Consider the following 56,216-nt stretch of genomic DNA (forward strand, 5'->3'; position numbering starts at 1 on the left):
GGAGAGAGCGCGGGCGAGCCCCGGCGCGTGGCCTCCCCCGACATCAACACCGAGGACTTCTGCGCGGCGGTCGACTACCTCAGCTGCCGCGACGACGTGGACCCGGCACGCATTGGCATCATCGGCATCTGCGGCTTTGGCGGCATGGCGATAAACGCCGCCGCGCTCGACCCGCGCATAAGGGCGACCGCCGCCATGACCATGTACGACATGTCGCGCGTGACCCGCGAGGGCTACTTTGGCTCCAGCGACAACAAGCAGGCCCGCGACGAGCAGCGCCGCGCCTGGGCCGCCCAGCGCACGGCAGACTACAGGGCCGGCGAGTACACGCGTGCCGGCGGCGTGGTGGACCCGCTGCCCGACGACGCGCCGCAGTTCGTGCGCGACTACCACGACTACTACAAGACGCCGCGCGGCTACCACGAGCGCTCGGGCAACTCGACCGACGGGTGGAACGTCACGGGCACCATGTCGTTCATGAACCAGCCGCTTTTGGCAATGGCCGGAGAGATAGACACCCCCGTACTTCTCGTCCACGGGGAGAAAGCCCACTCGCGCTACTTCAGCGAGGGCGCGTTTGCGCAGCTCAAGGGTGACAACAAGGAGCTCGTGATCATTCCGGGCGCCAACCACGTGGACCTCTACGACAATCGCGACGCCATCCCGTTCGACAGGCTCGAGGCGTTCTTCGACAACAACCTCCGATAAGAAGTCCCTGCCGAGAGGACCATACATGTACCAAGATGAGGGAGAACTCACGCTCGAGCAAATCGAAGCGTTTCTCGCCGAGATGGACGCCGGCAACGAGGTGGTCGCAGGCTCGAAAATCCATCGGATTATGGTGGCCGCCTCTGAGCGAGCCATGCGCATCACTTCGCGTATGAACGCTGAGTTCAACAGCCTGTCGGACACACGCGCTCAGATGGAGAGGCTGTTTGGAAGGCCGCTTCCCAAAGGGGTTGGGCTCTTCCCGCCCTTCACCACGGACTGTGGTCTCAACACGCACCTTGGCGAGGGAGTCTTCATCAACTCCGGCTGCCGCTTCCAAGACCAGGGCGGCATCTACATTGGCGACCGCACGCTCGTTGGCCACAACTGTGTCATTGCCACGCTTAACCACAACATGGACCCTTCGCGGCGCGGCAACGTCACCCCCTCCCCGGTGCACATTGGCGCGGATGTCTGGCTTGGAGCGAATGTGACGGTACTGCCTGGGGTGACCATCGGAGACGGAGCCGTGGTGGGGGCAGGAGCCGTCGTCACGAAGGACGTTCCAGCACGGACGCTCGCAGCCGGCGTGCCCGCGCGAAAGGTCAGGACGCTGTAGAGCCAACCGGCTCCACGTCAGAAAGGAAACCGCAATGAAGACCCTAAGCAGAAGGTCGTTTTTGTCCCTCGCGGGCACCGGCATCGCCGCCGTCGCCCTAGCGGGCTGCTCCAACAAGTAGTCCGCAGGAAAGTCCTCGTCGCTCGCGTCCGCGGACACAGACGACTCGGCCAGCGACACGGACGTCAAGGCGTTCGTCGAGAAGAACGGCTAGCCATCCATGGAACACACCGCCAAACGCAGGCGCCTCACGAGGCGTACGGTGGACGTCGCGCTGCTCCTGGCAATGGTGACGCTCATGTCGCACCAAGTCGCGGGCGGAGCGCTCCACGAGTGGCTCGGCCTGGGGACGCTTGCGCTCATCGTGGCGCACCTCGTCCCTCTCGCCCTGGGCGTCGCCGTGGCGGGCTTTGGCCTCGCGACGTTCCTGTGCAACGACATCGTGGGGTACATGGCCATGTCGACGCCGTTCGCGAGCTACGACCTCTCGAATCCGCCGGCGCTCGTGCTGGTCGAGAACGCCTCTGTCATCGCGCTGTTTGCCTTCGCGTCGTACCACGTGACGCGTATCAGGTATCAAGTCTCAAACCAAAGGAGAAGAGCGTGTACAACAAGACCGTAACCCTTTCCAACGGTGTCGTCGTTCCGCAGCTTGCGCTGGGAACCTAGTTCATCGACGACAACGAGGCCGCCGAGGCCGTGCGCCAGGCCGCAAGTCTGGGATACCGCCACGTGGACACCGCCGAGGCCTATGCAAACGAGCGCGGGGTCGGCGAAGGCGTCCACACCTGCGGAGTCCACCGCGCGGAGCTGTTCGTGACCACGAAGCTCGCAGCCGAGCACAAGGACTACCAGTCCGCCGCGCAGGCGATCGACGGCTCCCTCGAGGCGCTCGGGCTGGACTACATCGACCTGATGATCATCCATAGCCCGCAGCCCTGGATCGAGGTCAACCAGTCCGAGGACAGGCACCTCGAGGGCAACCTCGAGGCGTGGCGCGCGCTGACCGACGCGTACAAGGCGGGCAAGCTCCGCGCAATCGGCGTGTCGAACTTCCTCAAGGAGGACATCGACAACCTCTGGGACAACGCCGAGGTCAAGCCCATGGTCAACCAGGTGCTGTGCCACATCTCGAACACGCCGCTCGACATCATCGAGTACTGCCAGTCCAAGGGCATCGTGATGGAGGCCTACAGCCCCGTCGCCCACGGCGAGGCGCTCAAGAACCCCGCCATCGCCAAGATGGCCGAGAAGTACGGCGTCACCGTGCCGCAGCTCTGCATCCGCTACGACCTGCAGCTGAACATGATCGCGCTGCCCAAGACCGCGAACCCCGAGCACATGAGGACGAACGCCGACGTCAACTTCCAGATCTCTGCACAGGACATGGAGGTCCTGAAGCACGTCGAGAAGATCGAGAGCTATGGAGACTCCAGCTACTTCCCCGTTTACGGCGGAAAGCTGAAGGGATACTCCGGCAAGCCCGGCACCGAGGAGATCTAGGCAGATCGCAAATCAGAAAGAGGGACCACATGAAAGTCCTGATGCTAGAGAGCAGCGGCACCGTTGCCATGACGAAGGGCAGTGTCTATCCCCAGCAGGCCTACGAACTGGGAAGGTCCCTGCATTAGCGAGTCGCATTACCGCGGCACGCGACAACACGACAAGCGCGCACCAGCAAGGCGGCGTCCCCAACCCGGGGCGCCGCCTTGGCAAAAAACAGTAAAGAACAGTAAAATGTAGCAAAACAGTAAAGAACAGTAAAAATCGCAGGTAGATTGGTGTGATGTGATGAATCGTAACCCTTACACCCTCCTTTTTGGAAAGGCGCCATCGCAGCTCATCTCCCGCGTCGTCCAGCAGGACGAAGTGATTCAGAACTTCACTGCCGAAGAGCCCTCTCAGCAGATCTATGTGATTACGGGAGTGCGAGGCTCCGGAAAGACCGTTTTTCTCACAAAGGCAGCCGATGATTTCCGCAAGATGAAAGACTGGATCGTAGTGGAGCTGAACCCAAACCGAGACCTGCTGTCTTCGCTTGCCGCAAAACTGGCAAGCGAAGACACCCTGGCCACCATTTTCCAACGCTCGAGAATCAACCTCTCATTTTTTGGAATCGGTCTTGAGGTCGATGGAGTGGCCCCCATTACGGACATCGAGACCGCCCTCTCGAAGATGATCAAGAGTCTGAGCGACCGGGGAAAACGCATTCTGATCGAAATCGACGAGGTGTCGAACACGCGCACCATGCACGAGTTCGCGGGAGCGTTCCAGATTCTCGTCCGGCAGAACCTTCCCGTCTTTCTGCTCGCGACCGGTCTGTACGAGAACGTTCGCGAACTCCAGAACACGAAGAACCTGACGTTCCTTTACCGGGCGCCCAAGATCGAGCTTGGTCCGCTCAACCTAGCCGCGATGGCAACAAATTATGGTGAGACCTTTGATATCGATAGAGATGCTTCCCTGGAGATGGCGCAGCTTACCAAGGGGTACTCGTTCGCGTTCCAAGTGCTTGGCTACCTAACTTGGAATGCGGGAGGCGACTACCAAAGCGTTCTGGGCGACTACCGCCAGTATCTCGAGGAGTACGTCTACGAGAAGATGTGGTCCGAGCTTTCCGAGAAAGACAGGCTGGTAGCTCGCGCGATTGCGGAGTCTCCGGACGGCAGGATTCTTGGGATCCGAGAACAGCTCGGCATGTCGACAAACCAGTTCAACCCGTACAGAAAGCGCCTTATCGACAAGGGCATCGCGGATGGCTCCGCCCACGGGCACATGAGCTTCACCCTTCCGCTGTTTGACGAGTTCGCCCGCGAGCAGATTGAGTAGCTCAGCCGCGCCCCGCCTGGCTCGTCCCCCCACGTCGCACGCTGTCGCTACTCGCCCGCGCGCAGACGTTCCTTGTAGCTCTCGCCCCACGCCTGCAGCGCGTCCAGCACGGGCTCGAGCGTCTGCCCCAGCTCGGTGAGCGAGTACTCCACGCGCGGCGGCACCTCGGCGAACACCTCGCGATGCACGAGCCCCTCCGCCTCCATCGTGCGCAGGTTGGACGTGAGCACCTTCTGCGAGATGCTGCCGATGGAGCGCTGCAGCTCCTTGAAGCGCAGCGTGCCCTTGTCCACAAGGTCGCGCAGGATCAGGACCTGCCACTTGTTGCCAATGAGGGAAAGCGTGGTCTCGACCGGACACGCCGGGAGCGACGCCAGGATCTTCTCGTTATCTTTACTTCCCATTGCAGCTCCATACCAGCAGTTCACACGCATTGGTTACCAATTGGTACTTACAGCACATTATCGTGCCTACTTCTGTCTTGCATGCATAGAGACTAGCATGCTTTTTGTAGGCACGCAACGCGCCCAAAGTAACAAAGCACAGGCCCAAAGGGAGGGAACATGCTCAAGCGTCGGGACAAGAACGACATCGGTCGCCTGAAAGACGCCATCGTGGGGGCCAGCGCCATCGTCGTGGGCGCCGGGGCCGGCCTTTCCACCGCTGCCGGATTCACGTATGCCGGCGAGCGTTTCGATCGGTTGTTTGGCGACTTCGCCGAGAAGTACGGCATCCGCGACATGTATTCCGGCGGGTTCTTTCCGTTTGCCACCCCGGAGGAGCGCTGGGCGTGGTGGAGCCGCTACATCTGGTACAACCGCTACGAGGCAGCACCGAAAGACACGTACGGGAAGCTGCTTGCCCTCTTGCAGGGCAAGGACTTCTTCGTGCTCACCACAAACGTCGACCACCAGTTCCAACTTGCGGGCTTCCCAAAGGAGCGCCTGTTCTACATGCAGGGCGACCTGGGCCTGTGGCAGTGCAGCGAGCCCTGCCACAGCGCCACCTATGACAACTACGACGTCGTAAGGCTAATGGTGCAGGACCAGCGCGACATGCGCGTTCCAAGCGAGCTTGTGCCGCACTGCCCCCGCTGCGGCCGTCCCATGGACATGAACCTACGCGTGGACCAGACGTTCGTGGAGGACGAGGGCTGGCACGAGGCGGCGGAGCGCTACGCCGCGTATCTGGATGCGCACCAACGCGGAAGGGTGCTCTACCTCGAGCTTGGGGTGGGCATGAACACACCCGCCATTATCAAGTTCCCGTTCTGGCGACGCACGCTCGAAAACGGCGAGGCAACGTACGCGTGCGTCAACTACGGCGAGCCGTTTGCACCCGCAGAAATCCGCGACCGCTCCATCGTGCTCGACGCGGACATCGACGTCGTGTTTGACCAGCTACTTGGCAGGTAGCAAGAGGAATGGAGAGCCTCACATGCAGACGGAAAGAAAGACGGAGCTTCTGGAGGATCTCGTGGCCGGCCTCTGCGCGGAGCGCGGACTTGAGGCGCCGCACACGCGCGATGCAGACGAGCTCTGGACGGCGTTTCGCGCCCTCGTGAACACCAGGCCCGCCTGGCCCGCGGACGCCCGCTGGCTCGACATGCAGGACGAGCTGCTGCGGGGTATGATCGCGGACGCCGGTGTGAGCACCGTGGACGACGCCGAGCCCTTCTCGCCCGCGGGGCGTGTGCGCCTGTGGCGCGGGGACATCACGACGCTTGCCGTCGACGCCATCGTGAACGCGGCGAACAGCCAGATGCTGGGCTGCTGGGTGCCCGGCCACCACTGCATCGACAACGCCATCCACACGTTTGCCGGCGTGCAGCTGAGGGCGGAGTGCGCGCGGATCATGGCCGCGCAGGGGCACGAGGAGCCCACGGGGTCGGCCAAGATCACCGGGGCGTACAACCTGCCCGCGCGGCACGTGATCCACACCGTCGGCCCCATCGCGGGCGGGCGACCGACGCGGGAGCACCGCGCGCAGCTCGCTCAGTGCTATCGCAGCTGCCTTGACCTGGCCGCAGAGAACGGCCTGCACAGCATCGCGTTCTGCTGCATCAGCACGGGCATCTTTGGCTTTCCGCAGGACGAGGCGGCACGCATAGCGGTGAGGACCGTTCGCGAGTGGCTCGGCGCGCACGACGCGGGCATGACGGTAGCGTTCGACGTGTTCTCGCAGGCAGACAAGGACATCTATCGCAACATCCTGGGGTAGCGTCGGCTCTTCTCGCCCGGCGCGTCCGTGTGGATGTCGTGAATGCGCCACGTTGTATCTTTAATTGATACAATCTATCGAGACAGACCATCCCGCTGCCGGCGGACACCCGCACGGCCACGCGCAAGGAGGCGAGCGTGGACACCAAGTTCTCCGTGGCGATCCATCTACTGATACTGACGTCCGAGTCCGACGAGCCCATGAGCTCGGAGCAGATTGCGAACAGCGTGGGCACAAACGCAAGCTACGTCCGCAAGGTGGCCACGCGGCTCGGCCGTGCCGGCATCATCGAGGGGCGGCGCGGCGTAAGCGGGTTTTCCCTGCTCAAGGCGCCGGAGCGCATCTCGCTGCTCGACGTGTACCGCGCGGTCGAGCAGACGGAGGACGTCCACGTGTTCGACGTCCACCAGAACCCCAGCGACGAGTGCATCGTGGGGCGCAACATCCGCCCCGTGCTGAACGGGATGTTCCGCGAGGCGGAGCGGGTGGTGGAGCGCGAGCTTGCCGGCGCGACGCTCGCGGACTGCATCGAGCGGATGCGCGAGCAGATAGAGAAGGGCCCCGCAGGCGAGAAGAGCGAGGCCAGCGAGGGCAGTGAGGCGGGCGCCGCGAGCGTCCACGATCAGGAAGGCAAAGACCGATGAAGGCCGCGATACTGGACAGGTACGACAAGAACGGTGCGGCCCTGGCCGTGCGAGACATCCCCACCCCGGAGCCCGGGGCGCACGAGGTCCTGGTGCGCGTGCACACCGCGGCGGTGAACCCGCTGGACAACATGGTGATCCGCGACGATGTTCGCCTGATCGTGCCCTACCGCACGCCACTCGTGATGGGAAACGAGTTTTCCGGCACCGTGGTGCGAGCGGGCGCCGCAGCCGGCAGGTTCAAGCCCGGCGACCGCGTGTACGGACGCATGCCGCTCACGAAGATCGGCGCATTCGCGGAGTACGCCGCCGTGGACGAGTCCGCGCTCGCGCACGTGCCCGGCTACCTCTCCATGGAGGAGGCCGCGTGCGTGCCGCTGACCGCGCTCACGGCGCTGCAGGCGCTCGAGCTCATGGAGGCGCGGCCGGGCCAGAAGCTGTTCATCTCGGGCGGAACGGGCAGCCTCGGCGCCATGGCGATCCCCATCGCCGCGCGCATGGGCCTCACCGTCGCGACCAACGGCAGCGCTCAAAACGAGCAGCGCGTCCGCAGCCTGGAAGCCAGCGTTTTTCTCGACTACAAGACCCAGCGCTACGTCGACGAGCTGCACAACATGGACTGCGTGCTCGACACCCTGGGCGAGCGCGAGCTGCCGGACGAGTTTGCCGTGCTCAAGCCCGGCGGACACCTGGTGTCGCTACGCGGCGTGCCCAACGGGCGCTTCGCCAGGCGAGAAGGGCTGCCGACGCTCAAGCGGGCGCTGTTTGGCCTTGCGGGTCGCAAGCTCGACAAGATGGCCGCGCGCAAGGGCCAGACGTACGACTTCATCTTTGTGCACGAGGATGGCACGCAGCTCGCGCGCGTCGCGGAGCTCTTCCCCGCCGAGCGACCGCTTGCCGTATCGATCGACGGCACGTACGGCCTCGACCAGGTAAACGACGCCCTCGAGCGCGTGAGGTCCGGTCACTCGCAGGGCAAGACGCTGCTGCGCATCGATGAGGCGTAGTGTCGTACCTTAATACGGGCAATTCGTACGTGGACGTAGGCGGCAGGCGCATTGCATACCGTGAGCTTGCCGCCGGACGGTCCGCAGGCTCATCCTTGTTGGCACGGCGCCTCGTGGCGGCATGGGGGTCGATCGCGTGACGTTCGTCACGTTTCGCCACATGCTCCACGCGGTGGCCAGGCGCAAGGACATGAAGCGCTACATCTTCTTCACGGACGACGCGACTGGGGAATCCGCGGCAAACGCCACGTTCGCGCAGCTCTATTCCAGGGCACCGTCCAACCAGGACGCGCCCGTAACGGCGCCTGCCTTTCTCGCCCAGCTCAAGGCAATCAGGCGTTGGGGAAGGGCGGCGCAAGACGACCTGTCGTTCGTTCGCATCCCCACGCTCATCGCAAACGGCGACGACGACGCGATGGTCCCCACGCCCAACTCGAATGCGATGCACGAGAAAATCGACGGCAGCCGACTGGTGCTCTACCCTCATGCCGGCCACGGGTCGCTCTTCCAGTATCCAAATGAGTTTGCCGACGAGGTCGACGAATTCCTGGGCTAACGCCGGCGTCATAGTAGATCTTTACGATGTCGTAGGCCTGCAAGGCCTCCAGCTTGCCGAAAAGCAGGAGGATCAGGTCCTCTTCGTCTTGGAGCCGAGAGCTCCCTCATGCGAAACCTCCCTAGGCAAAGAAAATGCCGGGGGGCTGAATCCCCCGGCATTCGATTACCCCTCGTTTTCAGGTGACTGACTGCCTTTTATCATCGGATGGTTGCCGCACCAAGGCTCTCACGCGTAGCAAGACGCACGAGAAGCGCCCGACGCCCCATTTTTCAGTTACCTAGCCTAGGCCTTTACAAGCGTGACCGCGATGGTATTCAAGAACTCGAGCGCACCCGCCTCAACGGCCACACGGTCGCCTTGAGCGTACTCGTTATCGCAGGTAATCCAGTCAACCCACGCCTCGGACGTGCACGTCATCTGGTGCATATCCTCGATAATTACACCGCTCGTTTGGCCAATCACTTCTCGCCACCAAGCCAAATCGTGCATATAATCAAGCTGCTCTGCGTCCCAGGATGCGAGCAGACATGCCGGCAGCGCGTCATGGCAGTCGCGCACCATGCCGGGGATGGAAAGGCAGATCCTTCCGCCAGACTTCACATACGGAAGAAGCCTCTCCCCCAGATAGTGCGGATCGCGTCCGAAATAGTTATATGAATCGATGCTCACCACGCCGTCGAAGAACTCCGGCTCGAAAGGCAGGCCTTCTGCGGCGTCGGCCTTGACAGGATGAATCCGCTCGTCCGGAACGCTCATCTCGCGAAAGAACGCGCGATTCTCATCGGGGTCGCTCCACAGGTCGACGGCGTACACGTCGAGCCCGTATTCGCGTGCAAGCATCACGCTTGTTATACCAGTGCCGGAGCCGAGGTCGCACACGCGCGACCCCTTCGCGATATTCACGCCGCGAAGAAGTTCCTCGCAGAGCTTAAGCGGATTGGGGCCCATGATCTTTGATCGGACAAGGTTGACGTCAAAGCTATTCGCTTTTGGGAAGTTGTTCATTTTTACTCCTGTTTGCTGAGCTGATGATGAAAACAGGTGCGGAACGGCGCAAAAGCACAAGGCCTTGATGCGGCCTTTTCAAAAGCAATCTGCGATTAACCGTTCCCTAAAGAACAATGACCAAAAAGACATCCCCTAAGATGTGTTTACACGGAGCACGACTGCCCCGTCGTGCGCAGTATACAACCGAGCACAGTCGTACGGCAACTGGTCGCAGGCATCAGGCGCGCGTAACCAACATGGCGCTGAATCTCCGATGGCCGGAACGGTAGGTGACTTCTCACGGTTCCGATAAACGCTGGGGGAGCTTCTCTTGGTTTCATCGTGAGATAATTGTGCATATCGATTCTCGGAGGTGCAGTCACATGACTGCACCAGATGCGTTTTCGTTTGAAGAGGGACCGTGCATCCCCGCCGACCACGCTGGATACGATTTGCTTCCTCGTTGCCGAAGGGAAGGCGGAGATGTTTCCGTCCTATTCTGGCCCACCAGTTGGACGTCGACGCTCTGGACCAGCGCGGTCCAGAGCGCGAAGGAGGCAAGCAGGGCGACGTCCGCCTCTAGACCGTTGTTTCTTTCTATGTTCGATTTACGCTTAGCGCTTCTCTATCGGAAGCCAGACCTGGCTCCTGTAGTAGTCGGCTGTCATGTTCGGGCCGAAGTAGGCCTCCACGTCGGACTTCGATGCCCACTCGTAGCCCGAGCTGGGCAGCCACTCGGCGAGGATACGGTGCTGAAGCCTCTGCATCGCGTCGGGCATCGGGCCTGCGCAGTCGAAGACCGCGTACGTCGCGGCGGGAACGACGCGCTCTTCCATGCCCTCCGGGCAGGGCGCGCCCGTGGCGGCGCCCACGCTCTCGATGAGATTGCCCGCCTCTCGGCATCTTGCATGCTTTCTTGACAGGTAACCGAACGGTAACTATACTTAGTTACCGTTCGGTCACCTAGTATAGAGAGGACTGATATGGAACCGAGCACGAAGGATCGGATCACAGAAGCAGCGCTGCGGTTGTTCTCCGAAAAAGGGTATCTGGGTGCGTCTTTGAGCGATATCGCGAAGCAGGTCGGGATCTCGAAGGCCGCCCTTTATAAGCATTTCGCCAGCAAACAAGAAATCTTGGATCACATCGTCGCGCGGATGGATGAGCTGGACGCTGAGCGGTCGCAGCGGTTCTCCATGCCGGGGAATGAGCTGGGCGGCACTGCTGCCTATAAGGAGATTCCCGCCGAGAAGATCCGCGCATACAGCAAGGCGCAGTTCCTGCATTGGACGGAGGAGGAATTCCCCTCCCGTTTTCGCAAGATGCTGACGTTGGAGCAGTATCGGGATTCGGGCATGGCCGAGCTGTACCAAAAGTATTTGGCAGGCGGCCCCGTTGAATACATGGCGTCGGTGTTCGGTGAGATTACAGGCTCTGAAGACGCGGCTTGGCAGCTTGCACTGGAGTTCTATGGGCCGATATTCCTGTTATACGGCTTGTCCGACGGGGGGATGAGCGAAGCGCGCGCAATGGAGCTGCTGGACGATCATGTGAGCCGATTCATCGACCAGATGGAAGCGGGAAAGGCTCGTTGAGCAGCGGGTAAGGAGGGTTCCCAATGACAAAGCTTTACTTCGGCGATACGACCACCACAGCCACAACGATCATGATTCTTGGTCTTGTCGTCTTCATCGGCTACACGATCGTCAATCGCGGCAGTGTCCAGCACTGGGGAATGCGGGGGCTGCTGCTCCTTGCGTTCGGCCTTGTCGTTTGCTGTTTCGCGGCGGCTCGCGACGGGTTGGACAAGACCATTCAGTCCTCCATCGATGGGAGTTGCGCGGCCGGGTTGTTCCCGTTGGTCAGTATCCCAACCGCTGTAGGGTGCATTGGCGCCCTCGTCATAATCGCGTCTGCAATCGCCATGCTCATCGCGAACTCGCAACAGGCTAAAGAACTCTGCTTTTGGTTTATGGCATCAGGCGTTGCCGTGAAGGTCATGGTCGTGGAAATCGCGAGGGTTATTGCGCTGTAAGCCCGACCGATAACAAAATGCATGGAAAGGAGCGACTATGAACTGCCCTGAATGTGGCGCGAGTATGGAACAAGGTTGGTTGTTTGCCAGCAAAGACGGCGCTTTCGGGTTCGCAAGTCGGGTTCCCGGCGTTTTCGAGAACGCGCGGAACGCCGAGGGCTTCGTGCAAATCACCGAACCGAAACTAGGATGCCGAACTAGCGTGGAAGCTTGGCATTGCGCGGGCTGCAAGGTTGTTGCATTCAAACACTAGCTCCCGCCACGCTCTGCGCCGATACGCTTGCCTCCGCCCTCAATCATGCTCGACCCGCAGACGCCCCTCTCGAGGCCTCGGGGTACGTTGTCGAGTAGTGCGGAGCTTTTCGAGGCAGGGGGTTCCGCACGTATCCAAGCTACTTGGTAGCTGAGCCTCTATACCACCTACCAATGTAGGTCCTCGTCGCCTTTCATGAAGTCGATCATGTTGAGGTGCCTGACGCCCTCGCGCCGCTGCAGGAGCGGGTCCAGCGTGAAAAGGTAGCGTGGATACCCGTCTCTGATGTGACTGAACGGCCTGTACTTGCGCTCCTCCACATCGCGGTCAGAAATCGTCATGGATACCTGTATGTAGGCGTAGAGGTCGTGCTTCCTGGCGATGAAGTCGCATTCCAGCTTGCCGATTCGCCCGACTGAGAGCCTGTACCCCCGGGACCTCAGGTAGACATAGAGCGCGTTCTCCAGGGAGGGGCCAAAGTTCAGCCGTACATCGACGTTCCGGGCAAAGTAGATCCCGGGGTCGGCGAGGTAGTACTTCTCCTCTCCCCTGAGGGACTTCCTCGATTTCAGGTCAAAGCGCTGGCATCTGTAGAGGATCTTTGCGTCGACGAGCATCTGGATGTACGCGGACACGGTCCTTCTCTCGACGGCGATCTTCTCAATGTTTCTCAGGTGGTCGACCAGATTGGTAAGGCTTGTCGGAGCGCCGTAGTTGTTGATGACGTAGGTCATTACGCGCTCGAAGGCTTCGACGTTTCGTATCTTGTTTCGAGACCGGATGTCCTTCTTAATGATTTGCTTCACGACGTCTTCAACGTAATGGGCCTTCGCCTCGACGTCATCATATTCAAGGGAGCGGGGAAAACCGCCGTAGCGAAGATATTCCTCGAATTCAGCCCCGTCGTCCTTCCTCTCGACTCCCAGGAACTTCTTCATGGCAAGGAATTCGCTGAACGACAAGGTGAACATCTCGAATTCGACGTAGCGCCCGGTGAGCTTGGTCATGAGCTCTCCGGAGAGGAGATAGGAGTTTGAGCCCGTTATGAAGATTGAGAAGCCGCCATCGGTGTTGAAGGCATTCATGACCTCTTCGTAGCCGCGGACGTTCTGGACCTCGTCTATGAAGAGGTATTTGAAGTCATCGTCGACAAGCCGCGATTCGATTGCGGCCTCTAGTTGGTCGGGTGTCTTGATGGAACGGTTGCCGCGCTTGTCGAGATCGAGGTAAACGATGTCTTTCTCTGGGACCCCTCGTTCCTTGAGCTCTTCGACGATGGTCGCCATGAGGCACGATTTTCCGCATCTGCGTATTCCCGTGATGACCTTTATCAGATCATCATCGTAGAATGGGCGAATCTTCTTCAGATATCGTTCTCTGCGAAATAGCCTCATGGTAGAGCACCTCCTGGCTGTATTATATGCCAGGAGGTGAAGTTTGGCGTTTAAGGCACCAATATTTTAATATTTTGGATAATTGGTTTCTTAAATTGGGTTTATCGTTATTCCCACTCAATCGTTGCATGACCCGCTTCTGCGTAGTCAGCAGGGCGAGTGACCTGCGGTTCTCGTCACTCTTCGCTCTCGGAAAACGTGTAGTCACCGTGTAGCCGGGGGTGACTACAGGCCGTGTAGTCACTTTCGAAGAGTATTTTCCGCCGACCGAAGAGTGACAGCCTTAATCTGCGGTAGCGCCGTCCGGTTGCGCGCAACTGGCCACACGCCCCGAGACGGCCCGAATGCTGCTGCGCGAGCCCCGGCCCGAGAGTGACGAATCCCGACCGAAAAGTGGCACGCCTGACCTGCGGATGCGTGCGCTCGATGCGGTTCGCGTTCGCCTCCGCTTCGGTGGCCGCGCTGGACTTCCGCGGGTTCGGCCCCTCGGCGCTGACCGACCTGTACTACGCGTTCTCCGGCTGCAAGAGGCTGACCGCGATCTACGCGGACGCGAGTTGGGCCCCGCCTTCGAGCGGCGTCAGCGGGTCGCAGTGCTTCTACAACTGCTCTACCTCGCTCGTGGGAGGCAACGGCACCGTGTGGGCCAGCTCCAAGACGGCGTACACGTACTTCCGGATCGACACGGCGAGCACGCCGGGGTACCTTACGGCGGCCTAGCAGGTTGTGACACGGTTGGACACTGCCTCCTGAGGATGTAACAGCGAGCTCAGGAGGCAGTTCTTTATGGAATCGATCATCGTCGCGTGCATAACCGGGGTCGTAACGCTTGTCGGCGTGATCCTCTCCAATTCCAAGTCGAGGGCCGTCATGGAGGTCAAGCTGGACACCCTCACGGCCAAGGTCGAGAAGCACAACCAGGTCCTGGAGTGCACCTACAAGCTTGAGCAGGACATGGCGGCGGCCAAGCACGACATAGAGGAGATCAAGGGAAAGGTGGCATGAGATGGAGAAGTTCTTGGCTGGAAACGAGTGGCAGTAGCGCCTGGCCCGCACGATCGTGCAGGGTGTGCTCGGCGTCTTCGTCGCCAACATCGACCTGATCATCGGGTTCGGGGTGCTCGACCCGACGATCCGGGCGCTCGTCGTGGCGTTCGTGATGGCGGTGCTCTCGCCGGTCATGGCGGCGCTCGGCAGCGGCGAGGAGATCGTAATCCCGAAGGGTGGCGGCAATGGGGCTCAACGGCATCGACATCAGCTCCTGGTAGGAGGATTTGGTCGTCTCGAAGATGACGACGTGCGACTTCGTGATCGTGAAGGCAACGGGCGGCAAGGGCTACACCAACGCCTGCTTCAAGAGGCACGCGGACGAGACGCTGGCGGCGGGCAAGCTGCTCGGCTGCTACCACTACGCGCGGGACCGAGGGGTACGAGGGCTCGTCGGAGGCCGAGGCGGACCACTTCATCGCGGCGTTCAAGCCCTATGTCGGCAAGGCGATCCCATTCCTGGACTGGGAGGCGGACGCGCTGGCCCTGGGGCCCACATGGGCGAAGAAGTGTCTCGACCGCGTGCGCGAGAAGACCGGCGTGAAGCCCGGCATCTACACGAGCAAGTCAGTTTTGTTCTCCTACGACTGGACCAGCGTGGCCAAGGCTTACCCGCTATGGGTGGCACAGTACCCGAACTACGAGGAGACGGGGTTCAAGTCTGAACCCTGGACGGACGACTGGGACTTCGGTGCGTGGGACTCACTGCTGATCTTCCAATACGCGAGCACGGGGCGCATTCCCGGCTACGCGGGGCACCTGGACCTCGACCTGTTCTATGGCACCAAGGCCGATCGGAAAGCGCGATGCAAGGCTGTCGGCTCAAACACCGCCGAGGCGGTGAAGGAAGTGGCTATATCGCGCGCCAACGTGGCGGAGCAAATCATGGAGCACCTTTGCAACTGCCCTGAGTGCGGCTGCAGCCAGCCAGGGCGTCACGGCACAAGCGGTTACTGCAGCGTGGTCACCGACACTGGAACCATCGAGGTGAAGAAGGGCGACCGGGACTGCTCCAGCGCGGTGTGCGAGGCGTGGGAGCTCGCGCTCGCCGGCACGCCCTACGACGGGCTCATCACGCGCTACAACTGGACCGGCGGCATCGACGGCGCTCCCGGCGACCAGACGGGCCGCGAGAGCCGCATCCAGGACTACTACCGTGGCAGCTGGGACGGCGCGCTCCACTACAACCGCAAGGCCGACACCGGCACGGCCTCGGCCCTACCGGCTCTGGTGCGCCCTCCGGCGACGTGTCAGAGCTTGCGGCGAGGGTCATCGCAGGCGATTTCGGCAATGGCGATGCTCGCAGGGCCGCGCTGGGCAGCCGGTACGACGAGGTGTAGGCGGAGGTCAACCGGATCCTCTCTGGTGGCTCCTCTGCCTCCTACGACGCGGACGCGCTCGCGCGACGCGTCATCGTGGGCGAGTTCGGAAACGGCGACGAGAGGAAGCGGCGCCTGGGAGACAAGTACTCAGCCGTGCAGAAGAGGGTGAACGAGATCCTTGGCGCTGCCGCCACGGCGAAGACGAGCGTTGGCGTGGACGCGATGGCCCGCGCGGTCATCCGTGGCGACTACGGCAACGGAGACGAGCGGAGGCGCAGGCTCGGGTCCTACTACTCGATCGTGCATTCCCGCGTGAACGAGATGCTGTCATGAGGCAGAGGCTCGCCTGGCTCGGCGAGCAGGCGGGTTGGCTCCTCGGGATCGTCGGGTGTCTGCTGCTGATGCTGGTGCTGCTGCCGCTGGTTCCGCTGTTCGAGATGTACGACGAGATACGGCGGCTGCACGAGGAAGGCTAGGGCTGCGGCCTGACGGCCGGGAACCTGTCGAACACGACCAGGGCGGCTTGGGGCACACCGGATTCGATCACCTGATCCGGAGTCGTCTCCGAGCCGTCCTCGTTCGTGTGGGCGAGCACCGACATGATACCGCCGAGCGCGAACTCCAGGGCGATGCGCTGTGGCTCGTCGAGATCGGAGAAGGCGAACCCGCGCGCCGTGGCCCATGCGTCGGCGATGGCTTGCTTCAGCTTGTCCTGAAGCTCGGGCGTGCCCTTGGCGCGCACGATGGTTCGGACCCTTCGAATCCGCTTCGCGAAACCGGGGTCATGGAATCGGGCCTGAACGTGCGCGGCCCCGCCCTGCATCATCGAGAGCAGCTCCAGGAGGAGCGCGGGCTCAAGGACGTCCCTGGTCGCCTGCCGTGCGAGGTCATCCACATCCTCGAAGTGGTAGTAGAACGTGTTCTTGTTCACGCCGCTCTCGCGTACGAGTCCGCGCACACTCACCTTGTCGTAGGGACCGTCCTCCACCATCCGCCAGAAGGCCTCCACAATCTTCTCGCGGGCCGTCTGCTCGTCGCACTGGTACCTCGGCCTCGCCATGGATGAACCCCCTCGTAATTGGCACGTTGGCACTCATGTGGCCGTTTATTTGGCACATGCGGCTAATTATAATGCAGGCAGAGAATATACGAGGGAAAGGCTTCATATGGGTTTCTCGGAGGTCGCGTACCTCGCCTGGCCGTGGGTCGGTCTGGGCGGGGCAATCGTCCTGTTCATCCTCCTGTTCTCGACGGACGTCATGCGCTCGCGCGCGGACGTGGGGCTCTGGCGCGACGCCGCCTGGCTCGCGTGGCTGCCGGTGCCGGTGTACCTGTGTCACGTGTTCGAGGAGTACGGGCTGCACGTGACGGGAGGCCGGTTCGACCTGGTGACCGCCTTCATGGAGCGCGGCCTCTGGGACATGTTCGGGCAGCTGCCGCTCGTCGTGTTCCCCGAGATCAACATCATGATCATCTTCGTGGCGTTCCCCATAGCGGCGGCACTGGGCAGGAAGAGGCCCGTCGTGGGACTCATGAGCTACGGGTTCATGCTGGTGAACGGGCTCACGCACATCGGCGGCACCATCGCGCTTGGCGGAGACTTGCTGGGCAACCCCGGCAACGTGACGGGCTCTTCTGCTTCATCCCGCTGTTCGTATGGTTCGTGTACGCATGTCGCAGGGACGGATTGCTTTCGGGCAGGGGTATGGCAGCCGCCATCGCGAGCGGCGTGGTGCAGCACCTGGGCGTGTTCTCGGTCTACGGCGTGTGCAAGCTCCTCGGCGGGACGGCGGCCATCATGTGGACCCCGTTCATGGCCTTCGTCGGCATCGGGCTCGCTTTTCTGCTCGGAAAGACGACGCGCGTGGAGACCAACGGGTAGGACGGCGGAAGGCCGCCTATCAACGTGATAGACGGCCTTCCTGGCTTCTTATGGGCCCCGTTCTAGCTAAGCGGCTCCAGCTCTCGGCAGAGCGGGTCTCCGTCGCCCACGAGCACATCCCACCACCACTGCGGGCTCTCGACGCCGGAGGCGCAGAGCATGTCGGGGAGCTTGCTGCGAAGCTCGGGTGGCATGCTCTCGAAATCCTCGCGCATGGCGTCGAGCATCGCCTTGCTGGTCTCCATCATTCCGTTGCAGATGTCCTTCTTCTCGTCGAGGCTGTAGCTCTCGGGTGAGTACAGGCAGAGGTCTGCGCGGAAGTATGCCATGTCCTCGTTCTGCTTGAGCTCTTCCCACTTCTCGTCGTTGATTATGACGCTTCTCTTTTCATCAAAACCGGTAGCAAAAGCAAGGCACCCCCGCTGCAATCCATGGACAAATTCATGGACAAAGGATGCAGCAAGGAGTGCCTTGAAGGCTCTGGATGTGCCTGGCAGCGTTTTCACAAATCTGATATTCTACCTGCGGAAACACCGTCTTGTATCGGGGAGTGCCGAGAAGCGTCAGGTTGAGAATTTTATTCCCACTCAGTAATTAAATCGCGCATTTTCGTGGCCTCTCGTCTACGTGGTGTACCGTCGTCGCCCCATTCATCGGAATCGGCCGGTTCTTAAGCACCCGAGTTGAACTCAAAAGTGAACTCAACGTGGCACACCCCAACCTAAATCCCAGCAAGGCTGTTCTCGTCGAGCAGGAAGTCGAACACGCTCATCGTGACCACGCCCCGCTCGTCACGCAGGGGCTTCACCACGTCGCGCACAAGTACAACCTTCTTAAAGCTGTCATTGATGCCGAGCAGGGAGGCCTTCTCCTGTGCGGCCTTCTCGGGAGTCCTCATCTCCAATGCCGATTGGATGTAGACGCGGTCGGAGCCTCTGTTGGCGACAAAGTCGACCTCAAGCTGCTTGCGAACGTCCCTGCCCTCCTCACGGACGCGCTTCTCGACCACGCCAACGTCCACGGAGTACCCGCGCGCCCTGAGCTCGTTGTAGACCACGTTCTCCATGATGTGGCTCTCCTCGACCTGACGGAAGCCGAGCCGCGCGTTTCGGAGCCCCACGTCCTCGAAGTAGTATTTCAGGGGACTGCCGATGTAGCCCCTCCCCTTCACGTCGTAGCGCCGCGCCTCCTCGATGACGAAGGCGTCCTCAAGGTAGCCTATATAGCTGGAAATCGTGTTCGAGGAGATCTTGGAATGAAGCACGCTCCTGAACGTGTTCTCGAGCTTGCTCGGATTCGTAAGCGTTCCGATACCGGAGGCAAGCACGTTCACGAGATCATCGAGCTCTCCTCGCCTCCTGACGCCATATCTGTCCACGACGTCCCTCAGATACGTCTCCTCGAAGAGCCGCTCGAGGTAGCGCGCCTTCTGCTCGTCCGTGCGCATTGATGCCACAAGCGGCATGCCGCCGTACACCGTGTACTCGGCCCAGCCTTGGTAGCGATCGCCATCGAAGCCCTGCATGAACTCGGAGAAGGACAGCGGCCGCACGCGAACCTCGTCCCCGCGCCCCCGGAACTCCGTCATGACGTCATGCGAGAGGAGCTTCGAGTTGCTTCCCGTCACGTACACGTCGACGTTGCGCATGCGCAGAAGCCCGTTAAGCACACCGTAGAGCCGCGGCGAAACGTCCGGGTTCTTAAGCTCCTCGCGCGAAATGGCGTACTGGACCTCGTCGAGAAAAACGTAGTATTGCTCGTGCCTGCTCGCGATCTTTGAGCGTAGGTGGGCGGACAGAGTAGCGGGATCGCGGAGGGCGGCGTTCTCCTCGACGTCGAGCGCAACCTCGATGATGTGCTCGTCGTCGACCCCCTCCGAACGCAGGTAGTCGCCGAAGAGGTTGAAGAGCAGGTATGTCTTCCCGCAGCGACGAATGCCCGTAACCACCTTGACCATGCCGTTGTGCATGCGGTCGATGAGCCTGTTGAGGTATCGGTCCCGCCTGATTTCCATGTGTGCCTCGCCTTGATTCCCGATCGACTTCTATTGAGTAATTTTGCCGCATGCGGCATTTTTTCTCAATAGCAGAGGGTGTGGCTATAAAGACATCAGCGAAAAAATCGAATCAAGAACGCTGAGAAGTCCTTCCTTGCTTTGAATAATTGGAGCCATCGGGCAGCGTATATTGTTTGAGCAAGTCGTCTTTTTCAGATTTCTGCACCGCCCCATATCCCGTCGTGACCGGATTAGCGCTTTCTCCAAAGCAAAGAAAAGCTTCGAGACAGACGGCTGCTTTCTGACGGTCGCCAGTCCCTATTCATCCCATAGAGGAATAGCTTTAGAAAAATCCTTTAAAGTCAAAGTTAGGCAGAGCGGTAAATCGAACGCGCGAGCAGAATCATAGCCCAAAGGTGATGGTGCGGGGCGAGTGCGGGAGAGCGAAGCCTATCTGTCCGCGAAGTGCGATACGAGCGGGAATCCTCGCACGACACATACGGGGACCACCGCCAACACAACGTATCTCAAGCATAAACGGTTTTTAGCACACAGTGTCTAGCGTAGCTTAAATAGCGCTTTGACTTCTTTCTGGATACGCTTGCGCACCTCATTATGTATATAGATTCTTTCGGTTAACAAAGGTGATCCACCAAATGACGATTCACAGTATCCGCCCGTCGGTCTTCCCAAAAGCCTTGCCGCCCGGATATAACCTTGAGCTCGCTCCTTGAATCCAGCTGAGGTGAAGCCCCTTGAGAAGAATTCATCGTCGAATTCAAGCTGAATCTCCTCTTCACTTTCGACCGGAAACCTGGTTACGTGAAGGCATCTGTCAGGAAGGATCTCACTTTCGTCGGCAGGTTCAACGGTTGCCTTCAAGGCATAGGGCCCGCCGGCATAGGCAGGAAGGTATTCTCCAATCCCTTCCATGAAGGTGCGAATGAACTGTCTGTATGATTTCTCGCATTCGGGCAACACGACCTTGCACCAAGATTCGAAAGTATCGTCTGTGTACGCCTCCCAGACCCGACGGCATCCTTCGCCCCTATTATCTGGAGCTGGAGGCAGATATTGCAGATGGTCTTCCGGTGCGATTTCGATCATCCTGACAAGAAAGGGGAGTAATCCTGCCGGAATATCCACCCCGCCGACACTGATGTTATATTCCGGTTTCCCGCCGAGCGTTTGAGCCAATCCTTTAGCAGTGCAATTGCGAAGACTAATATGCTGCCGCCCACCTTTCTCGTCCACACGCCATATACGACTGCGCCAAAGCGCTTCCTCCGTGAAAGCGGTCTTCATTCCTATCGGCTCGCTGAGAATAGGCTCTGCAGAATCGAAGAATCCTTTGAGATCGTCGTTTATCATCGATATCGCCATCTCTCTGGCGCAATCAATCCCTTCGTAAACGGCACCTATTCGATAGATATGGGTTTCGGGCCGATTCGATATCCTCATTGATAATATCGGGGCAACGGAACCGTCAGGGCCCACCATTACTGGTCCCCGACCATCATTAGAAAGTTCGACGGCGACGGAATCCTCTCCAGGATGACGCTCTTTTAGCACGATTCGCATAACTGTGGTCGAAACGCTATAGCTCGCCTCCATACGAATTGGCGCATCGGGAGAAGAGAGCGTTTTCCAAAACGGAATATGAGACTTCGTTTTACCCAAATAACGATTCGTAATATTTAGGTAGGTTACAAAGGCCTGCTTGGCAATTCCATCGATATCGTCTTTACATAGCCGCTCCTCCATTTTGTCAGAGAGGTTCATTCTCTCTCGCAAACATTCCATGAATAGAGCCAAGTTTCTGTTCTCGAGGCAGTCGAGAACCAATGCCTGCTTCTCCGCTTTGGCAGCCACACCACACAGAATCTTGAAGAAGTTTTCCAGCAGGGGGTTTCTCGCATGGCGTTCGCAGAATGATTCGATTTCATCATTTTGCCGGCCGGCAAGGAAGATAGCCGCCAGGTATTCTTGGAGAACTACATGTGAAAACTCGACTGCTCCGTTAACAACGACGAGAAGGCCGGAATCCTTGCCGGCCCCTTCTATCCTCTCAGCTTCTTTGGGTTCACATCTTTCGAGCAAGAAGCTTCTGCACGGAGGGATGTCTTGAGCGACTAAACATTCTAATGCGTAGGATCCCAAGCATTGCTGAAGATAGTCGGCATCCAGATTCCCGTTGGAATCGGTCTTCGACTCGATCATGGAGGCTATACATGCGCCGTAAATTGTCGCGAGATTTCGAGGCGCTGAATCGCCCCCTTCGGTACGGAGATATTCAGCCAGGCATCTAAGATGCAATGGGTTATGCATCAGCTCGCGCCCGGCTTCACTGAACCTTCTCAATACGCTCTGAGGCGAATTTACACCCCTATTGCTAAGATACGAGATGGCCTCTTCTTCGGTGAAGCCCTGCAAGGATGCGCTGCTAATCCCTATTCGCTCACCGTCTTTTTCAAAGCGCGAGGAACAGATGAGCCGGCTTTTCTCAAAGCGCGCATAATGTGCTAGCTCCGAGAGGAGAAGGTCTCTATCGCTCCGGGCTTCGTCGAGACCGTCCACGATGAGACAAAAGAGCGAAGGATTGTCCCTTATGAAACACATTGACGCTTCGGTCGCACAGCCGAATAATGCTCTAGTGACGCCTTCAATCAAACTTGAGTACTGACGCGACCATCCACGCGCTTCGAGGAGCACCGGAACCCTATCGGTCTTTCCATCTATCCAAGACCTTGCAAGACTGGCCGCGGCGAACCTCATCAATTCGCTCTTACCCATACCGGGATTGGCATAGATGAGTACGGATTGTCCATCTTTCGGAAGTGCCGACTGTGGTAGAGACTCAACCGAACCTTTCATTTTGATGTGTCTGGGGATAGCCGCCGTGTTATAGCATTTGATGAGAGAGCTGCAGTAACTTGTTAGTCTCTCTCTTTGGGATTCCCCGTCTTTCTGAGCGATTCCGGAAACCTTGAGCAAAGCATCAAGCTTTCTGTTTGCAGCTTCTGTTCCCTCGACTGCTTTTCTGGCTGCTAGCGATTCCTCTCCCGTCGACGTGACAATGTCTAAAGAATCCCAGAATTCTGCAACGAATTTGTATGCGGAATCGTCGTAACCTTCACCGAGAAACGTGCATATGGCCTCGTCTTTTCCAATATCAATAAGGGCTCGATGGGCTAGCAGCTCCTCTAGAAGATAGGTGTTTTTGAACTTTGCGCCCAGATCAACGCACGAAGGAATCATGGAAGCCCTCGTTGTAGCCTGTTCAATTAATTCAGCCACCTTCTTTCTATTTGCCAGGCCTTTGATTTGCGTCCTGCCCCAATCAATTGACCGGGAAAGTAGTTCCGCTCCAATGGAATCCAGCAAGTTCACGCACACCCCTATTGAGAAGAATGGGAAATGGGTTTACGTATAATTATAGAATTCATTGTTCAGTTTCGGGGAGTACCCCCCATCAACACGAGGCACAACCAGAGGCGTTTAGGATAATTAAGGTGTCGATAAAAGCATGCTCCTATATTTACAATTTGGCGTTGGCAAGGCTTTTGTAGAAATGAAATATGACCCCTTCCCCGAATTATTCTTTCTGTTTGCGTCCCCTGTTTTCCCACATAGCGTGCTAGAAATATGAAGACACCGTCTATCGTCCTCACTCTTCACCAGTTCACTCGCTTGACCCCGCACCTACCCCCACAGTCCCATGTTCGACATCGCGTACAGCGGGACGTTCCTCATCCAGTCCTGCTCGCGATAGCCTGACAGGCTGAAGCGAACGGGCTTAATCTCCGGATGGGACTCCTTGAACGCCCTGAGACTCTTGGCGCGCAGGTTCTCCTCTGCCTTCACCTCGATGGCGTAGACGCTGTTCGCGCCCTGTACCAGGAAGTCAATCTCGCCCGATGAGTTCTCGGCCGACCAGTAGTACGGCGTGAGCCCGCAGTCGGAGACGAGCTGCTGGCAGACGTACTGCTCGGTGAGGGAGCCCTTGAATTCCTCGAAGATCTCGCTACCCCCGACGACCGTCTCCTTGTCCAACTGCGCCATCGCCCCAAGCAGGCCGACATCCACCAGGAAAAGCTTGAACGCAGCGTCGTCGGCGTAGGGCGCCAAGGGGATGCCGGGCTTCGAGATCCTGCGGACGAGGGTCGTGATGCCGGCCTGCGTGAGCCACGTGATGCCCGTCTGATAGTTCCGTGCCCGCGCGCCCTGCGCGATGTGGCTGAACACGAACTTCTTATTCTCGCGACCGAGATGCGACGGGATTGAGCGCCACGCGGCGAGCGCGTACTCGGTCTCGGCCCTGCTCAGGTGCTTCGAGATGTCGCGCTCGTAGCCGCGCAGGATCTCAAGCTGCACCTCGCGCGCATCCTCCAAGAGGCCTCGCTCAAGGAAGACGCTCACCGCCTCCGGCATCCCCCCGACGTAGTAGTACTGGCGAAGGAGCGGAACAAACTTGCTTGAGAAGCCGTTGATGAGACTCGTGTCTCCCGTGTCGATGAGGTCGCAGAGCGGCCGATTCCCCGTCGCGGCGAGGAACTCCCGAAAGCTCAGGGGATGGAGATCGAGCGTGTTCACCTTCCCCACGGGGTACCCGCTCCCCTCGTGCACGGTGATGCCCAGAAGCGAGCCGGCTGCGGCCACCGCGTACCCGGGCGCGTCCTCGCAGAAGTACTTGAGGGAGGTGAGCGCCTTCGGGCACGCCTGGATCTCGTCGAGGACGATGAGGGTGCCTCCCTCGGACACGACCTCCCCTGTCTCGAACTGGATGGCCGAGACGATGCGCGGGATGTCGTAGCCCAGCTCGAACTGCTCGCGCATCCTTGGGTTGTCGTCTAGGTTCACGTACGCGACGTTCTCGAACTGCGTCCTGCCGAACTCCTTGAGCAGCCACGTCTTTCCAACCTGGCGCGTGCCGTTGAGGATGAGCGGCTTGCGGCGGGGCCCGTCCTTCCAGGCAACAAGCTCGTCCATGAGGAATCGTTCCATGCAAGCTCCTCCCCTAAAAAGGTTACGGCCTTATTTTCGCACAAGATGGCGAAAATAAGGCCGTAATAGAGCCAGTTTTGGAGAAAATCAGGCGGAATTTATTCCCACTCGATCGTTGCTGGCGGCTTGGGCGTCACGTCGTACACCACGCGGTTCACGCCGTCGACCTCGTCGACGATGCGGCTGGAGATCTGGCCGATCACGTCGTAGGGCAGCTTCGCCCAGTCCGCGGTCATCGCGTCGGACGACTCGACGGCACGCACGATGACCGGGCGCTGGTACGTGCGCTCGTCGCCCATGACGCCGACGCTCCTGATGTCGGGCAGGACCGCGAAGTACTGCCAACAGCTGTGCTCGCTGTTGCGCTCGCCGGTCTCCTGGAACAGGCGCTCGTTGTAGGCGTCCAGCTCTTCTCGCACGATGGCGTCCGCGTTCTTCAGGATGGCGAGCTTCTCGGGCGTGACCTCGCCGATGATGCGGATGGCAAGGCCAGGACCGGGGAACGGCTGACGGTACACCATCTTGGCGGGAAGGCCCAGGCTGACGCCGAGCTCGCGGACCTCGTCCTTGAAGAAGTGGTCGAGCGGCTCGATGAGGTCGAAGTGCACGCCCTCCGGGAACGGAATCAGGTTGTGGTGGCTCTTGATCGTGGAGGCCTTGCCGCCGGTCTTGCGCGCGCCGGACTCGATGATGTCCGGGTAGATGGTGCCCTGCGCCAGCATCTCGACGTCGCCGATCTTCTGGGCCTCGTCGAAGAACACCTTCCAGAACTCCGTGCCGATGAGGCGGCGCTTCTGCTCCGGGTCCGTCACGCCGGCGAGCAGCTTGGCATAGCGCTCCTCTGCGTGCACGTGGACCAGGGGCACGTTGAACTGCTTGCGGAAGACCTCCTCGACCATTTCCGGCTCGCCCTTGCGGAGCATGCCGTGGTTCACGAACACGCAGGTGAGCTGGTCGCCTATGGCGCGGTGCACGAGCGCGGCCACGACGGAGGAGTCGACGCCGCCGGAGAGCGCGAGGATGACCTTCCTGTCGCCCACCTGCTCGCGGATCGCGGCGACCTTCTCGTCGATGATGTTGTCCATGGTCCAGTCGCGCTTGAGGCCGCAGACGCCAAACAGGAAGTTCTCCAGGATGGTCTTGCCGTATGCGGTGTGGCGCACCTCGGGGTGGAACTGCGTCGCAAAGAGATTGCGGCTGGCGTCCTCCATGGAGGCGACGGGGCAGACGTCGGTGGTCGACGTGACGGTGAAGCCCTCCGGCACGCGCGCCACGGCGTCGCGGTGGCTCATCCACACGGTCTGGGTGTCCGGCGTGCCGTCCAGGATGCGGCTTGTGCCCTGGCGCGTGATGGTCGCGGGACCGTACTCGCCCTTCTCGGTGTGGCCGACCTCGCCGCCCAGCTTGACGGACATGATCTGCTGGCCATAGCAGAAGCCGAGGATGGGGATGCCAAGGGAGAAAATCTTCTCGTCCATGTCGGGGGCGTCATCCGCGTACACGGAGGCCGGGCCGCCCGAGAGGATGATGGCGGAGGGCGCCATGCGGGAGATCTCCTGCGCGGAGATGTCGCACGGCACGATTTCCGAATAGACGTGAAGGTCGCGCACGCGGCGTGCGATGAGCTGGCCGTACTGGGCGCCGAAGTCGAAGACTGCGACAAACTGCTGGGGCCTTGAAGTCTGCATTGATTCCTCCGCGAAGTGTCTTGGTGAACCAACCAATCATGCCACTACTGCGCCCGCCTTGCTCGCGCGACAGCGCGTGCGCGCGAGAAGAACAGACATCCGCCCGTCGCGCATCCGCCCACGGCACCCGCGGGCGGGGGTTCAGGACCGCGGGTCGAGGGGAGCTGCGGGGGGGGCGCAGGGCGACTGCTCCGACAGGCTTTGTGTACTTCATAAGGTGGCATGTTCTCGCAGGTAATATTAGTTGGTTGTACGCATCCCCTGGCGCAGCTCTGACGGAAGGACACGACGTGGCGCGCAAGAACATGGGCGACGAGGACCTCATTCGCGATGCGCGCGGGCTTTCCCGCGGCTCCTCGCGCGCTCACTACGCGCAGGCCCGCAGCCGGCGCAGGACGCACCGCATCGCGAGGACGGTGCTCGTGTGCGTGCTTGCACTTGCGGTGGCCGCCGTCGGCCTTGGGGCCGCCTACCTGGGCAACCTCAACTCGCGACTGCGCAAGAACATCGACAGCTCGCTTTTGGGCACCCTCTCCAAGAAGGAGGCGGGCAAGCCGTTCTACATGCTGCTGCTTGGCGTCGACAAGGACGAGGCGCGCGCGAAGGGAAGCGAGTACGGGTCGAGCGAGGGGGCGTATCGCTCGGACTCCATCATGCTGGTCCGCATCGACCCGCAGAAGAAGAAGGCCACGCTCGTGTCCATCCCGCGCGACCTCAGGGTCGACATGGGCAAGTACGGCACGCAGAAGATCAACGCCGCCTACGCGCTCGGCGGTCCGACGCTCGCCGTGAAGACGGTGCAGAAGCTCTCGGGCGTCAAGATATCGCACTACGCCGAGATCGACATGGACGGCATGGAGGAGGTCGTGGACGCCGTGGGCGGCGTGACCGTGAACCTCGGCGTCGCCGTGAAGGACCCGAAGTACACCAAGCTGAACCTGCCCGCAGGCAAGGTAAAGCTCAATGGCAAGAAGGCCGCCCTTCTCTGCCGCGCGCGCCACGCGTACGACAGCTACGGGGCGGGCGACTTCTATCGCGCCGCAAACCAGCGCGCCGTCATCGCGGCCGTCGCGAAGAAGGTGCTCTCGAGCGACGTGGCAACCATGACGAAGACCGTGACGGCCATGGCGGACATGGTCCACACCGACATGAGCGCGACGGACATCGTGTCGCTGGCGAGCGAGATGCGCGGCATGGACACGAGCAAGGACATCATGACCGGCATGGCGCCCACGGACAGCAGCTACGTCGACGGCGGCTGGTACGAGATCCTGCGCGAATCCGCGTGGGAGAAGATGATGGAGCGCGTCGAGAAGGGCAAGAGCCCGTACTCCAGCTCCGACGAGGACCCCACGAGCGGCATCGCAGCGGCAAACGGGTCCGCGCAGAAGTCGAGTTCGAGCTCATCGGACGAGTCCTCGAGCGCGGACGACTCTTCGGGCTCGGACGGGGACGAGGGCGACGTGGAACCCTCCTTCGAGGGCAGCGTGCGCGTGCTGAACGGATCGGGCATCGACGGCCTGGCCGGAAGGAGCGCGGACAGCCTCGCGAGCGCCGGCTTTGACGCGGTCGCCGGCAACGCGGCCGAGACCACGCGCGAGACGAAGGTCATCTACAACGGCGACGACGCGCTCGCGGAGGCGAAGGGCGTCGTGAAGACGCTCGGGCTTGATGTTGAGCCGATTGCAAACGACGGAAGCTACGTGAACACGCAGGACGTTATCGTTATCCTTGGAAGCGACCAGGGCTAACGCGACACACGGCGGCTTCCGGGCCAGGAGGCCGCGCGCAAGGAGGAACCTTGGGTAAGCACAGCGCAAAGGCGCCGCAGCAGGCAGGCACGAACGAGGGCGAAGCTCGGCCTCAGGTCCAGGCCCCGCTGCCGGACGTACCAAGGGGACATCACGCCGACGCCCGGACGCACCACGGCGCCTCGGCCGCGGGGGCTGTCGCGATGCCGCATGGCGCCGCCAACCCAAACGCGCCGCGCTATTCTCGCGCGAAGGGCGCGGCGGACTACATCGAGAAACGCCAGCGCCGGGGCCGCCACCACGTGCTGCGCGCGGTGCTGCTGGTTCTGGTGGCGCTGGTGGTTGCGGGCGGCGTCGCCGTCGCGGCGTACGTGCACCACATCAACACCGCCATCACCTCGGGCGTGGACGACAAGCTGCGCGACACCCTTGTGGAGACGAAGGACCCCGGCGACCCGTTCTACATGCTGCTGCTTGGCATCGACAAGGACGAGGAGCGCGCGGAGAGCAAGGACTACGGCAAGGACTACAGCGCATACCGCACAGACACCATCATCCTGGCCCGCGTGGACCCGCGTAACAAGAAGGTCACGCTGATCTCGATCCCGCGCGACACGCTGGTCGACCTGGGCTCGAACGGCAAGCAGAAGATCAACGCCGCGTACTCGTTTGGCGGCGCCGCGTACGCGACGAAGGTCGTGAGCGAGTTCGCGGGCGTGGACATTTCGCATTACGCCGAGATCGACATGGACGGCTTCGCGAAGGTGGTCGACGCCATCGGCGGCGTGACCGTTGACCTGCCCGTGGCGGTGAAGGACCCGAAGTACACCGGCCTCGACCTGCCCGCGGGCAAGCAGAAGCTCGACGGGAAGACGGCGGCGCTGCTTGGCCGCGCGCGCCACGCGTACGACAGCTACGGCGGAGGCGACTTCTATCGAGCCGCGAACCAGCGCATGCTGATTGGCGCGGTCATCAAGAAGGTGATGAAGGGCGGCGCCTCGACCATCGTCCCCACGGTGACGACGCTTTCCGGCTACGTCACGACCGACATGGACGTGACGTCCATTGCGTCGCTCGCGTCGGGCTTCAAGGGCATAGACATCGAGAAGGACCTGTACTCCGGCCAATGCCCCACCCTGAGCCAGTACGTCGACAACACGTGGTACGAGATCTGCGATACGACCGCGTGGAAGAAGATCATGGACCGCGTGAACAGGGGCCTACCGCCGTACGAGGACGCGTCGCAGGACTTCACCGCGGGCGTCGCGGGGTCCGTGGGAGTGAGCACCTCGACCGGGGACGACTCGTCTTCCAGCGGCGCAGGCGCAGGCGGCGCGACGCAGGTGACCCCGGAGTACGCTGGCACCGTGCTCGTGCTGAACGGCACCTCTACCGCCGGCGTCGCCGGCAACGGCGCGTCCACGCTGACCGGCGCCGGCTTCACGGCGACGACGAACGACGCTCCGGCGCTGCAGGCGAAGACGACGGTCTACTACAACGGCGACGCGGAGGCGAAGGCGGCGGGCGTCGCGAAGACGCTGGGGCTTTCCGCCGCGCCGGTGAAGAACGACGGCTCGTGGGACACCTCGACCGACGTCGTGGTGGTGTTTGGCGCCGACTGGATCGACGGCTCCGCCAAGTCCGCCGACGCGACGGGCGCTACGGGCACGACGTCCGCCGGCGGCAACGCCGTCTCCGGCACGAACTAGGGGCCGCCGCGGGTCGCTGCACCCAGGGCACCAAGACGAGAAACGCTCCCCTCCGGGCTGACGCAAAGCCGGAGGGGAGCGTTCTTCTCGCCCGCGCACAAGATCCGCGCAAGGTCTACGCGATGGGCGGCGCATGCGTTGCTATGCGCTACACGTTGAAGCGGAAGACCATGACGTCGCCATCCTGCACGACGTAGTCCTTGCCCTCCATGCGCATGCGGCCGGCCTCCTTCGCGCCCTGCTCGCCGCCGAGGCTGACGTAGTCGTCGTAGCTGATGGTCTCGGCCTTGATGAAGCCCTTCTCGAAGTCCGAGTGGATGACGCCGGCGGCCTCCGGGGCCTTCGCGCCGATGCGGACGGTCCAGGCACGGACCTCCTTCGGGCCGGCCGTGAAGAAGCTCTGCAGGCCAAGCAGGTGGTACGCCGCCTGGGCCAGGGTCTCGAGGCCGGAGTGCTCCAACCCCATGGACTCCAGGTACTCCGCGGCCTCCCCCGCGTCGAGGTCCGCGAGCTCGGCCTCGACCTCCGCGCAGATGGGGATGGCCTTCTGGCCCTGGATGGTGAGGTCGTCGTGAAGCTGGTCCTCGTCGCAGTTCGCGACGTACAGGATCGGCTTCATGGTCAGCAGGAACAGGTCGTGGGCGGCGGCGCGCTCGTCGTCGGTGAGGTCGAGGGTCGCGGCGCGGTTGCCCTGGTTCAGCCAGTCCCGCAGGCGCTTCGCGACGTCCAGGCGCGGCTTCATCTCCTTGTCGCGCTTCGCCTCCTTCTCGAGCTTGGGGATGGAGCGCTCGAGCGAGCCCAGGTCCGCGAGGATGAGCTCGGTCTGGATGGTGTCCACGTCGGCCGCGGGGTCCACGAACTCGCCGGTGCGACCGGTCTCGCGCATGACGTTGGGGTCCTTGAAGAAGCGGACGACCTCGCAGATGGCGTCGCAGTTGCGAATGTTCGCCAGGAACTGGTTGCCGAGGCCCTCGCCCTCGTTGGCGCCCTTGACCAAGCCTGCGATGTCGACGAACTCGACGGAGGCCGGAACGATCTTTGCGGGATGCACCATCTCGGCGAGCTTGTTCAGGCGCTCGTCGGGAACGTCCACGATGCCCACGTTGGGGTCGATCGTGGCGAAGGGATAGTTGGCCGAGAGCCCGCCCTTGCGGGTCAGCGCGGTGAACAGGGTCGACTTGCCCACGTTGGGCAGACCTACGATGCCGATTGAAAGTGACACGTCCTCATCTCCGTCTGGTAGAAACTTGTGGGAGCCTTGCTTAGGCTATTCGTCGGCAAGGCGCTCGAGACCGTCGAGCACCCTGTTGAGCTGCTTCTTGCCCTCGGCCTTCGTCTTCTCGATCCGAGCCCTCTGCTTTGCCGCGGCGCGCTTGCGGCGTTCTGCCTCCTCGTCGCGAACCACGAGTTCCCTCTTGTCGCAGTCCACCATCGAGAGCGCCCCCTCGGGGCACACCTTCGCGCAGGCGCCGCAGTTGACGCAGTACGCGGGCTCAACCGAGAAGTGCCCGTGCCCGTCCAGGTCGCACGCGTGCAGCGTGCACGTCGTGACGCAGTCGCCGCAGGCGGTGCACAGCTCCGGGTCGCACTTGGGGATCTTCAGGTCGAAGCCCTCGGCGAGTGAGTTGTCCTTCTGGATGGTCGTGAGCATGAGCTTGCGGTTCTGCGTGAGGATGCGACGGTGCTTCTCCGTCGTCTTCGCGCCGACCGCGCGCTCGAGGGAGTTCTGGAGCTCCGTCATCTGCTGGGAGTGCCTGCGCACCTTCTCGGCAATCGCGGCGGCCCCCGACATCGCGGGGTTCGTGGTGGCGAGCGCCGCTGTGCCGGCCTTCACCATGGTCGACATGAACTGGCTGCGCTTGTAGGCGCGCGTCTGCTCGTGGGTGAGGTCCTTCTCGTCCACCTCGAGGCCCATGGCCCCGTGGCTCAGCTCCTCCCCTGCCGCGATCTCGTTCGCGTACGCCTCCTCGCCCGTGACGTTGCGGCACTTGTCGCAGATGCCCAGGGGCAGGTAGACGCTCAGGTTGTCGTACTCCCTCAGCAGGGCGAACCACGTCTCGCGCGACACGGCGCCCACGCACGGCAGCAGGATCTCGTTGTCCTTGGGGTTGCGTCCCAGGGCGCGCGTGCAGGTGATGTAGCACTGCTCGTACTCGCTCGCCGCCTTTGAGATCCTGTCGTACAGGCTCTTCGGGGTGACCTTGTACGCGACGAAGACCTCCGTGGGGCAGGCGACGCTGCACAGGCCGCACTTGCGGCAGTTGTCGGCGATCTTGACGGCGTTCTTCGTGACGGTGATGGCATCCACGGGACATACGTCCAGGCACCGGTGGCAGTCGTCCGCGCCCTCCGACGCAACGCGCGTGCAGAACAGGGAGTTCGCGCGCGGACGCTCCTTGTAGTCCGAGGGGTCGTAGAAGTTCGCGTTCTCGGGGTCGACGGCAAGGGAGCCGGCCAGACCGCCCAACGGGTTCTTGACGGCCTTCCAGTCGCTCTGGATGTCAATGAGGTCGTCGATTACGTCGCGCTTCTGGGCCATGTCTCCCCCTTCGTGTTGCCGAACTGCAATTGTACCGCTTAACGGCCATATGCGAGCCGCAATGGCCGACTCGACCGACACGCATACAAAAAGAGGTCCCGGACCCCCGCAAACATGCCGTGGGAATCCGGGACCGGACGCTATCGCCTAGCGAATGGCCTTAGTACATGCCACCGCCCTGGCCGCCCTGTGCGGCCGCAGCGGAGATGGCCTCCTCGATGGTGGTGTCCTTCGGCTCATCGGAGACGGTTGCCTCGGTGATGAGAATCAGGGACGCGACGGAGGCGGCGTTCTGGAGCGTGGTGCGGGTGACCTTGACGGGGTCGAGGACGCCCATCTCGATCATGTTGCCCCACTCGCCGTTGGCGGAGTTCAGGCCCTCGCCCTCGGGCAGGGTCTTGATCTTCTCGACCACGACGGAGCCCTCGAAGCCGGCGTTCTGCGCGATGGTCTTGACCGGTGCGGTCAGGGCCTTGCGGATGATCTCGACGCCGATCTGCTCGTCTGCGTCAGCGGCCTCGACGCCGTCCAGAGCCTTCGCGGCCTCCAGGAACGCGACGCCGCCACCAGCGACGATGCCCTCCTCGACGGCGGCGCGGGTTGCCTGCAGCGCGTCCTCGATGCGGTGCTTGATCTCCTTCAGCTCGACCTCGGTAGCCGCGCCGACCTTGATGACGGCGACGCCGCCGGACAGCTTGGCCATGCGCTCCTGCAGCTTCTCCTTGTCGAAGTCGGAGTCGGTGTGCTCGATCTCGCCCTTGATCTGGGAGATGCGGTCCTCGATGGCCTCCTTGGAGCCAGCGCCGTCCACGATCGTGGTGTTGTCCTTGGTGATCTTGACGGACTTGGCGCGGCCGAGCATCTCGGCGGTGACGTCGGTCAGCTCGACACCAAGCTCCTTCATGGCGACCTGGCCGCCAGTCAGGATGGCGATGTCCTCGAGCATGCGCTTGCGGCGATCGCCGTAGCCGGGGGCCTTCACGGCGGCGACGTTCAGCGTGCCACGGAGCTTGTTGAGGATCAGGGTCGCCAGGGCCTCGCCGTCGACGTCCTCGGCGATGATGAGCAGCGGCGAGCCGCTCTTCTGGATGGCCTCGAGCACGGGCAGGATGTCCTGGATGTTGCTGATCTTCTGGTCAGTCATCAGGATGTAGGGGTTCTGCAGCTCGGCGGTCATCGTGTCGTTGTTGGTGGCGAAGTACGGGGAGATGTAGCCCTTGTCGAACTGCATGCCCTCGACGGTGTCGATGTCGATGCCGAAGGTCTGGGAGTCCTCGACGGTGATGACGCCGTCCTTGCCCACGACCTCCATGGCCTCGGAGATCTTCTGGCCGATGGCAGGGTCGCCGGCGGAAATGGTGCCGACGGACGCGATCTGCTCGGAGGTGGAGACGTCGGCGGACATCTTCTTCATCTCGGAGACGGCGGCGTCGACGGCCTTGTCGATGCCGCGACGGATCGCGATGGGGTTGGCGCCAGCGGCGACGTTGCGGAGGCCCTCGTTCACGATGACCTGGGCGAGCAGGGTCGCGGTGGTGGTGCCGTCACCGACGGTGTCGTTCGTCTTGGTGGCGACCTCCTTCACGAGCTGGGCACCCATGTTCTCGATCGGGTCCTTCAGCTCGATCTCCTTTGCGACGGACACGCCGTCGTTCGTAATGGTGGGGGCGCCGTAGGAGCGCTGCAGCGCCACGTAGCGGCCCTTGGGGCCAAGCGTGGTGGTGACGGCGTCAGCGAGGGTGTTCACGCCCTTGGCGAGCTTGGCACGTGCGTCGGTGCCGAAAACAATGTCCTTAGCCATTCTTATCCTCCGATGTCACTCGTTTGTGGGATGTCCTGCAAAGCCTGCCGGCTACTCGGTAATGATCGCGTAGATGTCGTCGGCACGAAGCAGGAGGAAGTCCTCCCCGTCGACCTTGACCTCGTTGCCGCCGAACTTGCCATAGTAGACCTGGTCGCCAACCTTGACGTCCGGGACGATGCGCTCGCCCTTGTCGTTGAGCTTGCCGGCGCCGACGGCGACGACCTCGCCGCGCTGCGGCTTCTCCTGAGCACCGGAAGAGATGTAGAGGCCGGAAGCGGTCTTCTCCTCCTTGGGAGCGGGCTTAACAAGAACGCGGTCACCAAGCGGCTTAAGAGTCATGGTCAAAACCTCCCGTTATCGTGCGTACCTGCACGTCTCTTGGTATCTGAAGGGGCTTGCACCCCCTCTCGCCTATCTGACGTTCTGAATTCTACCCAGAACCCAACCCTTATACAACAAAAGAGAAAAAATCTTACAGGCGGCACTTAGATTTTCTCGCATGGGGCAACGCATGTGCATGTTTCTGGCGACATAAGCACGCGGCCCGGCACAAAGCCGGGCCGACATGCGTCTTGGTTCATAAAGATGGCGGCGGGGCGAGGTCGCCCGCGCAAGGCTCCGCGCCGGGAGCCGCGCGCCGGCGCCGCGGACGCTACGACAGCTTTTCCAGCTCGGCAAGCCAGAGCGCGGAGCACGCGTCCGACGGCATGCGCAGGTCGCCGCGCGGCGACACGGCCGCGGAGCCGACCTTCGGCCCGTCCGGCAGGCAGCTGCGCTTGAACTGCTGCGAGAAGAATCGCCGGTAGAACGTGCGCAGCCACGTGAGGATCGTCTCGTCATCGTAGGAGTCGCCCAGCGCGTAGCGCGCGAGGCGGTACACCTTGCGCGGCGGGAAGCCGCGGCGCAGCACCTGGTACAGGAAGAAGTCGTGCAGCTCGTACGGGCCGACGAGGTCTTCCGTGCGCTGCGCGATGGTGCCGTCCTCCTCCGCGGGCAGAAGCTCCGGCGAGACGGGCGTGTCCAGCACGTCGAGCAGCACCTCCGAGAGCGCGTCCGACTCCGTGGTGTCCGCCACGTAGCGCACGAGGTGCCGCACGAGCGTCTTCGGGACGGACGCGTTCACGCCGTACATGCTCATGTGGTCCGCGTTGTACGTGGCCCAGCCCAGCGCGAGCTCCGACAGGTCGCCCGTGCCCACCACGAGGCCGCCCACCTGGTTCGCGACGTCCATCAGTATCTGCGTGCGCTCGCGTGCCTGCGCGTTCTCGTACGTGACGGAGTGGTCCTTCTCGTCGTGCCCTATGTCCGCGAAGTGCTGGCGCACCGCCTTCGTGATGCTCACCTCGCGAAGCGTCGCTCCCAGCGCGTCGGCCAGGACCTCCGAGTTGCCGTGCGTGCGCTCCGTGGTGCCGAAGCCCGGCATGGTGACGGCAACGATACCGGAGTGGTCCATGCCCAGGATGTCGAAGGCGCGCGCGGTCACGAGCAGGGCGAGCGTGGAGTCCAGCCCGCCGGACACGCCGATGACGGCTGCCTTGGAGCGCGTGTGCGCCATGCGCTTTGCCAGGCCAAACGACTGGATGGAGAGCACGTCCTCGCAGCGCGCGGTGCGCTGCGCCGCGTCCGACGGCACGAACGGGTGCGGATCCACCCAGCGCGTGAGGTCGGTAGGCTCCGCCTCGAGCGAGAAGGGCGTGACCACGTAGCCGGCGGCCTCGCCGGAGGGCGCGGTCACGAACGTGCTCAGGCGGCGGCGCTCCGCCGCGAGCATGTCGACGTCGACCTCGCTCGTGGCGCGCGCCTCGCGAAACGGCCTGCCCTCCGAGAGCACGCTGCCGTTCTCCGCCACGATGTCGTGCGCGGAGAACACGAGGTCCTGCGTGGACTCGCCCCAGCCGGCGCTGCAGTACACGTAGCCCGCGACGAGGCGCGCGGACTGCCCCGCGACCAGGCTCCGGCGGTACGCCGCCTTGCCGACGATCGCGTTCGACGCGGACAGGTTGCACAGCACGGTGGCGCCGGCGAGCGCGTGCGCGATGGACGGCGGCTCGGGCACCCACAGGTCCTCGCACACCTCCGCCGCGACGACGAGGTTCGCCATGCTGTCGCACGCGAACAGCTGGCGCGCGCCAAACGGTACGCCCCGCTGCCCCGCGAAGTCGATGCGCGTCACGTCGAGGGGGCCGGCGCAGAAGTGCCGCGCCTCGTAGAACTCGTTGTAGTTGGGAATGTGCCGCTTCGGCACGATGCCGAGGACGCGCCCGCGGCCAAGGACGACGGCGCAGTTGTACAGCTTGCCGCCCGCGCGCACGGGCGCGCCCACCAGCACGAGGGCGTCCACGCGCGACGTGGCCCGGGCCACGTCCGCCACGCCCTTCTCGGCGGCGTCCAGAAGCGCGTCCTGCCAGAACAGGTCCTCGCAGGTGTAGCCCGTGAGCGCGAGCTCGGGCAGGACGATGACGCGGGCGCCGTCGAGCGAGAAGGACTCGCGCACCTCTTGCACCACGGCCTTGACGTTGAAGTCGACGTCGGCCACGCGGACCTCCGGGGTCCGGGCCGCGACCTTTACGAATCCGTCCTGCATGAACTCCCCTTTCGCGAGCGCTCGTGGCGCGGGCGCCGTCCGCGCGTGCCGTCACAGACAGCATATGCCAACTTGCGGGGCTATGCCTCCCACACCGGCACGCCGCCGACGTACGTGGCGACGGTCGCGACGTCCTGGATGCGCTCCGGGTCCGCGGTGACGAGGTTGGTATCCAGCACCACGAAGTCCGCGAGCTTGCCCGCGGCGAGCGTGCCGAGCTCGTGCTCGCGGCCCACGAGGCGCGCGCTGCCGCGGGTGTACGCGTCGATCGCGCGCGGCATGGATATGCGCTCCTGGGGAAGCCAGCCGCCGGACGGCTGGTTGGTCTGCGGCACCTCGCGCGTGACGGCGCAGCTGAGCACCTGCATCGCGCTGTCGGGCACGCACGGCGAGTCCGTGCCGAACGCCATGGTGACGCCCGCTCGGGCGTAGCTTGCAAACGGCCACATGAACGACGCGCGCTCCGGGCCCAGGTCGCGCTCCGGCTGCGTCACGTCTATCACCACGTGCTGCGGCTGGACGGACGCGACGAGGTCGATCCTGGCCATGGCCTCCACGTCCGCGGGGGTGAGGTTCTCGATGTGCTCTATCGCGTTCATGCCCTGGCGCGGGCGGCCGTACGTGCGGCGCGCCTCCGCGAAGATGTCGATGGCGGTGCTGACGGCCCTGTCGCCTATGGTGTGGATGCGCGTGGCGATGCCGCGGCGCGCGGCTTCCATCACATAGGAGCGCATGACCTCCGCATCGACGGTGGGCCTGCCGCAGTCGCCCGGGAAGTACGGGTTCGCGTACGGCTCGTGCAGCCACGCCGTGTGCGCGCTCGAGATGCCGTCGAAGAACTGCTTCGTGCCCGGGACCCGCACCATCTTGCCCCGAAACTCTGCCTGCAGGCTCTCTACGCGCTCGAACGTGCCGACGTTCTGCGGGTACAGGTGCACGCGCATGGGAATCTGCCCCGCGTCCAGAAGCTCGCGGTAGATGTCGTCGTACACGAAGTCCGTGCCCGGGATGGCGCAGAGCGCCATGTCGCACACGCTCGTGATGCCCTGCGAGAGGCTCATGCGGAAGTAGTCGCGGTACGCGTCGAGCACGCCCTGCCGAGGCAGGCTCGCGAACACCTTCGACACGTAGTACATGCCGGCCGCCTCGTGGATGACGCCGGTGAGGTGGCCGTCTTCGTCGCGATCGAAGAAGCCGCCCGCCGGCGGAACGGTGTCGTCCGTGATGCCGAGCTCCCGAAGACCGCGCGTGTTGACCCACAGCGTGTGGAGGTCTCCCTCGTACATGCAGACCGGACGGTCCGGGAACGCCTCGTCGAGCGAGGCGCGCGTCGGCGGGACGGGCGGGTCCCAGAGCGCGGAGCGGAAGCCCTGGCCCAGGAGCCAGCCGTCGCCGGGGTGGTCCGCCGCAAACTCCCGCAGCCTGCGGACGCAGTCCTTCTCACTCGTGCCCGCGTACGAGAGCGCGAGGTCGCTGCGGAAGAGCGACGTGTGGAACACGTGCTGGTGCGCGTCGTGGAAGCCGGGGCAGATGAACGCGTCGCCGAAGTCGCGCACGGGCACGCCCTCCGGCACGACGTGGGCCAGGTGCTCCGGCGACGCGACCGCGCGGATGGTGTCGCCCTCGATCACGAGGGCGGCGCGGACGTCCGGGCTCCCCTGCCCCAGGAAGACGTGGTTTGACATGACGACGCTCAGAGAACCCATGGGCCCTTGACCTCCTACGTGTGAGTGCGGCGCGGAGGACGCCGTGGCAAGACGGCACCCACACGCGCCTACGGCAGCGTCCCTACAGCAGCGCCTGCTGTATGAGGCGCACGAAGAACCTGATGCCCTGCAGGTACGCGCGGCGCGTGATGCGCTCGTTCGTACCGTGCACGCCGCGTTCCACCTCGTCCGCGTCCGCGACGAAGGGCGAGAAGCGCAGGCAGCTGTCGCAGACGCACTCGTACATGCTCGCGTCCGTCGCGCCGGTCTGGAGCGACGGCACGAGCGGCAGCGGCGAGCCGTCGCCCGGCTCCGCGAAGTAGCGCGACGCCGCCTCCTGGAGCGCGGCGAAGCCTTCGCCGTCCGCGCGCGACGTGCCGGACGGGTCGTTGCACACGTCCGCCTTGAGCTCCACCTCGACGCCGAGGCCGTCCACGAGCTCGCGGACGCGCTCCTCCACCTGCGCCACCGTCGTGCCGGGCAGGATGCGGAAGTTGATGGTGGCGCTCATGTCCTGCGGCATGACGTTGGGCTGGCGGGACGACCCCTCTATCATGGTGGGCGCGACCGTGGTGGTGACGAACGGGAACAGGCTCGGGTCCCGATAGAAGACGTCCGCGATCTCTTGCGCGTGGGCGTCGATGGACGCGCGGCCGCCCGAGACGAGCCTCGCGAGCGGGCCCTCCGTCACGTACGGCGCGATCGCGGCGAGCATCGTGCGGTCGACCTCGATGAGCTCGGTCGGCCAGGGGCTGCTCGCCACGCGGTCGATCGCCTTCGCGAGGTGCGCGAGCGACGTGCCGCCATAGGGGTTGGACGAGTGCCCGCCCGCGCTCCGGACGACGAGGCGGACGTCGGCGTAGCCCTTCTCGGCAAGGCCAACCGTCATGCAGTGGCGCCCGGGCGCGCCAAGGTGCGCGAGGTCCGTCACGAGGTAGTCGCCCTCGTCCACCACGAAGTGCAGGCGCACGCCGCGCCTTGCGAGGAGCCTCCCCATGGCGCGGGCGCCGGACTGGAGGGTCTCCTCGTCCTGCCCCAGGCACAGCATGAGCGTGCGGCGGAACTCCCACCCGTGGCGCAGCGCGTACTCCACGGCCTCGAGCACGCCCATGACCTGGTCCTTCATGTCAAGGGCGCCACGGCCCCACACGTACGTGTCGTCCATGTGGCCGTCGAAGGCGCCATGCTCCCAGTCGTCCTCCGTCCCGGGGACGACGGGCACCACGTCCATGTGACCCATGAACATGACGGGGTCGAGGCCGGCGTCCCGCCCGTGGAGCGTGAGCATGAGCGAGTGGTCGACCTTCTCGACCTCCGCCGCCTCGAACACGTACGGGAAGGACCTACGGAAGAACTCGCCCAGCTCGTCGAAGGCGGACCAGTCCGTCGCGTCGTGCGAGGGGCCGTCCACCGTCGCGATGGAGAGCGCCTGCGCAAGGCGGGAGCACACGGCGGCCTCGTTGAGGTCCGCGTAGTCGCCCTCGTGCGAGAAGAACTGCCATACGGACGCCATGCGCTATGCCTCCCGCACCTCTGCCGGCTTGTCCTCCAGGTAGCGCGAGAGGAACTCGCGGGTGCGGGGCATGCGCGGGTTCGTGAAGATCTGCTGCGGGTCGCCCTGCTCCGCGATGACGCCCTGGTCCATGAAGACCACCTTGTCCGAGACGTTCTTCGCGAACTCCATCTCGTGCGTGACGACGACCATGGTCATGCCGTCCTTCGCGAGGTCGCGCATGACGCTCAAGACCTCGCCCACGATCTCTGGGTCGAGGGCGGAGGTGGGCTCGTCGAACAGCATGAGGTCGGGCCTCATGCACAGGGCGCGCGCGATGGCGACGCGCTGCTTCTGGCCGCCGGAGAGCGACGTGACCGGGGACTTCGCGAAGTCCGCGAGGCCGACCTCCGCAAGGTGGCGCATCGCCTCGGCCTCGGCGTCGGCCTTGCCCATCTTCTTCAGCGTGACGGGCGCGAGCGTGCAGTTCTGGAGCACGTTGAGGTTGTTGAACAGGTTGAATCCCTGGAATACCATGCCGATCTTCTCGCGCAGCCTGTTGACGTCCACGTGCTCCGCCGCGAGGTCCTGGCCGTGGAACCACACGTGGCCGGAATCGGGCGTCTCGAGCAGGTTGATGCAGCGCAGCAGCGTCGACTTGCCGGAGCCCGACGCGCCGATGATGGTGACGACCTCGCCCGGCATGACGTCGAAGTCGATGTTCTTGAGGACGACGTGGTCGCCGAAGCTCTTGCGCAGGCCCTCGATCCTGATGACGGGCTCGGTGCCCGCGGTGTTGCTTGCTGCCATGGCCTACATGCCTCCCCTGTGCTGGGTCTGTCCGGACTCGATTTCGGTCTTGATGGTCTGGCTCGCGCTGCCGGCGACGCCCGTGGTGACCTTGACCTCGGACGACGACAGCGCCGGCCCCATGGCGGGGGCGTCCAGGCGGACGGCGAGCATGGAGAGGAGCTTCGACGCGATCATGGTGAGGACGAGGTAGCACACGGCCGCCGCGATGTAGGTCTCGAGCTGGCGGTAGTAGATGCCGGCGACGGTGGTCGTGGCGAACATGAGGTCGAACACGCCGATGACCGAGAGGACCGAGGAGTCCTTGATGTTGATGACGAGCTCGTTGGACAGCGCCGGGATGGAGTTCTTGATGCCCTGCGGGAAGACGACCTTGCTCATGGCCTGCCACTGCGAGAGGCCGAGCGAGCGCGCCGCCTCCGTCTGGCCGGGGTCGACGGCCTCGATGCCGCCGCGCAGGACCTCCATCATGTACGCGGTGGAGTTGAGCGATATGGTGACGAGGCCGGCGACGAACGTGGACCACACGGCGCGGATCTCGTTCGTGCTCATGCCGGAGCCGGAAAGCACCGCGAACCCGGCGAAGTAGATGATGAGCGACTGCACCATCATGGGCGTGCCGCGGACCACGGCGGAGTACACCTTGGCGAACCCGCAGCCGACGACCTTGAGGAAGCGCACGAAGTCGTTGTCCGGACGGTCGACCTGCTGCAGGCGCAGGAACACCAGCAGAAGCGCGAGGAAGAACGCGATGACGGTGCCGAACACGGCAAGCTCGATGGTGGTGGCGATGCCGCGCGCGAAGATGCCGCGACCCTTGTACACCATGTACACCATGGCGCTGAGGAAGTCCTTGGGGTTGGAGTTGGACGAGACGGCGCCCTGCACCACGGACACGAAGCCCATGACGGCGCGATCGACGAAGAGCACGGCCGAGAAAAGCCAGACGACGTAGGAGCACGTACGCTCGGCACGGCGTGCCGCCGGCTTAGCGAACGGCGACGTCTGGGCGTAATCGCGCCACTTGGCGAGCTTCGTCACGAGCGCGACCGCCGACACGATAACCCACGCGAGCAGCACGTAGTACATGACGACCTCGAGCGCGTACACGGGCGCCAGGAAGCTGAGCGCCGAGCGCGGCTGCATCGAGAGCCACATGCCGAGCACGGCGACGACGCTCGTCCCCAGAAGGACGTAGCGGTGGTCTTCTAGCAGGAAGCTGCCAAGACGGCCCCTGCTCTTCTCCTTTGGGGTGCCTTCCGCACCTTGGGCTGTGCTCATGGGCACGACCTCCTTGCGACTAATGCGTGATGCGTGCCCCTCCGCCACGCAGGTGCGGGCGGGAGGGCACGCTCTTCTCTACCTAGTAACGCGATGCGCGATGCGGCACGGCCTACGACGGCTGGCGCTCGACGGCGGCGTCGAACATCTTGGTGCGGGTGTCCTGGTCGACGGCCGCAAGCGCCTTGTTGATCTTCGCGAGGACCTTCTTCTGGCCCTTGGCGATGCCGACGTTGGCCGGGACGGTCTCCTTGAAGCCCTTGCCCTTCTCGAACTGGATGGCGACGAGGTCGGGGTTGGCGCGCAGGAACCCGTTGGTGTTCTCGGTGTTGTAGGTGATGGCGTCGCAGGTGCCCTGGTCGAGCTGGGACAGCTGGTTGGGCACGGAGTCGACCGGCGTGAGGTGGTTGACGTTGGGAATCTCGTCGATGACGGTGTCGAGCAGGGTGTCCTTCTGGCCGAGGACCGCGGCACCGGAGAAGTCCTCCAGCGACTTCGCGTTGGCGTACTTGGAGTCCTTCTTCACGAGGAGGCCGAAGCCGCCCACGAAGTACGGCTTGGAGAAGTCGATGGACTGCCTGCGCTCCTTCGTAGCGGACATGCCGGCGATGATCACGTCGATCTGGCCGTTGTTGAGAGCGTCGATCAGGCCGGAGAAGCTCATCTTGACGGCGACGGGCTTCATGCCGAGCGCCTTGCCGACGACCTTCGCGAACTGGACGTCGTAGCCGTCCGCGTACGCGCCGTCCACGTTCTCGATGGGAATGGTGTACTCGGACTTCTGCGTGGTCTGCCAGTTGTACGGGGCGTACGCGGCCTCCATGCCGACACGCAGGGTCTTGCCGTCGCCGAGGACGCCGCTGTCGGACTTGGAGGAGGAAGAGGAGGACTTATCGGAGGTGCCCTGCGCGGCGGGGCCGCACGCGGTGAGGAAGGTGAGGCCGGCTGCGGTGATGGCCGTCATGCCGGAGACCTTCAGGAAGCCACGGCGGGAGAGCTGCCTTGCGGCATCGCGTCCCGACGCGTTCGTTTGCGGATTGATTAGCTCGAAATCGTGCTTCTGGGTCATGGTGTTCCTCGATTCCCTTGGCAAGCTGTGAAAAGACCCCTTCCGCGCAACGCAACCGGAGGGGACCCATTCCCCTCCCCCTTGCAACTTAATGCGAGAAAGCTACGTGCACACTGAAACCATACGCCGTTTGGCGGCGCGACGCCACCCCACGGGTCAGCGGTAACAACAGCGTAACCGGCCGGCATGCAAAACGTCGCAGGTCGGCCGGTCATAAATTACTTTTGCGTTTTCCTTGTGCCGCGCTACGCCTTGCGCGGCCACGGGCCGCTCACCACGGGCTTCTCGCCCGAGGACCAGCAGCCGAGCTTGGCGTTGGGGTTGGCATCGAGCGAGAGGTCCGCGAACTGGCCGGCGCGATAGTTCCTGAGCGCCGCCACGGCGATCATGGCGCCGTTGTCGCCGCAGACCACCATGGGCGGCACGGTGACGCGCACGCCGCGACGTCCGAACTTGCGACGGTACTCCGCGCGGAGCTCCGGGTTCGCCGCGACGCCGCCGCCGACGCAGAAGTCCGCGACGCCCGTCTCGTCCACAGCGGCCATCGCCTTCGACACCTGGACGTCGATGACGGCGGCCTCGAACGACGCGGCAAGGTCCGGCAGGTTGATGGGGCGGCCGGCCTTGTTCTCGCCCTCGATGTACGTGATGACGGCCGTCTTTAGGCCGGAGAGGCTGAAGCGGTAGTCGTGGCTGTGCATCATGGCGCGCGGGAAGTGGATGGCCTTCTTGTTGCCCTTGGCCGCGAGCTTCGAGATGACGGGGCCTCCGGGGTAGCCGAGGCCGAGCGCCTTCGCCACCTTGTCGAACGCCTCGCCGACGGCGTCGTCGATCGTGGCGCCAAGGACCTGGTAGTCGCCCCAGTCGCGCACGTGGACGAGCATGGTGTTGCCGCCGGACACGAGGCTCGCCACGAACGGCGGCGTGAGGTCCGGGGTCTCGAACAGGTTCGCGAGCAGGTGTCCCTCGAGGTGGTTCACGGCTGTGAGCGGAAGGCCCGTCGCGGCGCAGAGCCCCTTGGCGAACGCGACGCCCACGACGAGGGCGCCCACGAGGCCGGGACCCGCCGTGACGCCGACGCAGGACAGGTCGCGCGGCGTGAGCGTGTCGCAGCCAAAGTGGCGGCCGGCCTGGGCCATGGCCTCCTCGAACACGCCGACGATCGCCTCGACGTGCTTGCGCGACGCGATCTCGGGCACGACGCCGCCGAAGCGCGCGTGGAAGTCGATCGACGTGGCGACGACGTTTGCGCAGATCTCGCCATGCGAGTCGATGACGGCCATCGCGGTCTCGTCGCACGACGACTCGATCGAGAGCACGAGGTCGCCCGCGGCAGCGAGGCGCTCGCGCACCCGTGCGTCGCGCTCCCCCACCTGGATGGGCCACGGCCTTATGGAGGCCGACGGCTCCACGTGGTCGAGCGTGTGCTCCGCGTCCGCCGCGAGCGGCAGCGCCACCTTGAGGATGAGCGCGTCGTGCCCCTCGCCGTAGTACGCGCGGCGGCGCCCGGCCTCCCTGAAGCCAAGGGAGGCGTACGCGGCCCGCGCGGGCGCGTTCTTCTCGTCCACCTCGAGCGACGCCGTTGCGGCGTTCAGAACGTGGGCGTCGTAGCAGATGCGCGACACGAGGCGGGAGGCGATGCCCTGGCGGCGCCTGTCGCGCGCGACGACGACGTCCGTCACCTCGAAGTCGTCGCCCGCGAGCTGGCCGCCCGCGAAGCCGATGACGGTGCCGAGGTCGTGCGCGACCCACCAGCTGCGACCGGGCTGCGAGAGCTCGTCGTAGAACATGCGCTCGCTCCACGGCGTGTGGGCGGCGCCCGCGTAGGACTCGCTCTCGAGCGCCGCGACGGCCGGCAGGTCGTTCACGGACATGGGGCGCAGCTGCAGGTGCCTGTCCGCCAGCGCGTCGTCCACGCCGGTGACCTCGACGCTCGCGGGGGCCTTGAGGCCCAGGCGCTTGCGCTCGTTCTCCTCCGCATCAGAGAGGCGCGTGTAGATGGGCAGCACCAGAGCCGGGTCGCCGCTGCCGCGCGCGGCCGACGCCGCCCAGGCGCGTGCGAGGCCCTGCGCCGTGGGGTGCCACAGCGACTCGTCCAGCACGCGCGAAAGGCCGGCCGCCTCGAAGCGGTCGCGGTACTTCTTCAGGCCGTCGCCCGCAAGGGCGAGCTCGGCCGCGTCCGTGCGGGCCGCAAGCTCGCGTACGGCGTCGTCCGCCCTCACGACGCGCTCCGCGTCGAACGTGCGGTGCGCGCCCGCATCGTCCAGCAGGTAGACGCCGGGGTAGACCTCGCCGCGCATCGCGTCGTCCACCACGGCCAGAAGCCCGCGCTCGCCGGCGGACCACGCGCCCCACGCCACGGCGTCCAGGGTCGACGCGCCGTACAGCGCCTTGCCCAGGCCGCACGCGAGCCCCTTTGCCGTCGCGATGCCTATGCGCACGCCCGTGAACGAGCCGGGGCCGCGGCCCACGAGCACGGCGTCCACGTCGGCCATCGCAAGGCCCGCCTGGGACAGGCAGTCCAGCGCCGTGTTCACGAGCTGCTCGTTCGCGTGGCGGCGGCACAGGTGGTCGCCCGAGGCGAGCACGTCCACGCCACGGGCTCCGTCCGCTTGCACCCCTATGCGCGCGACGGCGCAGGCGAGCATGTCGGTGGAGGTGTCGACGGCAAGGACCGTGAGGTCGCCGTTGCCGGTGACGTCGCTGGTGGCGCTGTCTGTCTGCATGTGCACTCTTTCCCGGGGCGTCGCGCGCCCCCTTGTCAGTCAGTTCCCGAGCTCGGCGTCGAGCCGGTCGAGCAGCTCTTCTCCCCTGGCGTTGCGCGGCACGAGCCTGATGGCACGCGGCGGCTCCTGGCCGCCAGCGACCTCGTCGTCCAGGCGCGACACGAACACGTCCACGCGGTCGTCGCCGATCTCGCGCGAGAACTGCTCGCCCCACTCGATGAGGCACGGCCCGTCCGCGCCGAGCACGTCGAACAGCCCCGTGTCCTCCAGCTGGTCCGCGCTATCCAGGCGGTACAGGTCGAAGTGGTACAGCGGCATGCGCGAGCCCTCGTACACCATCTCTATGGTGAACGTGGGGCTCGTCACGTCGTCCGTCACGCCCATGCCGCGCGCGACGCCCTTGGTGAGCTGCGTCTTCCCGGCGCCGAGGTCGCCGGTCAACACCAGCACGTCCGTGGGACGAAGCACGCGTCCCAGCGCCTCGCCCAGGCCTATGGTCTCTTCCGCGGAGGTCGAGAAGAACTCGCCCCTGCCGCGCCTTGCCGCAATCTGGCCCATGGTCACTCCTTGCTTCCGGCATCTTGGTCCGCCCGCGCCGCAGGGTGCTCCCGCAGCCACGCGCCCACCATGGCGATGTCCTGCTCCAAGAGCGGCTGCCACTGCTCGTGGTACAGGCAGGCCGCCGGGTGGAACGTGGGCACCACCGCGAAGTGCCCCGTCTGGTACACGTGCCCGCGCAGGTGCGTGACGCCCTTGTCCGTGCGCAGCACGAACTGCGTGGCGAAGTTGCCCAGGCACACCAGGACGTCCGGCCACACGCTGCGGATCTGCTCGCGCAGAAACGGCGAGCACGCCTCTATCTCCTCCGGCCGCGGGTTGCGGTTCGACGGCGGGCGGCACTTGATCACGTTCGCGATGTACACCTGGTCGCGCGTGAGGCCCGCGAGCGAGAGCAGCGAGTCCAGGTTGTGGCCCGCCGCACCCACGAACGGCTCGCCCTGCAGGTCCTCGTTCCTGCCCGGCCCCTCGCCTATGAACATGACGCGGGCATGCGGGTCGCCCACGCCAAACACGATGTTCGTGCGGGTCTGGGCCAGAGGGCACAGGCGGCAGTCTCCCAGCACGTCCCTGATCTCCTGCAGCGACACCTCGCCCGGCCGCTGGTGCTCGTGGCCGGGAATCCGCATGACCGGCATCCGTGCCCCCTAGACGTAGATCCTGTCGAGACGCTCGCTGAAGTTGCAGACGACCTCGTAGTTGATCGTGTCGCGGCGCGCCGCGAGCTCGTCCGCCGTGATCTCCTCGTCGCCGTCGCGCCCCATGATCGTCACGATGTCGCCGCGCTGCACCGGCTGCGCCGGGTGGTACGCGCGCACGCTGTTTACGTCCACCGCAAACATGAACTGGTCCATGCAGATGCGGCCCACCTGGCGGGCGCGCGCCCCGTTCACGATCACGTCCATGTTGTTCGACAGGCTTCGCGCGAGGCCGTCGGCGTAGCCAATGGGCACGGTCGCGATCTGGATGCTCGGCTTCGACACGCGGTACGTCAGGCCGTAGCCCACGCCCTCGCCCACGGCGGGGTTCGCCACGCGCGTCACGCGGCCGCGCACGCTCATCGCGGGCGTCAGGCTAATGCGCGGCGCCGTCGTCTCCGCGGGCTGCAGGCCGTACAGGCCAACGCCCACGCGGCACATGTCGTAGTGGTACTCGGGGTGCAGCACGGTGCCCGGTGTGTTGTCGCAGTGCGCGAGCCCAACCTCGAGCCCGGACTGGCGAAGCGCGCCCACCGTGTCCGCGAAGCGCTGCGCCTGCTGCTTGAAGTCCCAGTCGCCTATCACGTCCGCCGTGGCGAAGTGCGTGAAGGTACCGGCGCACTCCAGCCCCCGGTGGAAGTCGATCATGTGGCGAAACTCCACGGCGTCCTGCGGCATCACGCCGATGCGCGACATGCCGGTGTCCACGGCCAGGTGGTAGCGGCCCACCTTGCCCAGCGCCACGGCGCGCTCGCCGTACGCGAGCGCGAAGTCGCTGTCGTACACCGCTGGCATGATGTCGTACTCCAGAAGGTCGTCCAGGCTCTCCAGCGGAGACTCGTTCAGCATCAGGATCGGCTCCGCGATGCCGCCGCGGCGCAGCTCGATGCCCTCGTCCACCGTCGCGACGGCAAACTGGTCCGCACCGGCCTGGCGCATGACCTTCGCGCACTCAACGGCTCCGTGTCCGTACGCGTCCGCCTTCACGGCGCACATCATCTTGACGCCCGGCTCCAGGAGCGCCTTGAACGCCCTCGTGTTCTTGCGGATGGCCGCAAGGCTCACCTCGACCCACGCCCACCTGTTCTTGGGATATGTAACTGGCATCTGTCCTCCACCTATTCCGCTCCGCCGGAGTCGGGGAAGGTCATCTGCTCCTCAAGAGCGTCCTCGGCAAGCCCCAGCGCATCGATAATGTCGCGTGCCATCGCGCCGCGAGACCCAAAGCGCTCCGCGGCGATGGACCCCGCGTACCCGTGTACCTCGCACGCAAGAGAGCACAGCACGGGAATGTCCTCGTTGTCCACGTTCGACCGGGCGAGAAACGCCGCGATCACGCCCCCGAGCACATCCCCGGACCCGGCGGTCGCCAGGGCGGCGGGGCCGGGCTTCGGCAGCACGGCGACGTCCACGCCCACGCACGCCGTGGCGGAGCCCTTCGCGACGACGGTCAGCTCGGAGCCGCCGTCCGCCCACACGATGCGGCGAGCGGCCTCCATGGCCGCGGTGAGCGACGCGGGCGGCGTGTCCTCCAGCCCCACCAGGCGGCCGAGCTCCCTGCGGTGCGGCGTCAGCACGAGCGGCGCGGCGCGGCGCAGCAGCTCCGGGAACTCGTCGGCCCTGTTCGACGTCAGACGAGAGATGCAGTTCAGGCCATCCGCGTCGACCACCAGGGGAACCTTCGTCTCAAGGAGCCTCGACACCACGCCCACGGTGCCAGAGCTCACCCGCATGCCGGGGCCCACCAAGGTCGCCGTGCGCTTCTCGGCCAGCTCGGCCACGAGCTGGATCGCCTCGCTCGAGAACGTGCCGTCCCTACCCGCCGGCAGCGCCAGCACGGGAATCTCCATCATGCGCGCCTGGATGATGGGCGCCACGGGCTCGGGCACCGCAAGCGTCACGTAGCCGGCGCCGGCGCGCGCCGCCGCCATGGCCGCCATCATGGGCGCACCGACGAAGCGCGTCGAGCCGCCCACCACCAGCACGGACCCGCGCGAGAACTTGTCGACGGCGTTCGAGGCGGGCGCGAGCACGTCCACGTAGTCGTCCAGGTCCGCACGCCATGCCACGGGGTCGGCCTCTATGGCCAGGCGCTCCGTCTGCTCGGCCAGGGGCGCCACGATGATGGCGCCGCAGGCGTCGCGGCCGCTGTCGGAAAGCAGGCCGGGCTTCAGCACGAGCATCGTCACCGTGGTGTCCGCGATCACGCACTCGCTGTCCGCGAGGCCGGTCTGGGCGGAAAGCCCGCTCGGCACGTCCACGGAGAGCACGCGTGCGCCGGACGCGTTGATGCAGCCGATCCAGATGTCGAACGGGGCCCTGGGCGTGCCATGGAAGCCGGTGCCCAGCATGGCGTCCACCACGACGTCCGTGCCGGAGAGAAGTTCGACCACCTTGTCGCGCGGCGGGGCGACCACGATGTCGACGCCGGCCGCCTGCGCGCTCTTCGCGACGACGCGCGCGAGGTCCCCCTGGATGTCGTTCGGCTCGACGGGGCTCACGACGGTGACGGCGACGCCCTTGGCGTGGAGCGCCTCCGCGGCGACCCAGCCGTCGCCCCCGTTGTTTCCCAGGCCGCAGAAGACCGCGACGCTTCCCAGGTCGCCCATGCGGACGACCTCGCTCGCGGCCGCGGAACCCGCCCGGTGCATGAGCTCGGATATGCTTACGCCCACCTCCGTGAGCCCGGCTTCGACGCGCTTGACGTCTTCCACGTTCAGAACTGGCTGCATGTGCGCCTCACTCTCCCATCGAGCCCTCGAGCGGCAGCTCGTCTTCCCGGGGCTCCGCGGGACCATCTTCCCCAAGCGTATCCATTATGCCGTCCTGGAGCCGCTCGAGCTCGTCGATTATCGACTTTGCCTCCTTGAACGAGGCCTGGAGCTCCCTCTTCGGGTCCGGGCCCTCGTCCGCGTGCGGCCGGACGTCGTCCGTCATGGCGACGGCGTTCGCCACCGCGACCTCGTGCGTGCGCGAGAGCGACAGCACCACCTCGTCAATACCCCGCCCGCGGGCCACCTCGGCCGCGCGTCCCGAGAGGATGGCGACCGGCCGGCCGCGCACGTCTCGTCCCACCGAGACGTCCCGCATGCCGATGCCCTCCGAGAATCCCGTGCCCAGCGCCTTCACCACGGCCTCGCGCGCGGCGAAGCGCGCGGCGTAGTGCTCGGCCGGGCGCGCCGTCGAGTCGCAGTACGCGCGCTCGTCGTCCGTGAACACCCGCGCCGCGAAGCTGGGGTGCCTCGTCAGGGCGCGCTCCATCCTCGCGATCTCGAGCATGTCCACGCCTATGCCAACGCGCGCCACGGCCTACTCCACGGTGACGGACTTCGCAAGGTTACGCGGCTTGTCCACGTCGCAGCCGCGTGCGCGCGCCACGTAGCGGGCCAGCAGCTGCAGGTGCACCACGGCCACGAGCGGCACGATCCACTCCTCGGGGCACGGCGGGATCCACAGCACGTTCTCGCACAGCTTCGCCACGCGCTCGTCCCCGTCCGTCGCGACGGCCACGACGGTGGCGCCGCGCGCGATGGACTCCTCGATGTTGCTGACCGTCTTGTCGTGCACGTGGTCCGCCGGCACGATGGCGACCACGGGGAACCCCGGCTCGAGGAGCGCGATGGGACCGTGCTTCATCTCGCCGGCGGGATACGCCTCCGCGTGCAGGTAGCTGATCTCCTTCAGCTTCAGCGCGCCCTCGTACGCGGTGGTCGAGTTCACGCCGCGTCCCAGGAACAGCGCGGACTTCGCGTTGCAGAACACGCGCGCGGCCTGCTTGTCCTGCCACCTGCGACGGATGACCTCCTCCATGAGGGAGGGCACCTGCTCCAGGCTCGCGAAGTGGCCGCGCACCTCGTCCTCGCCCATGCTCCCGTTCGCAAGGGCAAGGCGCAGGGCGAGAAGGGCGGACGCCACCATCTGGGCGGTGTACGCCTTCGTGGAGGCGACGCAGACCTCGGGACCGGCCTGGATGTACATCGTGCCGTCCGACTCGCGCGCGGCCGAGGAGCCGAGGACGTTCGTGATCGCGAACACCTTGCAGCCGAGCGCCTTCATCCTCCTGGCGGCGGTCAGCGTGTCCGCCGTCTCGCCGGACTGGGTGATGATGACGCAGAGGGTGTGGTCGGTGACGAGCGGCTCCTTGTAGTTCAGCTCGGAGGCGTACTCGCAGAACACGGGGATCTTCGCCCAGTCCTGCACCAGCTCGCGGGCGATGAGGCTCACGTGGTACGACGTGCCGCACGCGACCATGTACACCCGGTCGATCGCGGCGAGGTCGTCGTTGCTCATGGACAGCTCGTCCAGCTCGACGCCGTGCTTGCCCAGGCGGTCCTTCAGCAGGCGCGAGATGGCGGCCGGCTGCTCCGCGATCTCCTTCGCCATGAAGTCGGAGTAGCCGCCGAGCGTCGCGGCGGAGGCGTCCCAGTCGATGTCGAGCGCCTTCGGGTGCTCGACGACGTTGCCCTCGCGGTCGACTATGTCGATGGAGCCGTCCTCGTGCAGCGTGGCGATGTCATAGTCGTCAAGCTGCAGGCAGTGCGACGTCGCCCTCGCAAGCGGCATGACGTCCGACGCCGCATAGGCGCCGTCCTTGGTGGACGCCACGACGAGGGGCGACGCCTTTCTCGTCACGACGACCTCGCCCGGGCAGTCGGCGCAGACGACGCCGAGCGCCCAGGAGCCCTCGAGCCTGTCGCACGCGTAGCGGACGGCGGAGGCGAGGTCGCCCCTCGCGGGACCGCGCCACGCGTCCTCGACCAGGTGTGCCACGACCTCGGTGTCCGTGTCGCTCTTGAAGTTGTGGCCCTCCGCCATGAGCTGGCGCCTCAGGGCCTCGTAGTTCTCGATGATGCCGTTGTGGACGACGGCGATGCGGCCGTCGCAGCTCGTGTGCGGGTGGGCGTTGCGGTCGGTCGGGGCGCCGTGCGTCGCCCAGCGCGTGTGGCCGATTCCCGTGGAACCGACGAGGTTCGCCGCGTCGCAGCGCTCCTTCAGGGCGGCGACGCGCCCGGCCACCTTCACGAGGTGGAGGTTGTCGTCCGGCGAGAGCACGGCGACGCCCGCGGAGTCGTACCCGCGATACTCCAGGGTCTGCAGCCCATAGAGGAGGAAGTCGATTGCCTGGCCCTCACCGGTGTATCCTACGACACCACACATTTGGTTACCTCCTGTGTATGCGCCCGAGGCGCAGCGTGCGTCCATGGTTAGGTGTCCATGGTACCAGCACTTGGCACCGGCCCCGCGTGGCTCCCATAAAAGACACGGTGGCCAAACCCGCGGGCCACGAGCCGCAAGCGCACACGCAAGGGGCGGGCGCCCCCAAGTGGAGTCGCCCGCCCTTCTCGCCCGCGCAAAGACGCAGGTATGTTGCCTGTCGCTACTCCTTGTACGGCTCGAGCGCATCCAGCACGATCGCATCTGCCCTCTGGCAGAGCTCGTCGGTGGGAGCCTCCGCGAGCACGCGGATGAGGGGCTCGGTGCCGGACGCGCGCACGAGCACGCGGCCGTTGCCCTCGAGGAACTCCTCGGCGCGCCTGACCGCAGCCTGGATGTCCTCGGAAGCCATGACGGCGTCCTTGTCCTGCACGCGCACGTTGATGAGGAGCTGCGGGTACAGCTTGACGGGACGCGTGAGCTCGGAGAGCTTCTCGCGCTCCGCGCGCAGGACCTCCATCACACGCAGCGACGTCATGATGCCGTCGCCGGTCTTCTCCAGGTCGCCGAAGATGATGTGCCCGGACTGCTCGCCCCCGAGGGTGTAGCCGTTCTCCATCATGCACGCCCACACGTTCTTGTCGCCGACGGCCGTGGAGACGTGGTCGATGCCCGCGGCCTCGAGCGCCTTGAAGAAGCCGAAGTTGGACATGACGGTGGGGACGACGGTGTTCTTTGCGAGGCGGCCGTGCTTCGCGAGGTAGACGCCGCACACGTACATGATGAGGTCGCCGTCGACCACGTGGCCGCGCTCGTCCACCGCGATGCAGCGGTCCGCGTCACCGTCGTAGGCGAAGCCGACGTCGAGGCCGTTCTTCACCACGAAGTCCTGCAGCCTCTCGATGTGGGTGCTGCCGCAGTCCACGTTGATGTTGAAGCCGCTCGGGGCGTTGTTGATCACGTGGGTCTCGGCGCCCATCGCGTCGAACACCGGGCGCGCGACGGAGGACGCCGCGCCGTTCGCGCAGTCGAGGCCCACCTTCACGCCCTGCATGCTGAAGCCGCACGACGCGATGAGGTGCGCGATGTAGCGGTTGCGGCCCTGCATGTAGTCCACGGTGCAGCCGATGGCGTCCCCCGTGGCGAGCGGCACGTCGAGCTCGCCGTCGATGTAGGACTCGATCTGCTCGAGGACGTCCTCCTCCATCTTGTAGCCCTCGGTGTTCACGAGCTTGATGCCGTTGTCCGTGTAGGGGTTGTGCGACGCGGTGATCATGATGCCGCAGTCGAAGCCTCCGTCCGCGGTCTCGTACGCGAGGCCCGGCGTCGGGATGACGTGGAGCATGTACGCGTCCGCGCCGGACGCGACGAGTCCGGCGACGAGGGCGCTCTCGAACATGTAGCTGGAGCGCCTCGTGTCCTTGCCCAGGATGACGCGGGCCTTCTTCCCCACGCGGGCGCCGTAGTGCCAGCCGACGAAGCGGCCGATCTTGTACGCGTGCTCGACGTCCAGCCCCTCGTTGGCCACGCCGCGGAAACCGTCCGTACCAAAGTACTTCATAGCAGACCTCTCTCGTGTGAGATGCGGCGCCCGGAGGTGTCGCCGTTGCCTACATCACCACTGTAACGAAAAAGGACCTGCCGACCAGAGTCGACAGGCCCTCCGTACGTGCATTGGAAGCCAGTGGGCCTTAGCGCTTGGAGAACTGCGGGCGCTTGCGGGCCTTCTTCAGGCCGTACTTCTTGCGCTCGACCGCGCGAGAGTCACGGGTGAGGAAGCCGGCCTTCTTGAGGTCGGTGCGGTACTCGCCAGCCTCGAGGAGGGCGCGGGCGATGCCCAGGCGGAGCGCGCCGGACTGACCGTTGATGCCGCCGCCATCGCAGTTGGCGAGGACGTCGAAGCGGTTAACGGTGTCCGTCACGCGGAACGGAGCGAGTGCGTTGTCAACGAGCTGCTGACGGCCAAAGTAGTTGAGGGCGTCGCGGCCATTGACGGTAACCTTGCCGGTGCCGGGAACGAGGCGAACGCGGGCGGTTGCCTCCTTGCGACGGCCGGTGCCGGTGTAAACAGCGGTGTTGTCAGCCATCGGTTAAGCCTCCAGATCGATCTTGACGGGGTTCTGAGCGGCGTGCGGATGCTCGGGGCCAGCGTAGACCTTGAGCTTCGTCGCCTGCTGGCGGCCGAGGGACGTGTGGGGAAGCATGCCCTTGATGGCGTGCTCGACGACACGCTCGGGGTGCTTCTCCATGGCCTCCTTGAAGGACTCCTTCTTCAGGCCACCCAGCCATCCGGAGTAGCGCCAGTACTCCTTGTGGTCGGCCTTGACGCCGGTAAGCTGGACCTTGTCGGCGTTGATGACCACCACGAAGTCACCCGTGTCGGTGTTGGGGGTGTACTGGGGCTTGTTCTTACCACGAAGGATCATGGCAGCCTTGGTAGCGAGGCGGCCAAGGGTGGCGCCGTCGGCGTCGATGAGCACCCAGTTGCGCTGGACCTCACCCTTCTTGGCGTAATGAGTCGACTTGTTCACTTGACTCCTCCATGTGCTTACTAAACAGAACGCGTTTTCCTGTGAGATTACGGGGCTCAGTGGAAAAGCTTTAGAAGTATACAACACCATGGGGCACGCGACACAAAACACGACATTCCCACACAAAAGACGCAGTTCGGGCCCGGACGACATCGCCCGGGCCCGATTGTCGTGCATTGGTCGGCCAAGGCCTGCCCGGCCCCTACCCCACCAGGATCTTCAGGTCGTCGTCCACGTTCGTGATGCCGGCGATGCCGAAGTTGTCCACGAGGACCTTCGTCACGTTCGGCGAGAGGAACGCGGGCAGCGTCGGCCCGAGGTGGATGTTCTTGACGCCAAGGGCAAGCAGGGCGAGAAGGACGATGACCGCCTTCTGCTCGTACCACGCGATGTTGAAGGCCAGGGGCAGGTCGTTCACGCCATCCAGCCCGAAGATCTCCTTCAGCTTCAACGCGATGAGCGCGAGCGAGTAGGAGTCGTTGCACTGGCCGGCGTCCAGCACGCGCGGGATGCCGGTGCCGGGGACGTTGCCGAGGCCGAGCTTGTTGTACTTGTACTTGGCGCAGCCCGCCGTGAGGATGACGACGCTCTCGGGAAGCGCGCGGGCGAAGTCCGTGTAGTAGCTACGGCTCTTCGCGCGGCCGTCGCAGCCGGCCATCACGACGAACTTCGTGATCTTGCCGGTCTTCACGGCGTCGACCACCTGGTCGGCGAGGGCGAAGACCTGGTCGTGGGCAAAGCCGCCCACGATGGAGCCCTCCTCGATCTTGGTGGGCGGCTCGCAGGTGCGGGCGAGCTCGATCAGTGCCGAGAAGTCCTTCTCGCCCTGCTCGTTGGCCTCGATGTGGGTGCAGCCGGGATATCCCGCAGAGCCGGTGGTGAACATGCGACCCTTGTAGGAGTCGCGCGGGGGCACGATGCAGTTGGTGGTCATGAGGATGGGGCCGTTGAAGCTCTCGAACTCCTCGTTCTGCCTCCACCACGCGTTGCCGTAGTTGCCCACGAGGTTGTCGTACTTCTTCAGCGCGGGATAGTAGTTCGCGGGGAGCATCTCGGAGTGCGTGTACACGTCGATGCCCGTGCCCTTGGTCTGCTCAAGCAGCATCTCGAGGTCGCGCAGGTCGTGGCCCGAGACGAGGATGCCGGGGTTCGAGCGCGGCTCGATGCTGACCTCCGTCACCTCCGGGCTGCCGTACGCACCGGTGTTCGCGGCATCCAGGAGCGCCATGCCGTCCACGCCGTGCTTGCCGAGCTCAAGGGTAAGCGCGACGAGATCGTCCACGCCCAGCGTGTCGTCCAGGGTCTTCGCCAGGGCCTCCTGCATGAACGCGTCCACGGACTCGTCGTACTTCAGCAGGGCGTTCGCGTGCGCCGTGTACGCGGAGAGGCCCTTGACGCCATAGGTGATCAGCTCGCGCAGGCTGCGTACGTCCTCGTCCTTGCACGAAAGCACGCCGACCGTCGCCGCCTTCGCGGCGAAGTCGGCGTCCTCGCCGCACCAGAGCGCGGCCTCGGGCAGGCCGTCCGTGTCGCCGAGCTTTGCCAGGAGCGACGCCTTCACGCTCAGCGTGCGTGCGATGCGCTCGCGGATGGCCGCCTCGTCGAAGTTT

Annotated in this window: 52 protein-coding genes and 3 pseudogenes (2 of these 55 cut by a window edge); 23 read left to right on the top strand and 32 right to left on the bottom strand. The window is 64.2% G+C overall.

Annotated elements, in window-relative coordinates:
• The 5 genes from ACTQWE_RS06225 to ACTQWE_RS06245 form a co-directional block, all read left to right on the top strand.
• Window positions 1–708, top strand: the 3' portion of a protein-coding gene (locus tag ACTQWE_RS06225; RefSeq protein WP_441856706.1) for an alpha/beta hydrolase. Its footprint begins 273 nt before the window's first position; 708 of the gene's 981 nt are visible here — the last part of the coding sequence; the start codon falls outside the window, past its left edge; it ends in the stop codon at window positions 706–708.
• A gap of 25 nt (window positions 709–733) precedes the next feature.
• Window positions 734–1,327 (top strand): DapH/DapD/GlmU-related protein, encoded by a 594-nt coding sequence (locus ACTQWE_RS06230; RefSeq protein WP_441856707.1) that lies wholly within the window; start codon window positions 734–736, stop codon window positions 1,325–1,327.
• 220 nt (window positions 1,328–1,547) lie between these two features.
• Window positions 1,548–1,949 carry a hypothetical protein gene (locus ACTQWE_RS06235; protein WP_441856708.1) on the top strand — a complete coding sequence of 134 codons (402 nt, stop codon included), beginning with the start codon at window positions 1,548–1,550 and terminating at the stop codon, window positions 1,947–1,949.
• 50 nt (window positions 1,950–1,999) lie between these two features.
• Window positions 2,000–2,830, top strand: a complete 831-nt coding sequence (locus ACTQWE_RS06240; RefSeq protein ID WP_441856752.1) for an aldo/keto reductase — start codon at window positions 2,000–2,002, stop codon at window positions 2,828–2,830.
• A 288-nt stretch (window positions 2,831–3,118) separates the two neighbouring features.
• Entirely contained in the window at window positions 3,119–4,156 is a 1,038-nt protein-coding gene (locus ACTQWE_RS06245) for an ATP-binding protein (protein ID WP_441921423.1), read from the top strand.
• A gap of 47 nt (window positions 4,157–4,203) precedes the next feature.
• Here ACTQWE_RS06245 and ACTQWE_RS06250 read toward each other — a convergent pair whose 3' ends face one another.
• Complete coding sequence (locus ACTQWE_RS06250; protein WP_170103650.1) at window positions 4,204–4,560, bottom strand: winged helix-turn-helix transcriptional regulator; 357 nt, start codon at window positions 4,558–4,560, stop codon at window positions 4,204–4,206.
• 159 nt (window positions 4,561–4,719) lie between these two features.
• Here ACTQWE_RS06250 and ACTQWE_RS06255 point away from each other — a divergent pair, with 159 nt between their 5' ends.
• The 5 genes from ACTQWE_RS06255 (at window position 4,720) to ACTQWE_RS06275 (ending at window position 8,583) form a co-directional block, all read left to right on the top strand.
• Window positions 4,720–5,571: an SIR2 family NAD-dependent protein deacylase gene (locus tag ACTQWE_RS06255; protein ID WP_441856710.1), complete on the top strand. Its 852-nt coding sequence runs from the start codon at window positions 4,720–4,722 to the stop codon at window positions 5,569–5,571.
• A gap of 22 nt (window positions 5,572–5,593) precedes the next feature.
• Window positions 5,594–6,376, top strand: coding sequence for a protein-ADP-ribose hydrolase (locus ACTQWE_RS06260; RefSeq protein ID WP_441856711.1), 783 nt, complete (start codon window positions 5,594–5,596; stop codon window positions 6,374–6,376).
• A 137-nt stretch (window positions 6,377–6,513) separates the two neighbouring features.
• Window positions 6,514–7,020 (top strand): Rrf2 family transcriptional regulator, encoded by a 507-nt coding sequence (locus ACTQWE_RS06265; protein ID WP_170103647.1) that lies wholly within the window; start codon window positions 6,514–6,516, stop codon window positions 7,018–7,020.
• Window positions 7,017–8,027 (top strand): NADP-dependent oxidoreductase, encoded by a 1,011-nt coding sequence (locus ACTQWE_RS06270; RefSeq protein ID WP_441856712.1) that lies wholly within the window; start codon window positions 7,017–7,019, stop codon window positions 8,025–8,027. Before ACTQWE_RS06265 ends, ACTQWE_RS06270 begins: the two co-directional genes overlap by 4 nt.
• Before the next feature lie 121 nt (window positions 8,028–8,148).
• On the top strand, window positions 8,149–8,583 hold the full coding sequence (locus ACTQWE_RS06275) for an alpha/beta fold hydrolase (protein ID WP_170103645.1): 435 nt from the start codon (window positions 8,149–8,151) through the stop codon (window positions 8,581–8,583).
• 285 nt (window positions 8,584–8,868) lie between these two features.
• On the opposite strand, the gene ACTQWE_RS06280 is transcribed toward ACTQWE_RS06275, so the two are convergent.
• Window positions 8,869–9,591 (bottom strand): SAM-dependent methyltransferase, encoded by a 723-nt coding sequence (locus ACTQWE_RS06280; RefSeq protein WP_441856713.1) that lies wholly within the window; start codon window positions 9,589–9,591, stop codon window positions 8,869–8,871.
• Window positions 9,592–10,187: 596 nt separating this feature from the next.
• The gene (locus ACTQWE_RS06285; protein ID WP_441856714.1) at window positions 10,188–10,445 is read right to left on the bottom strand and encodes a GyrI-like domain-containing protein; all 258 of its coding nucleotides are present in this window, start codon (window positions 10,443–10,445) and stop codon (window positions 10,188–10,190) included.
• Between the two features lie 111 nt (window positions 10,446–10,556).
• Here ACTQWE_RS06285 and ACTQWE_RS06290 point away from each other — a divergent pair, with 111 nt between their 5' ends.
• From ACTQWE_RS06290 to ACTQWE_RS06300, 3 genes are read left to right on the top strand one after another with little or no spacing between them, the layout of a single operon-like run.
• On the top strand, window positions 10,557–11,168 hold the full coding sequence (locus ACTQWE_RS06290) for a TetR/AcrR family transcriptional regulator (RefSeq protein WP_441856715.1): 612 nt from the start codon (window positions 10,557–10,559) through the stop codon (window positions 11,166–11,168).
• A gap of 23 nt (window positions 11,169–11,191) precedes the next feature.
• Window positions 11,192–11,608: a hypothetical protein gene (locus ACTQWE_RS06295; RefSeq protein WP_441856716.1), complete on the top strand. Its 417-nt coding sequence runs from the start codon at window positions 11,192–11,194 to the stop codon at window positions 11,606–11,608.
• A 37-nt stretch (window positions 11,609–11,645) separates the two neighbouring features.
• Window positions 11,646–11,861, top strand: coding sequence for a PF20097 family protein (locus tag ACTQWE_RS06300; RefSeq protein WP_081920133.1), 216 nt, complete (start codon window positions 11,646–11,648; stop codon window positions 11,859–11,861).
• Window positions 11,862–12,028: 167 nt separating this feature from the next.
• Here ACTQWE_RS06300 and ACTQWE_RS06305 read toward each other — a convergent pair whose 3' ends face one another.
• Window positions 12,029–13,255, bottom strand: a complete 1,227-nt coding sequence (locus ACTQWE_RS06305) for an ATP-binding protein (protein WP_441856717.1) — start codon at window positions 13,253–13,255, stop codon at window positions 12,029–12,031.
• A 426-nt stretch (window positions 13,256–13,681) separates the two neighbouring features.
• Here ACTQWE_RS06305 and ACTQWE_RS06310 point away from each other — a divergent pair, with 426 nt between their 5' ends.
• Both ACTQWE_RS06310 and ACTQWE_RS06315 read left to right on the top strand, forming a co-directional pair.
• Window positions 13,682–13,975, top strand: coding sequence for a hypothetical protein (locus tag ACTQWE_RS06310; protein WP_441856718.1), 294 nt, complete (start codon window positions 13,682–13,684; stop codon window positions 13,973–13,975).
• Window positions 13,976–14,041: 66 nt separating this feature from the next.
• Complete coding sequence (locus ACTQWE_RS06315) at window positions 14,042–14,260, top strand: hypothetical protein (RefSeq protein ID WP_441856719.1); 219 nt, start codon at window positions 14,042–14,044, stop codon at window positions 14,258–14,260.
• On the opposite strand, the gene ACTQWE_RS06320 is transcribed toward ACTQWE_RS06315, so the two are convergent.
• Window positions 14,241–14,588, bottom strand: a complete 348-nt coding sequence (locus tag ACTQWE_RS06320; RefSeq protein WP_441856754.1) for a hypothetical protein — start codon at window positions 14,586–14,588, stop codon at window positions 14,241–14,243. The two genes, ACTQWE_RS06315 and ACTQWE_RS06320, sit on opposite strands and share 20 nt — an antisense overlap.
• Here ACTQWE_RS06320 and ACTQWE_RS06325 point away from each other — a divergent pair.
• The 4 genes and pseudogenes from ACTQWE_RS06325 to ACTQWE_RS06340 all read left to right on the top strand — a co-directional run.
• A pseudogene (locus tag ACTQWE_RS06325) lies at window positions 14,569–14,616 on the top strand (hypothetical protein); the annotation flags it as partial. The gene ACTQWE_RS06320 and the pseudogene ACTQWE_RS06325 overlap by 20 nt on opposite strands.
• A gap of 85 nt (window positions 14,617–14,701) precedes the next feature.
• A pseudogene (locus ACTQWE_RS06330) lies at window positions 14,702–15,037 on the top strand (GH25 family lysozyme); the annotation flags it as partial.
• Between the two features lie 740 nt (window positions 15,038–15,777).
• Window positions 15,778–15,957, top strand: a complete 180-nt coding sequence (locus ACTQWE_RS06335; RefSeq protein WP_441856753.1) for a hypothetical protein — start codon at window positions 15,778–15,780, stop codon at window positions 15,955–15,957.
• Window positions 15,954–16,100 carry a hypothetical protein gene (locus ACTQWE_RS06340; protein WP_441856720.1) on the top strand — a complete coding sequence of 49 codons (147 nt, stop codon included), beginning with the start codon at window positions 15,954–15,956 and terminating at the stop codon, window positions 16,098–16,100. The genes ACTQWE_RS06335 and ACTQWE_RS06340 overlap by 4 nt, the downstream gene beginning before the upstream one ends.
• Here ACTQWE_RS06340 and ACTQWE_RS06345 read toward each other — a convergent pair.
• On the bottom strand, window positions 16,097–16,684 hold the full coding sequence (locus tag ACTQWE_RS06345; RefSeq protein WP_441856721.1) for a TetR/AcrR family transcriptional regulator: 588 nt from the start codon (window positions 16,682–16,684) through the stop codon (window positions 16,097–16,099). The two genes, ACTQWE_RS06340 and ACTQWE_RS06345, sit on opposite strands and share 4 nt — an antisense overlap.
• A 199-nt stretch (window positions 16,685–16,883) precedes the next feature.
• On the opposite strand from ACTQWE_RS06345, the pseudogene ACTQWE_RS06350 reads away from it, so the two are divergent.
• Window positions 16,884–17,195, top strand: a pseudogene (locus tag ACTQWE_RS06350) (hypothetical protein); the annotation flags it as partial.
• Window positions 17,196–17,329: 134 nt separating this feature from the next.
• Window positions 17,330–17,506 (top strand): hypothetical protein, encoded by a 177-nt coding sequence (locus tag ACTQWE_RS06355; RefSeq protein ID WP_441856755.1) that lies wholly within the window; start codon window positions 17,330–17,332, stop codon window positions 17,504–17,506.
• A gap of 62 nt (window positions 17,507–17,568) precedes the next feature.
• Here the strand turns inward: ACTQWE_RS06355 and ACTQWE_RS06360 are convergent, their stop codons facing one another.
• The 5 genes from ACTQWE_RS06360 to guaA form a co-directional block, all read right to left on the bottom strand.
• Window positions 17,569–17,835, bottom strand: a complete 267-nt coding sequence (locus tag ACTQWE_RS06360) for a hypothetical protein (protein ID WP_441856722.1) — start codon at window positions 17,833–17,835, stop codon at window positions 17,569–17,571.
• Window positions 17,836–18,227: 392 nt separating this feature from the next.
• A complete protein-coding gene (locus tag ACTQWE_RS06365) occupies window positions 18,228–19,520 on the bottom strand; it encodes an ATP-binding protein (protein WP_441856723.1) in 1,293 nt (430 codons plus the stop codon).
• A 540-nt stretch (window positions 19,521–20,060) separates the two neighbouring features.
• A complete protein-coding gene (locus tag ACTQWE_RS06370) occupies window positions 20,061–22,892 on the bottom strand; it encodes an NACHT domain-containing protein (protein WP_441856724.1) in 2,832 nt (943 codons plus the stop codon).
• Window positions 22,893–23,204: 312 nt separating this feature from the next.
• Window positions 23,205–24,506 carry an ATP-binding protein gene (locus tag ACTQWE_RS06375; protein WP_441856725.1) on the bottom strand — a complete coding sequence of 434 codons (1,302 nt, stop codon included), beginning with the start codon at window positions 24,504–24,506 and terminating at the stop codon, window positions 23,205–23,207.
• Window positions 24,507–24,604: 98 nt separating this feature from the next.
• On the bottom strand, window positions 24,605–26,194 hold the full coding sequence (guaA, locus tag ACTQWE_RS06380) for a glutamine-hydrolyzing GMP synthase (RefSeq protein WP_170103640.1): 1,590 nt from the start codon (window positions 26,192–26,194) through the stop codon (window positions 24,605–24,607).
• Window positions 26,195–26,484: 290 nt separating this feature from the next.
• Between guaA and ACTQWE_RS06385 the strand changes: the two genes are divergently transcribed.
• Window positions 26,485–27,945 (top strand): LCP family protein, encoded by a 1,461-nt coding sequence (locus tag ACTQWE_RS06385; protein ID WP_441856726.1) that lies wholly within the window; start codon window positions 26,485–26,487, stop codon window positions 27,943–27,945.
• Between the two features lie 50 nt (window positions 27,946–27,995).
• On the top strand, window positions 27,996–29,654 hold the full coding sequence (locus tag ACTQWE_RS06390; RefSeq protein ID WP_441856727.1) for an LCP family protein: 1,659 nt from the start codon (window positions 27,996–27,998) through the stop codon (window positions 29,652–29,654).
• A gap of 148 nt (window positions 29,655–29,802) precedes the next feature.
• Here the strand turns inward: ACTQWE_RS06390 and ychF are convergent, their stop codons facing one another.
• The 21 genes from ychF to hcp all read right to left on the bottom strand — a co-directional run.
• Window positions 29,803–30,876, bottom strand: a complete 1,074-nt coding sequence (gene ychF, locus ACTQWE_RS06395; RefSeq protein WP_441856728.1) for a redox-regulated ATPase YchF — start codon at window positions 30,874–30,876, stop codon at window positions 29,803–29,805.
• Window positions 30,877–30,921: 45 nt separating this feature from the next.
• On the bottom strand, window positions 30,922–32,193 hold the full coding sequence (locus tag ACTQWE_RS06400) for a 4Fe-4S binding protein (RefSeq protein ID WP_441856729.1): 1,272 nt from the start codon (window positions 32,191–32,193) through the stop codon (window positions 30,922–30,924).
• 160 nt (window positions 32,194–32,353) lie between these two features.
• Window positions 32,354–33,994, bottom strand: a complete 1,641-nt coding sequence (groL, locus tag ACTQWE_RS06405) for a chaperonin GroEL (RefSeq protein ID WP_441856730.1) — start codon at window positions 33,992–33,994, stop codon at window positions 32,354–32,356.
• A gap of 51 nt (window positions 33,995–34,045) precedes the next feature.
• A complete protein-coding gene (locus ACTQWE_RS06410; protein WP_090846803.1) occupies window positions 34,046–34,336 on the bottom strand; it encodes a co-chaperone GroES in 291 nt (96 codons plus the stop codon).
• A 313-nt stretch (window positions 34,337–34,649) separates the two neighbouring features.
• Window positions 34,650–36,581: an NAD(+) synthase gene (locus tag ACTQWE_RS06415; RefSeq protein ID WP_441856731.1), complete on the bottom strand. Its 1,932-nt coding sequence runs from the start codon at window positions 36,579–36,581 to the stop codon at window positions 34,650–34,652.
• Window positions 36,582–36,661: 80 nt separating this feature from the next.
• Window positions 36,662–38,287 carry an amidohydrolase gene (locus tag ACTQWE_RS06420; RefSeq protein WP_441856732.1) on the bottom strand — a complete coding sequence of 542 codons (1,626 nt, stop codon included), beginning with the start codon at window positions 38,285–38,287 and terminating at the stop codon, window positions 36,662–36,664.
• 82 nt (window positions 38,288–38,369) lie between these two features.
• Window positions 38,370–39,800 carry a M20/M25/M40 family metallo-hydrolase gene (locus tag ACTQWE_RS06425; protein WP_441856733.1) on the bottom strand — a complete coding sequence of 477 codons (1,431 nt, stop codon included), beginning with the start codon at window positions 39,798–39,800 and terminating at the stop codon, window positions 38,370–38,372.
• 3 nt (window positions 39,801–39,803) lie between these two features.
• Window positions 39,804–40,589: an amino acid ABC transporter ATP-binding protein gene (locus tag ACTQWE_RS06430; protein ID WP_441856734.1), complete on the bottom strand. Its 786-nt coding sequence runs from the start codon at window positions 40,587–40,589 to the stop codon at window positions 39,804–39,806.
• A gap of 3 nt (window positions 40,590–40,592) precedes the next feature.
• Window positions 40,593–41,870: an amino acid ABC transporter permease gene (locus tag ACTQWE_RS06435; RefSeq protein ID WP_441856735.1), complete on the bottom strand. Its 1,278-nt coding sequence runs from the start codon at window positions 41,868–41,870 to the stop codon at window positions 40,593–40,595.
• 112 nt (window positions 41,871–41,982) lie between these two features.
• Window positions 41,983–42,939, bottom strand: coding sequence for a transporter substrate-binding domain-containing protein (locus ACTQWE_RS06440; RefSeq protein WP_441856736.1), 957 nt, complete (start codon window positions 42,937–42,939; stop codon window positions 41,983–41,985).
• Between the two features lie 245 nt (window positions 42,940–43,184).
• The gene (gene tsaD, locus ACTQWE_RS06445) at window positions 43,185–45,665 is read right to left on the bottom strand and encodes a tRNA (adenosine(37)-N6)-threonylcarbamoyltransferase complex transferase subunit TsaD (protein WP_441856737.1); all 2,481 of its coding nucleotides are present in this window, start codon (window positions 45,663–45,665) and stop codon (window positions 43,185–43,187) included.
• 39 nt (window positions 45,666–45,704) lie between these two features.
• The gene (tsaE, locus tag ACTQWE_RS06450; RefSeq protein ID WP_441856738.1) at window positions 45,705–46,223 is read right to left on the bottom strand and encodes a tRNA (adenosine(37)-N6)-threonylcarbamoyltransferase complex ATPase subunit type 1 TsaE; all 519 of its coding nucleotides are present in this window, start codon (window positions 46,221–46,223) and stop codon (window positions 45,705–45,707) included.
• A 2-nt stretch (window positions 46,224–46,225) separates the two neighbouring features.
• Window positions 46,226–46,861 carry a uracil-DNA glycosylase gene (locus ACTQWE_RS06455; RefSeq protein WP_170103627.1) on the bottom strand — a complete coding sequence of 212 codons (636 nt, stop codon included), beginning with the start codon at window positions 46,859–46,861 and terminating at the stop codon, window positions 46,226–46,228.
• A 9-nt stretch (window positions 46,862–46,870) separates the two neighbouring features.
• On the bottom strand, window positions 46,871–48,028 hold the full coding sequence (gene alr, locus ACTQWE_RS06460) for an alanine racemase (RefSeq protein WP_441921425.1): 1,158 nt from the start codon (window positions 48,026–48,028) through the stop codon (window positions 46,871–46,873).
• An 11-nt stretch (window positions 48,029–48,039) separates the two neighbouring features.
• Entirely contained in the window at window positions 48,040–49,653 is a 1,614-nt protein-coding gene (locus ACTQWE_RS06465; protein ID WP_441856740.1) for an NAD(P)H-hydrate dehydratase, read from the bottom strand.
• Window positions 49,654–49,660: 7 nt separating this feature from the next.
• Window positions 49,661–50,227: a holo-ACP synthase gene (gene acpS, locus ACTQWE_RS06470; RefSeq protein WP_441856741.1), complete on the bottom strand. Its 567-nt coding sequence runs from the start codon at window positions 50,225–50,227 to the stop codon at window positions 49,661–49,663.
• Between the two features lie 3 nt (window positions 50,228–50,230).
• Window positions 50,231–52,078, bottom strand: a complete 1,848-nt coding sequence (gene glmS / locus ACTQWE_RS06475; RefSeq protein WP_441856742.1) for a glutamine--fructose-6-phosphate transaminase (isomerizing) — start codon at window positions 52,076–52,078, stop codon at window positions 50,231–50,233.
• A gap of 220 nt (window positions 52,079–52,298) precedes the next feature.
• Window positions 52,299–53,636, bottom strand: coding sequence for a phosphoglucosamine mutase (gene glmM, locus ACTQWE_RS06480; protein WP_170103622.1), 1,338 nt, complete (start codon window positions 53,634–53,636; stop codon window positions 52,299–52,301).
• A 130-nt stretch (window positions 53,637–53,766) separates the two neighbouring features.
• Window positions 53,767–54,162, bottom strand: coding sequence for a 30S ribosomal protein S9 (rpsI, locus tag ACTQWE_RS06485; protein WP_441921427.1), 396 nt, complete (start codon window positions 54,160–54,162; stop codon window positions 53,767–53,769).
• A gap of 3 nt (window positions 54,163–54,165) precedes the next feature.
• Complete coding sequence (gene rplM / locus ACTQWE_RS06490; RefSeq protein ID WP_090846835.1) at window positions 54,166–54,606, bottom strand: 50S ribosomal protein L13; 441 nt, start codon at window positions 54,604–54,606, stop codon at window positions 54,166–54,168.
• A 202-nt stretch (window positions 54,607–54,808) separates the two neighbouring features.
• Window positions 54,809–56,216, bottom strand: partial view of a hydroxylamine reductase gene (hcp, locus tag ACTQWE_RS06495; protein WP_441856743.1) — the 3' portion only. The gene runs 233 nt beyond the window's last position; the window shows 1,408 of its 1,641 coding nt (coding positions 234–1,641); its start codon lies off the right edge, out of view; the stop codon is at window positions 54,809–54,811.

The organism is Parafannyhessea sp. LCP19S3_B1, assembly GCF_052121955.1.
Taxonomy (GTDB): Bacteria; Actinomycetota; Coriobacteriia; order Coriobacteriales; family Atopobiaceae; genus Parafannyhessea.

What these genes read in the sequence shown, in the direction of transcription:
- ACTQWE_RS06230 (WP_441856707.1), top strand. Translation starts at nt 734, where the DNA reads ATGTACCAAGATGAGGGAGAACTCACGCTCGAGCAAATCGAAGCGTTT.
- ACTQWE_RS06235 (WP_441856708.1), top strand. Translation starts at nt 1,548, where the DNA reads ATGGAACACACCGCCAAACGCAGGCGCCTCACGAGGCGTACGGTGGAC.
- ACTQWE_RS06245 (WP_441921423.1), top strand. Translation starts at nt 3,119, where the DNA reads ATGAATCGTAACCCTTACACCCTCCTTTTTGGAAAGGCGCCATCGCAG.
- ACTQWE_RS06250 (WP_170103650.1), bottom strand. Translation starts at nt 4,560, where the DNA reads ATGGGAAGTAAAGATAACGAGAAGATCCTGGCGTCGCTCCCGGCGTGT.
- ACTQWE_RS06255 (WP_441856710.1), top strand. Translation starts at nt 4,720, where the DNA reads ATGCTCAAGCGTCGGGACAAGAACGACATCGGTCGCCTGAAAGACGCC.
- ACTQWE_RS06260 (WP_441856711.1), top strand. Translation starts at nt 5,594, where the DNA reads ATGCAGACGGAAAGAAAGACGGAGCTTCTGGAGGATCTCGTGGCCGGC.
- ACTQWE_RS06270 (WP_441856712.1), top strand. Translation starts at nt 7,017, where the DNA reads ATGAAGGCCGCGATACTGGACAGGTACGACAAGAACGGTGCGGCCCTG.
- ACTQWE_RS06275 (WP_170103645.1), top strand. Translation starts at nt 8,149, where the DNA reads ATGGGGGTCGATCGCGTGACGTTCGTCACGTTTCGCCACATGCTCCAC.
- ACTQWE_RS06280 (WP_441856713.1), bottom strand. Translation starts at nt 9,591, where the DNA reads ATGAACAACTTCCCAAAAGCGAATAGCTTTGACGTCAACCTTGTCCGA.
- ACTQWE_RS06290 (WP_441856715.1), top strand. Translation starts at nt 10,557, where the DNA reads ATGGAACCGAGCACGAAGGATCGGATCACAGAAGCAGCGCTGCGGTTG.
- ACTQWE_RS06295 (WP_441856716.1), top strand. Translation starts at nt 11,192, where the DNA reads ATGACAAAGCTTTACTTCGGCGATACGACCACCACAGCCACAACGATC.
- ACTQWE_RS06300 (WP_081920133.1), top strand. Translation starts at nt 11,646, where the DNA reads ATGAACTGCCCTGAATGTGGCGCGAGTATGGAACAAGGTTGGTTGTTT.
- ACTQWE_RS06305 (WP_441856717.1), bottom strand. Translation starts at nt 13,255, where the DNA reads ATGAGGCTATTTCGCAGAGAACGATATCTGAAGAAGATTCGCCCATTC.
- ACTQWE_RS06310 (WP_441856718.1), top strand. Translation starts at nt 13,682, where the DNA reads ATGCGGTTCGCGTTCGCCTCCGCTTCGGTGGCCGCGCTGGACTTCCGC.
- ACTQWE_RS06315 (WP_441856719.1), top strand. Translation starts at nt 14,042, where the DNA reads ATGGAATCGATCATCGTCGCGTGCATAACCGGGGTCGTAACGCTTGTC.
- ACTQWE_RS06340 (WP_441856720.1), top strand. Translation starts at nt 15,954, where the DNA reads ATGAGGCAGAGGCTCGCCTGGCTCGGCGAGCAGGCGGGTTGGCTCCTC.
- ACTQWE_RS06345 (WP_441856721.1), bottom strand. Translation starts at nt 16,684, where the DNA reads ATGGCGAGGCCGAGGTACCAGTGCGACGAGCAGACGGCCCGCGAGAAG.
- ACTQWE_RS06355 (WP_441856755.1), top strand. Translation starts at nt 17,330, where the DNA reads ATGGCAGCCGCCATCGCGAGCGGCGTGGTGCAGCACCTGGGCGTGTTC.
- ACTQWE_RS06360 (WP_441856722.1), bottom strand. Translation starts at nt 17,835, where the DNA reads ATGGCATACTTCCGCGCAGACCTCTGCCTGTACTCACCCGAGAGCTAC.
- ACTQWE_RS06365 (WP_441856723.1), bottom strand. Translation starts at nt 19,520, where the DNA reads ATGGAAATCAGGCGGGACCGATACCTCAACAGGCTCATCGACCGCATG.
- ACTQWE_RS06375 (WP_441856725.1), bottom strand. Translation starts at nt 24,506, where the DNA reads ATGGAACGATTCCTCATGGACGAGCTTGTTGCCTGGAAGGACGGGCCC.
- guaA (WP_170103640.1), bottom strand. Translation starts at nt 26,194, where the DNA reads ATGCAGACTTCAAGGCCCCAGCAGTTTGTCGCAGTCTTCGACTTCGGC.
- ACTQWE_RS06400 (WP_441856729.1), bottom strand. Translation starts at nt 32,193, where the DNA reads ATGGCCCAGAAGCGCGACGTAATCGACGACCTCATTGACATCCAGAGC.
- groL (WP_441856730.1), bottom strand. Translation starts at nt 33,994, where the DNA reads ATGGCTAAGGACATTGTTTTCGGCACCGACGCACGTGCCAAGCTCGCC.
- ACTQWE_RS06410 (WP_090846803.1), bottom strand. Translation starts at nt 34,336, where the DNA reads ATGACTCTTAAGCCGCTTGGTGACCGCGTTCTTGTTAAGCCCGCTCCC.
- ACTQWE_RS06415 (WP_441856731.1), bottom strand. Translation starts at nt 36,581, where the DNA reads ATGCAGGACGGATTCGTAAAGGTCGCGGCCCGGACCCCGGAGGTCCGC.
- ACTQWE_RS06420 (WP_441856732.1), bottom strand. Translation starts at nt 38,287, where the DNA reads ATGGGTTCTCTGAGCGTCGTCATGTCAAACCACGTCTTCCTGGGGCAG.
- ACTQWE_RS06425 (WP_441856733.1), bottom strand. Translation starts at nt 39,800, where the DNA reads ATGGCGTCCGTATGGCAGTTCTTCTCGCACGAGGGCGACTACGCGGAC.
- ACTQWE_RS06430 (WP_441856734.1), bottom strand. Translation starts at nt 40,589, where the DNA reads ATGGCAGCAAGCAACACCGCGGGCACCGAGCCCGTCATCAGGATCGAG.
- ACTQWE_RS06435 (WP_441856735.1), bottom strand. Translation starts at nt 41,870, where the DNA reads ATGAGCACAGCCCAAGGTGCGGAAGGCACCCCAAAGGAGAAGAGCAGG.
- ACTQWE_RS06440 (WP_441856736.1), bottom strand. Translation starts at nt 42,939, where the DNA reads ATGACCCAGAAGCACGATTTCGAGCTAATCAATCCGCAAACGAACGCG.
- tsaD (WP_441856737.1), bottom strand. Translation starts at nt 45,665, where the DNA reads ATGCAGACAGACAGCGCCACCAGCGACGTCACCGGCAACGGCGACCTC.
- tsaE (WP_441856738.1), bottom strand. Translation starts at nt 46,223, where the DNA reads ATGGGCCAGATTGCGGCAAGGCGCGGCAGGGGCGAGTTCTTCTCGACC.
- ACTQWE_RS06455 (WP_170103627.1), bottom strand. Translation starts at nt 46,861, where the DNA reads ATGCCGGTCATGCGGATTCCCGGCCACGAGCACCAGCGGCCGGGCGAG.
- alr (WP_441921425.1), bottom strand. Translation starts at nt 48,028, where the DNA reads ATGCCAGTTACATATCCCAAGAACAGGTGGGCGTGGGTCGAGGTGAGC.
- ACTQWE_RS06465 (WP_441856740.1), bottom strand. Translation starts at nt 49,653, where the DNA reads ATGCAGCCAGTTCTGAACGTGGAAGACGTCAAGCGCGTCGAAGCCGGG.
- glmS (WP_441856742.1), bottom strand. Translation starts at nt 52,078, where the DNA reads ATGTGTGGTGTCGTAGGATACACCGGTGAGGGCCAGGCAATCGACTTC.
- glmM (WP_170103622.1), bottom strand. Translation starts at nt 53,636, where the DNA reads ATGAAGTACTTTGGTACGGACGGTTTCCGCGGCGTGGCCAACGAGGGG.
- rpsI (WP_441921427.1), bottom strand. Translation starts at nt 54,162, where the DNA reads ATGGCTGACAACACCGCTGTTTACACCGGCACCGGCCGTCGCAAGGAG.